This window comes from Myxococcus sp. MH1 (assembly GCF_059738865.1).
Genome location: NZ_AP026947.1, coordinates 1,539,204 through 1,594,948 on the forward strand (window position 1 = coordinate 1,539,204; position 55,745 = coordinate 1,594,948).

Consider the following 55,745-nt stretch of genomic DNA (forward strand, 5'->3'; position numbering starts at 1 on the left):
GCACGGGGGCCTCGGGCGTGCTGGGGCTCGCGGGGGGCTACGTGGGCTACGTGGAGACTCCGGACCTGGTGAACGCGAAGGGCGGAGAGTCGCGCAGGCAGTACTTCGGGCCCGCGTTGCTGGAGCGCCTGGGCGTGGCGGCGGAGCTGGCCGCGAGCACGGCGGGCTTCACGCGCTGACGGTGGTGTCACCCGCGTGCATGCGCGGGATTGCACTCGTCCTGGCGTGCTGGGTGTGTCGGGCCCCGGATTGACAGGCCGCGACGCGGTGGCCTGAAGTCCCGCGGGAGAGGGGGGGATTTCCGATGCAACTGCGATGCGTGGTGGGCGTGCTCGCCGTGGTCCTCGTGGGGCTGCCGGCGTGGGGGCAGCATCTGCCCGAGTCTCCCGGAGACAGGGACTCCGCCTCGTTGTCTCCTCCCTTGGTGTCCGTGCCGGACGCGGCGGTGCCCGAGTCCTCCGCGCAGGCTCGCTCCGCGTCACTCGCGGCGCATCCTTATCGACGTGGCACGCACCTCTCCCTGGGCATCTTGTTGGGCGGCGCGGGGCTGGTGTCGGGCGCCATGGTGGGGCTCGTCGCGGGCAACTGGCTGGCAGGCTGTGCTGGCTTTCCCTGCTGGAACAGCGTGGGGCTCGCGTTCTCGCTGGGGGTGGGCTCGTCGCTTGGCGCGGCCAGCGGTGTCTACCTCTCGGGGCGATGGCTTCAAGGGGAGGGCAGCTTCGGCTACACGCTGCTGGGCGCGGCGATCGGCGCGATGCCGTCATCATTGCTGCTCAGCAGCAACAGCCCCGGTGTGGCGACCATCGGCGTGCTCAACCTGGTCGTAACGCCCATCCTGGGCTCGTTCGTCGGCTATCGCCTCTCACACTCCTCCACGGTGCGCGCGCGGGAGCGCAGGCTCTCGCAGCAGGTGGTCGTGGTGCCCTCGTTCGCCCGGACGAGGGAGGGGAGCCTCGTGGGTGGATTGGCGGGGCGGTTCTGAACGTCGTGCGGTGGACGGCGTGACACGCGTGATGGTGCGCGCGGCGCCGCGTGGCGGACAATGCGCGTCCACCTTCACCGTGGAGCGCAGATGAGCCCGTCGGACCCTCGCATCACCCTGGAAGTGCGCGGACACCTCGCCCTCATCGGCATCCACCGGCCGGAGAAGCGCAACGCGTTCGACGTGGGCATGCTGCGCGGTCTCTCGTCCGCGGTGACGGAGGCGGACCGGCATCCGGACGTGCGGTGCATGGTCATCTTCGCGGTGGGCGACCACTTCTCGGCGGGGCTGGACCTCGCGAGCGTCGCGCCCGCGCTCTCCAGCGGCGAGCCGCTCTACGCGGAGGGGTTCATCGACCCGTGGGGCATCCAGGGGCCGCCGCGCACCAGGCCCCTGGTGCTCGCCGTCCAGGGACTGTGCCTCACGCTGTCCATCGAGCTCGTCCTCGCCGCGGACATCACCGTGGCCTCGGAGGACGCGCGCTTCGGACAGATTGAAATCAAGCGCGGCATCTTCCCGTTCGGCGGCGCCACGGTGCGCTTCCCCCAGCGCGCGGGCTGGGGCAACGCCATGCGGTGGCTGCTCACCGGCGATGAGTTCGACGCGCGCGAGGCCTACCGCATCGGCCTGGTGCAGGAAGTGGTGGAGCGCGGCCGGCACCTGGAGCGGGCGCTCGCCTTGGCGGAGACGGTGGCGAAGCAGGCCCCGCTGGGCGTGCAGGCGACGCTCGCGTCCGCGCGACAGGCGGTGCACGAAGGGCCCGACGCAGCCAGGGCCGCGCTGCTGCCCCGGCTGCTGGAGCTGGTGAAGACGGAGGACGCCGCCGAGGGCGTCCAGTCCTTCCTCGAGCGCCGCGAGGCCCGCTTCAGCGGCAAGTGAAGCGGACATGCGGGGCCCGGGGACGGTCCGTCAGAACTTCTCGAACTTGGACTTCTCCTTGCGCTTCTTGAAGAGCAGCGCCGTGCGGCCCAACAGCTGGGCCAGCTCGGCGCTGGTGCCCTCGGCGAGGCGCGCGGCGGCTTCCTGGCGCGACTCGGGGCCCTCGTTGATCTTCACCTTGATGAGCTCGTGGTCGTGCAGCGCCTGCTCGACGGCGGCGATGACGCCCTCGGTGACGCCGGATTGACCGACGATGACCACCGGCTCCAGGTGGTGTCCGAGCGCGCGCAGATGGCGGCGTTGCTTCCCGGTGAGCGACACGTTGCTGTCTCCTTCGACTCCACCCGCGGGGCCCCTGGCCCCTCCGGATGGGGGGCGCACCCTACTTCTTCTGGGCCGCCATGCGAATCTCCCGCTGAGCGTCGATGTGGTCTGGCTGAAGCTCCACGGTCCGCTTGAAGTGCTTCAGCGCCCCCGCGGTGTCTCCCGTCAGCTTCGCAATCACCCCGAGGAAGTAGTGCGCCGGCGCACACCGCTCGTTGCGCTTGATGGCGTTCTGGATTTCCCGGAACGCCTCCGGCTGCGCCGCCTTCTTGTCCGTCGCCGTGAAGAACCGCGCATAGCCCCGCCAGGCGTAGAACTCCGCCTCCTCGGCGTTGAGCTGGATGGCCTCGTTCAACATCTTCACGGCCTCCGGGAACTTGCGCGCCTTCACCAGGATGCACGACTTCTGGAAGAGCTCCTCCGCCATCAGGATGGCGTTGATGTCCACCTCCGCCCCGGCGCCACCACTCTTCAGCTCCTCGAGATAGGCCGCCCGGCTCTTGTCGTCGGACAGCGTCCGGTACGCATCGCCGATGTAGGCGAACACCTCGGCCTTGAGCTTCTCGAGCTCCGGCGGCGCCCCCTGTGGGAGCGTGTCCGGGTGGTACAGCTTGGCCAGACGGAAGTAGGCGACCTTGACCGCGCTGCCGTCCGCCTGCTCCGCCAACCCCAGCCGCTGGAAGTGGTTCTGCTGCTTCAACGCCATCGCCAGCTGCTTGAGCGCTGGAATCTCGTCGGCGCCCGGCGGAGGGCCGGAGACCGTGGGCGGCGCCGGACGTGCTGCCGCGGCGGGCGCGGGGCTCGCCGGACGGGCTGGCGCCGCGCCGACGACGGGCGGAGGACGGGGGGCCGCGGCGGCTCCAGGAGGATTGCCCGGACGGGCCGCTGCCGGCGCGGCGGCACCCGGCGGATTGCCCGGGCGCGCGGCCTGCGGTGAGCCCGCTCCCGGGGGATTCCCAGGCGCGGCGGTCGGAGCCTGTGCCCCCGGTGGCGGGGCCGGGCGGGGCGCGGCCGTGGGACCCGCGGTGGGCGCAGGACCGGGCTGCGCGGCGGCCGTGGGGCCCGCCACCGTCGCGGGGGCCGGGCGCGCGGCCGCGAAGGACACCGCGTCCAGCTCGCGCAGCAGGAAGGCCAGGCGCAGCAGGTGGTCGGCGTCCTGCGGGAAGTCCGCGAGGAGCTGCGACACCGAGCGCACTCCATCGATGACCGTGAGCGCGCGAACCTCGTGCGGCGTCAGCCGCAGCTCGCTGGCGGCCACCATCCCACCCGACTTCATGATGGGCAGGTTGAGCACCGGCATGAGCCGACGCTTGATGTCCGCGGAGGGCATGCGGCGCACCGTGTCGCTGAGCACCGCCCACCGGTTGCCCAGCGGCATGGCCTTGTTGCCCGCCAGCTCCCGCAGCTCGAAGGCGAACATGCCGGACTCGGCGCGCAGGCCCTTGAACAGGATGCTGGAGGCTCGCTGCGCCAGAATCGAGAACGCGCTGGCGGGCTGGAGCAGACCGAGTCCGAAGAGCGCGGCGAGCAGGTCTCCGCCGAAGCGCTCCTTGGCGGACTCGGCTTGCTGGAGCTGCTCGGGCGTGAGCAGCCGCGCGCCCATCAGCGACGTGCCCAGCGAGTCCTCGGGGTGGTTGGAGTCGACGAACTCCGGGTTGCCCTTGCGGAAGTGAATCAGGGTGACCCGGTCCGTGAGCGCCAGCTTGAGCAGGCCCGTCTGCTCCGCGGAGGCGATGCGGCCGAAGAGGTTCAGCGGCGAGGTCTGCTCGAGCTGCCCCTGCGAGGGCATCGCGTAGGGCGAGGACTCCGTGGAGACGGCGGGCGCGGCTGCCGTGGAGGGGAAGGGGGCTGCTGGAGGGACGGCTCCCGCCTGCGGCGTGGCGACCTGGGGCTGTCCGGTGGCCGCGTTGGGCGGCGCGACGGGCCGTGCGACGGCTCCGGGGGCTCCGGGGGCCGCACCTGGAACTTGAGGCCGTGCGGCCTGCATCGGGTTGCCTTGCGCCCGAGGATCCCCCGGTCGAACCCCTGGACCCGCCATGGGGACCCCTGGACCCGCCATGGGGACCCCTGGACCCGCCATGGGGACCCCTGGGCCTGCCATGGGGACACCTGGTCGAGCCACGGGTGCTCCCGGGCCTGCCATCGGGGCTCCTGGGCCCGCCATCGGGACACCTGGGCCCGCCATGGGGACACCTGGACGCCCGGTTGCACCGGGCCCCGCCATGGGCGCACCTGGGCCCGCCATGGGGACACCTGGACGCCCGGTTGCACCGGGCCCCGCCATGGGCGCACCCGGGCCCGCCATGGGAACTCCTGGGCGTGCGATCGGCGCGGCACCTGGCCCCGCCATCGGCGCGGCACCTGGCCCCGCCATCGGCGCGGCACCTGGCCCTGCCATCGGCGCGGCACCTGGGCCCGCCATCGGTACTCCCGGTCCCGCCATCGGCACGCCCGGACCGGCCATGGGCGCCGCACCCGGCCCCGCCATGGGCACACCGCCCGGCCCTGCCATGGGGACACCGGGGCGCGCTACCGGGGCCTGGGGCCCGGGGCCGAGGTTCGCCGGCGCGCCGTCACCCCACAGCTCGCGCGGGAACACCTCGCGGGCCTCGGGGAAGCGCCAGGGGAAGGCGAAGTTCAGCCCGTCCTCGGAGACCTGGAGCTTGCCCTTGATGGCGCCGCTGTCGATGAGCAGCTCGATGGTCGGCAGGGTGAGGGGCCCCCACAGGGTGCCCCTGTCGTTGCGGACCCAATATTGACGGACGTCACCCTCCGCCATGCGCGGTTCTGCTCCATTCCTGCTGCGAGAAGACGGCAACCCTACCGCTCTCCCAGGAAGGCTCAAAGCAGACGGCGGGGCGGAGGGCTCATACCCTGTGTCAGGGCGTGGCCCCGTCCAGCACCGCCATCCCCAGGACCGACAGGCAGGCCGGGTCCGCCTGCTGCTCGACGGGCGGGTCGAAGCAGTGCACCTCGCTGTCGAACACCTTGCAGATGCCCGAGGGCGTGGACGCACACGCCGACTTCGAGAACGCCGTCGTGCACGCATATCCACACGCCGGGCCGGACTCCGTGTTGCGGCACTCCGGCGCGGGAATCGCGCGCTTCCAGGTGCACAAAGCCGCCGCAGGCGGGTCGAAGCAGGTGATGCGCCCGCTCGAAATCTTGCACACCCCCGCCGGCGTCCGGGTGCACCGCACGCCCTCTGACGCGTTGAGACAGTTGTAGCCACACGTCAGCTCCACCCCGTTGCTGCGGCAGTCCGCGCGGGGCGTCTCCTTGCCGTACACCGCGAAGACCACCGCCGGCGGGTCGAAGCACTCCACCTCGCCTCCGCGCGCCTTGCACACCCCGGCCGGCGACTTCGCGCACTTCACCCGGCCCGGCTGCGTCACGCAGTGGTAGCCACACGCCACCGCCCCGTCGATGGCCTTGCACTCGGGCTCCGGCAGCGCCGCGCCATACGCCTTCACCACGTACGCCGGCGGGTCGAAGCACACCGCCTGCCCGTCGATGAGCTGACAGCGCCCCTGGGGCGTCTGCGCACAGCGGGCGCGGTTCGAGTCGGACTTGCACCCATATCCACACGCCACCTGGCTGTTCATCATCCGGCAGGTGGGCGCGTTGGGGTCCTGCGAGGGTGGAGCCGAGGCCAGCGTGAGCGCCAGCACGGTGAAGAGGGAGGCGAGCATGAAGACCTCGGAGGTGAAACGACCGGGGCATTGACGCCCAAGGTGGCGGGGGACGCAAGAAGCGAGCAGCCGCGACGGCGCCCGTGGTACCCAGGCGCCGCTCGAGGCGAGGGAGACACAGGGTGGACCTACTGGTGGACGTCAGTGCGCAGCACCTGCTGCTGCTGTGTGTCGCGGCGCTGGTGGCGGGCATGGTGGATGCCATCGCGGGCGGCGGCGGGCTCATCACGCTGCCGGCGCTGCTGACGGCGGGGCTGCCCCCGCACGTGGCGCTGGGGACCAACAAGGGGCAGTCCGTGTTCGGCTCGTTCGCGGCGCTGGTGCGCTTCTCGCGCGCGGGGCTGGTGGACTGGAAGCTGGCGCGCGTGACGTTCCCCTTCGGCCTGGGCGGCGCCTTCGCGGGCGCGGCGCTGGTGCTGCTGGTGAAGCCGGAGGTGCTCAAGCCGCTGGTGCTGGTGCTGCTCATCGCCGTGGCGGTGTTCCTCGCCTTCCGCCGCGCGCCGCCCAAGGCCCCCGCGCACGCGGAGCCCTCGCCCCGCTCGCGCGCCCAGGCCATCGGCGCGCTCATCGCGCTGGCCGTCGGCACCTATGACGGGTTCTTCGGCCCGGGCACGGGCACCTTCCTCATCGTCGGCTTCAACACGCTGCTGGGCCACGGCCTGGCGCGAGCGTCCGCGGACGCGAAGGTGGTGAACTTCGCCTCCAACCTGGCGTCCGTCATCCTGTTCTCGCTCAAGGGCGTGGTGCTGTGGAAGGTGGCGCTGCCCATGGCCGCGGCGCAGTTCACCGGCGCGTGGCTGGGCGCGCACCTGGCGGTGAAGGGCGGCGACACCCTGGTGCGCAAGGTGGTGCTCGCCGTGGTGCTGGCGCTGGTGCTGAAGCTGGGACGCGACGTGGTGATGGGCTGAGACGGCCTTCAGCCGATGTGCACCAGCAGCGCGCCGTCGCGGCGGGACACCTGGGCGACGAACTTCTGGAGCTCCTCGAAGTAGGAGAGCACCTCCTCGAGCGGGTCGCTGTCCTCGGGCGGCTCATCCCAGGTGCCGGGGTAGATGTCCTGGGCCTGCATCTTCGCCGGGTCGAAGCGGCGGCGCAGCGTGTTCTCGGAGACGTCCTTCAGCGCGGTGGCGAGCGCCTTCACCTGCGCGGGCGCGAAGACGCGCGCGGTGCCCTCGTCGGAGGGGATGTCGCCCACGTCGTCACCGCCGCGGACGAGGAAGTCCAACGGCGCGCTGCCCTCCCATGCGGTGCCGGTGAGCAGGTACTGGAGGGCATGCCACGCCTCGCCGATGTCCAGCTCCAGGAACGCTCCGCCCTTCGGGTCTCCGAAGTCCTCGTCGTCGTCGAGGAAGTCCTCCAGGCGCTCGGGGGCCTGAAGCAGGGCGCCGCGCTGCGCCTCCGTGACGCTGCGCAAGGTGCAGAGCATCTCCATGCGGGGGACCTCGTGTGACGCGAAAGCCGGGGGAAGTGGAGCGGCGCCGGACCCTACCAGTCCCGGGCGAGCGTGCGGAATTTCGATGCGGGCCCCTCCGCCCCCAGGTCCACCGACGCGGGCCGCGAGTCCTCGGAATGCTAGGCTTCCGACGTCGGGCCGTCGTCCTCGCGGGTGGAAGCCAGGGAGCTCGGGTATGCACCGAGGGGTTCGTTGGGTCATCGCCATCGCGGGCGTCGGGGTGTCGCTGTCGCTCGCGGCGCTCCTGCGGCGGCAACTGGCGCAAGAGCCCCGACCCAAGGTCGCCACCGCTCGGGTTTCCGACGCGGGTTCGCCGGACGCGGGCTCGATGCCCATCGAGGACCCCGAGGACCCCCGCACGCTGGCGCCTTCTCAACTGGGGCGCGTCTATGTGCGGACGCTCGACCCCTGGGGGCTCAAGCCGGTGCCGGGAATCACGGTGGCCATCGTGAGCGAGGGCCAGCCGCGTCGGCTGCATCCGGAGCAGTTGAAGACGGATGCGCAGGGCATGGCCCGCTTCCCCAAGGTGCGCGCGGGCGTGTTCACCGTCTGCGCGAAGGGGCCGCGCCACATCGAGACGTGCCAGATGAACCTGGAGCTCTCACCGGACAGCAGCCACACCGTGGAGCTGTCCATGACGGAGCGCTCCACGGCCGCTGGCAGGTGACGCTCAGCAGGGCAGCCAGGGACCCACGCCGCGCTCGCACGAGTCGTAGCAGACGGAGATGGCCTGGGCGCACACCTCGCTCGAGACCCCGCACTGGGACGGACACCAGGCGTTGGCCTGGTAGCACTCGTCCCAGCAGGAGACCTGGGCGCTCGTCGAGGTCTCGGTCTGGGGCGCCTCCGGGCTCACCGGCTCGCTCGCGGGCGCGCCGCCACCACAGCCGAGGAGGGACAGGCAGACGGCGAGGGACGCGAGGAAGGGGCGCAGCTGCATGGAGGTGCTCCGTGGCGTGGGGGATGACCGCGGACACCACTGTAGCCGAATGGCAGATGCAGACTCGTTCCCAGTTCGGCGTGCCGCCGCGCGCCCCGCACGGCTAGCTGCAGACGCGGCTCTTCACGGGACAGGGCAAGTCGAAGCTGCCCTCCACCCGGATGGTGCGCTCGGTGGCGTCCTTCTTGTTGGCGGAGCTGTGCGTGCGGGCGGTGAACTTGAACGTGCCCGCGACGCCGCGGCCGTCGAACCGGGTCAGCACCAGGACGCCGGGCACGGTGAGCATGTAGTTGACGCCCTTGAGGCGCAGCGCCACGGGCAGCTCGCCGGGCTTCTCGTCCAGCGTGACGAGCGGGTACGCGCCGGGCTTGAAGGGAACGCTCTCCTTGGTGTTCTGCCCGGAGAGGATGCTCAGGCTCGCCGACTGGATGCCGCCCGCGCTGATGCAGTGGATGGACAGGGGGCCGCTCATCGTCCCCTTCGCCGCGAGCTTCGCGGCGGCGGCCTGGACCTTCTTGGGGTCCTGCTTCATCCGGCTGTGGATCTTCTCGTAGACCGCGCGCATCTCCTCGGGAGACATCCAGTGGTCCGAGGTGGCGGACTGCGTGCCGCCCTTGCCGGAGAAGGCCAGCTGCAGGCCTCCCATCACCCGGACCTCACAGGTGCCCTCGCGCCGCGCCGCGAGCGCGGGCAGCGAGCAGAGCATCACGAGGGCGACGGCGGCGGCGTGTCGCATGGGGCGGCTTTCCGGGGCAGGGGGCGGCACGAGGCCGCCCGGTGGTTCCCGGACTGTAGAACGTCAGGGCGTCGGAGAGGCGCTCTTCGGGGTGCCGGTCTCCGGCGGCCGGTCGATTTCCTCGGCCGGGAAGTTGGCGGCCGCCTCCAGGTAGCGCGGCGGCTGGATGCGGCGGCGGTCGCGCTTGTTGAGCCCCTCGGGCTCCACGTAGGTCGGCTCCGCGCCGGCGCGCTGCTCCACGAGGGAGCCGTCGCAGAAGTGCCACCGGAAGGTGCCGTCCATTGCGGCGCGCGCGTAGAACACCGTGGCCTCGCCAATCTTCGGGTCGGCGGTGCACCACGTGCCGCGCGCGGTGGCCTCGCGCTGGGGCGACTCCTCCTTCCACTTGTCCTGGGCCTGGCGCAGCGACACGGCGGCGAGCACCGAGTCCGCGCTGGACAGCCGCTCGCGCGCCTCCTTCACCAGCTCCCCACCCCGGCGCGAAATCTCCGGGAAGGCGCCCTTGTCCTTGAACCCGCACTGCGCGAGGCCCCGGAGGTTGTTCTCGTGGACCGCCAGCACCGGCGGCAGCGTCTGCTGGGCCTCCTTCAGGAGCTCCACCTGCTTCGCATGGTCCAGCGAGGCGGGCGTGTCGAGCTTGTCGGTGCCGTTGACGAAGCGCGCCAGCACGCCGTTGACGGCCGTCAGCTCGTCCGACAACCAGCGCTGCTCCGCGTCACAGGGGCTGGCCTTGGCACCCCCGTAGTCTCGGTAGTCCGCTCGGGAGATGCCCAAGCTGTAGTGCAGGACCGGAGGGGCGGGCCGGGACGCGCACGCCGACAGCGACGCGCCCAGGGCCGCGAGCAGGACTCGGCGACCAGTGACCTTCATGACGCCCCAGTCTGCCATCTGGTTTGCGTGCGAACAAACCACGAGGCGGGCCGGGGCGCCGTTTCACACTAGGAGTGTGAGGGAGTGACTAGAGCGGGCACACGATGGGCCCGCGGCTGCCACAGACGTTGCGGGGGATGAAGTAGTGGCCGAGCTCGTCGCTCCAGTACGCGTACATCTGCAGGCCGTTGTTGCAGCGCACCGAGGGCGTCATGACGATGCAGTGCAGGTCCTCGTTGTACTCCAGGGCGGCCTCCGTCTGGGCCAGCTCGGGGGCGGCCGCCTCGGGCTGCCCGTCCAGGGCCTCGGTGCCACCACAGCCCGCCAACAGCACGCCAGCCAACCACAGCCCCTTCATGTTCCAGCTCCGCATGGTGCCTCCAAGTGAGCGACCGCTCGGGTCGAACTGAGTAGCAAAAGCATCTGGGTTGCGCGGGTCGCATTTAAAGTCGCGGACGGCTCCCGGCGGGGCGGAGAAATCGTGTCCCCTCCCAGGAAGATGGTGCGGGCGCGTCGTTGACCCGTGGGTGGGCGCGCCTCCTCGCGCGTCCCGGACTCGGAGACACGCGATGCGCGGACGCAGGCGGTTCCCTCGGTGCTCGTGGGTGGGAGTGCTTTCGCTGGCCCTGCTGTGGGGCACGGGCTGTGGCGAGGCTCCGCCCGACACTCCGGACGTGGCGCTGCCGGACGAGGTGCTGGAGGGGGCCTTCGTGGCGGTGCCGCGGGAGGTGGGGGCCGCCGAGCGACAGCAGGTGGAGCAGAAGCTGCGAGGCGTGGTGGAGGACTCGGGGCGCGGCTTCTACCTGGCCATCCGTCGGGACCAGCTGGCGACGAAGTGGTTCTTGTCCGCGTACATCCAGCAATACCACCCGGGAGGCGCCGCCTACTTCGCGGCCAACTCGCTGGGCACGCGCGTGGTGAGCTTCAAGGAGCAGAACGGCAAGCTGTTCGTCCTGGATGTGGATGACCGCAAGGTCCTGAGCGACATCTTCGACCCGCAGGTGTTGGTGGAGGCGTATCCCATCGTGGAGGACCACCCGCCGTTCCACCGGCGGCGGGGCTCGGAGCAGTACGTGCTCATCGACCCGGCGGCGGGGCTCAACCGCTTCGGGGTGATGGGGGACCTGAACGCGGTGATGATGCGCGCGCAGTTCCAGGTGGAGCTGAGCCTGGCGCAGAAGCTGCGGCCCATCGCGGACGGCGTCACCTTCGAGCAGGTCTTCACCGGCTACTCGAACCTGCCGGATGACATGGCGCCGCTGTACCTGGAGGAGAACCCCTTCCGCACGTCGGGCACGCTGAGCATCGCGCTGCGCCGCTACCAGGAGAGCCCGAGCTACGTGCCCACGCCCGCGCCCGCGCGGGAGCACTACTTCCTGAGCGAGCCGAAGCTGATTCCGAACACGGGAGGCGCCACCGAGCGCGTGGCCGCGAAGTGGGCCATCCAGCCGGGCATGACGCCCATCCGCTGGCGCATCACACCCAGCCTGCTCACGGTGCAGGCGGACCCGCGCTTCCAGGCGTATGACCTGGTGGGCGCGGTGAAGCGGGGCATCGAGGGATGGAACACGGCCTTCGGCTTCCCGGCGCTCGAGGCGGTGATGGGGGACAGCTCGAGCGACTTCGGCCGCGATGACGAGAACCACCTCATCGTCGACCCGGACCGCGCGGCGTCGTTCGCTTTCGCCGATTGGCGGACCAACCCGAACACCGGCGAGATTCGTGGCGCCAGCATCTACCTGGGCAGCAACTGGCTGGAGGTGGCGCACCAGACCTTCTCAGGGGACGTGGGCGCGCTGGTGGCCACCGAGCGCCCCGCCTCGTCGCTGCGGATGTCCTGGGCCGGCATGGGGGGCGAGGCGCGGTGTGACTTCCACTCCGAGGCGCTGCTCGAGCAGGGCGAGCAGGGGGCGGAGCTCCTCGTCGAGCCCGGCTCGCCGATGACCAAGAAGCAGAAGGTGGAGGCGTACCTCACGTACCTGGTGCTGCACGAGGTGGGGCACACGCTGGGGCTTCGGCACAACTTCGCGGGCTCACAGGTGTACGACGGCGGCGCGACGGGGGCGCGCTCCAGCTCGGTGATGGAGTACCTGGACCCTCGGGATGCCGTGTACGGCGACGCGCCGGGCGCCTACGACGTGCAGGCAGTGCGCTACCTCTATGGCCTGTCCCCGAACCTGCCCACCGAGCCGTACTGCACCGACGTGGACGCGCGCGTCGACCCGTCCTGCAACCGGTATGACCGCACGGACGAGCCCCTGACGAAGTTCTATGTGCCCGCGATGAACGTGGCGATGAACACCCTGCTGAATGTCTCGCACCCCCTCCTGTATGCGTCGCTGGCGGGCCGGTTCAACGCGACGGCCAACCCCGTGCTCCAGTTCGTGCGCGCGGGCAGCCCGGCGGTGCAGGCGCAGGCGTATCAGCTGGCGATGCAGCAGGTGCGCCCGCCGCTGGTCATCCCTCCTGGGGCTCCCGCTCACTACGCGTCGCGCGCGGATGACCTGGCGCGCAGGCTCCTGGCGCGGCTGTACCTGGACCCGGCGACGCAGCGAGGCCCCTTCAGCGCCAACCCGCCCGACTCCCCCGCGCTGACGTCGCTGGTGCTGGCGGACGTGCAGGGCATCCTGCTCAACGCGGATGGGGTGCGAGGGTACGTCGCGCGCCGCGCCATGGTGGACATCCTGAAGCTCCAGCAGACGCTGGCCGCGCACTCCATCCTGGTGTCCGCGCGGGACTCGCTCACCGCCGCGCTGCCCACGCTGAGCGCCGAGGACCGGCTGCAGACGACGGACCTGATTGCCCGCATCACCGCCGCGCTGTCTCCGTACTACCGCTGAAGGCCATGCGGCGCGCGCTCGGGGGCGGACGACCCCCGAGCGCAGGGCGGCTGTCGCCTGGCGGGCGATTGGCGCAGCGAATCAGGTTCTCCTGTTTTTCCGCTTGATCTTGTCTTTACGGATTGTGTTTGATGTCTGGCGAATCCAAGGAGACGACCATGCGACGAACGCTGAATACCCGGCTGGGATTGATGGTGCTCGTGTCGGTGCTGACCTCGCCTGTGGCCTTTGCCTCGGGCGGTTTTGGGATGTCGTGGCAGAAGCTGAGTCACTCGCAGGGGGTGGACCACATCGGCTGCTCCAACTGCAATGCGTACTCGGGGGAGATGGCGTGTACGCAGGCGCTGCCGGTGCTCTGCATCCAGCAGGACGGCTCCGCGGTTCCGCCGGGCGTGGTGCCGGACTTCTACAACGGCTGGGCGCGTGGGAACGTCGCCACGACGCTCCCCATCCGCGGCACGTCCCTGACGAGCCTGGCGACCGCGAATCAGCTGTGCTCGGACTCCTTCGGCGCGGGCTGGCGGATGGCCGAGTTCCATGACGGCTCTGGCGGTTGGAGCTGGTATGCGTATGGCAACGTCCGGTCCGATACCCGCCTGTGGGTCTACATCAACGACACCGCCGGGAACTGCTGGAACCCCTGAGTCGATTGCACCGCCGTGCTCCTGGCCGCATCTCCCGCCTCGAAGGGGGATGCGTGCGAGGGGAAGGTCCGGGTCCAACTCCAGGACGCAGCCGGGAGGGACGGACCTCGCGTCCGACTTCCAGTGGGGGCTGCTGGATGACCAGGGCTCGCCTGTGGACCGCTTCTTCGAGTCGCTCGGCGCCGCTGCCCGCGCCCTTGACGAAGTCGCTCACGCGCGTGGAGGACCTGGGGCTCGAGTCTGACGACCCCTACGCGGCGAGGCGCTTCGCACTGGCGCCCCGGCCCTGAACGACGGGTTGGCGGCGCGCGCGATTCAGGGCACGCGCCGCCACGCCTAGCTACTCGACGACGACGAGCTTCGCGTTGTTCTCCACGGTGGTGCCTTCCTTGGCGAACAGCTCGGTCACCTTGCCCGCCTTGGGGCTCTTGAGCTCGTTCTCCATCTTCATGGCCTCCACCACCACCAGGCCCTGGCCCTCCTTCACCTCGTCGCCCACCTTCACCAGCACCTTCACCACCTTGCCCGGCATGGGCGCGGTGACCAACTGCTTGCCCTCCACGGAGAAGCCCGCCGTGCCCGCGCGCAGCCGCAGCCGACGCTCGTCCGCGACGTCGAAGCGGCTCACCTGGCCGCGCAGCAGCACGCCCACCTCGTCGCCGTTCTCCTCGAACTCGACGCTGTAGGACTGGCCGTCCACCAACATGCTCATGGTGCCGTGCTCGAGCGCGAGCGCGTCCACCTGGTACGTGACGCCGTTGACGGTGAGCTTGTAGCGCTCGCCACCCAGCGCCTCCAGGTCCACCGGCACCGCTTCCTTCTGTCCCTGCTGCTTCGTGAAATAGCGCATGGAAGTCTCGTGAGCCTCAGGGTGGGGTTAGCGGCGACGCGAGCGCAGCGCCTGGCGCCACGCGCTGACCTGGCCCGTGTCGGAGCTGCTCGCGGCCTTGGCGCCGGGGAGCGTCTTGGCGCGCTTGGCATCGCGCTGGTGCGCGTAGACGACGCTCGCCAGCAGCGCCATCTCGCTGAGCTTCGGGTCCTCCACGCCCTGCAGCGTGGTGTGCTCGCGGCCGAGGAAGCCCGTGTCGTAGTCGCCCTCGACGAACTCCGGGTGCGCCAGAATCGCCCGCAGGTAGCGGATGTTGGTGGTGATGCCCTTCACCACGTACTCGGACAGCGCGCGCTGCGCCCGGGCGATGGCCTCGCGCCGCGTGGGGGCCCACACGGACAGCTTGGAGATCATCGGGTCGTAGACGTTGGGCACCGTGTACCCGGGGAACACGCCCGAGTCGTCGCGCACGTTGGGTCCGCCCGGCACGCGCAGGTACGTAATCTTGCCCGGGCTGGGCATGAAGTTGCGCGCGGGGTCCTCCGCGTACACGCGCACCTCGATGGAGTGGCCCTGCGGCGCGGGCGCCTGGAGCAGGGGCAGCTTCTCCCCCTCGGCGACCTTGATCTGCAGCGCGACCAGGTCCAGCCCCGTCACCCACTCCGTCACCGGGTGCTCCACCTGGAGGCGCGTGTTCATCTCCAGGAAGTAGAAGTTGCGGTGCACGTCGACCAGGAACTCCACCGTGCCCGCGCCCACGTAGTTGACGGCCTTGGCCGCCTTCACCGCGACCTCGCCCATCTTCGAGCGCAGCTCCGGCGTAAGGATGGGGCTGGGCGTCTCCTCCACCACCTTCTGGTGACGGCGCTGCGCCGAGCACTCGCGCTCGTTCAGGTGGATGACGTTGCCGTGCGTGTCGGCGAACACCTGGATTTCGACGTGGTGTGGCTTCTCGAGATACTTCTCGATGTAGACGGCGTCGTTGCCGAAGGCGTTGAGCGCCTCGCTCTTGGCGGAGCGCCACGCGGACTCGAAGTCACCGAGCCCCTCCACGCGGCGCATGCCCTTGCCGCCGCCGCCGCCCGCGGCCTTGAGCATGATGGGGAAGCCGATCTTCTGCGCGTACTCGCGTGCCTCGGCCTCCGTGGCGATGGGCTCGGTGGTGCCGGGGACCACGGGCACGCCGGCCTTGATCATGTTCGCGCGGGCGCGGGTCTTCTCGCCCATGGCGTCCATGGCGGAGGCCGGCGGACCGATGAAGGTGATGCCGGCGGCCTCGCAGGCGCGCACGAAGGAGGCGTTCTCGGAGAGGAAGCCATAGCCGGGGTGGATGGCGTCCGCGCCGGCGGCCTTGGCGGCGTCGAGGATGCGCTGCTGGACCAGGTAGCTCTCCCGGGAGGGCGGAGGGCCGACGAAGATGGCCTGGTCCGCGGTGCGGACATGCAGGGCGGCGCGGTCCGCCTCCGAGTACACCGCCACGGTGGCGATGCCGAGCTCCTTGCAGGTGCGCATCACCCGGATGGCGATCTCGCCGCGATTGGCGACGAGCACTTTGCGGATCTTGGGCATGGGCGCCCGTCTACCACGGGCCGCCTCGTTTTGCCTGGGTTGGATGCGGGCCCCGTTGTTGGCACGGAGCGCGTCCTGTCGGGCTCTCGGAGGGAGTGGAGGCTTCCACCTCCACGCTCGAGTCCACCCGGTACGCCTCGAACCTCTTCCGCCCGGAAGACCCCTCCGGGCGTCACATGCGCGCGCCCTACTTCCGCGCGCTGCGGTACTGCTCCATGTACGCCCGCGCCTGCGCGAGCTTCGCCTCGACGAACCGGTCATCCTCATCCGGCTCCGGAGGCTTGGACGGCACCGCGGCGGCGTCCCCACCGAAATCCACGGCCGCGGCCAGCAGGTTGCGCGCGGTGTTGCCACCCCCGAGCATCCGCGCCAGCAAGCCCGTCTCCACGTCCAGCCAGCGAGCGGCCTGGCGCATCACATCCAGCACCTCGCCCTCCACGGCCTTGGAGGGACGGCCCGGGCCGCTGACGCACGTGCGCGCGTAGCTGTGCTCCCGGTCCACGAAGATGCCCAGCGTGCGCTCCCGGAAGTCCTGGGAGATGGCCTGCGCCATCGCGTCGAGCTGCTCCTCCAGGAAGGGCTGCTCGGACTTGCGCGCCTTGCGGCCCGGGGCCGGGGGCAGGGCCACCTCCGCGGCGTGCCAGCCCGCATCGGCCAGCCCGTCCGGGGGCGTTTCCACCCACTTCACCTCCGGCGTGGGGAGGTCCACCGCCTCGCAGACACGCTTGAGCGTCTGACGCAGTGCGGTGAGGTTGCCTTCGACGTCGGCGAGAAACAGAAGGAGTCGGCGGTGGGGCAAAATGGGGGTTCCTTTCCTGGCCCGGTGAAAGCCCTCGGGCCGCACGAGAATTTCCCGCGCGGCCCGAGCCTGCCTGCTCTCCAGCCGAGGGAGAGCAGGCGTCCAGGGGCCCGGAAGGGAGCCTACAGCGGGATGTTCCCGTGCTTGCGCGGCGGGTTCTCCTGACGCTTGTCCTTCAACATCTCCAGCGCCCGGATGACCTTGGCCCGGGTCTCCTCGGGGCGGATGACCTCGTCGATGTAGCCCAGCTCCGCCGCCTTGAACGGGTTGGCGAACTTCTCGCGGTAGTCGTTCACCAGCTTCGTGCGCTCGGCCGCGGCGTCCTGCGCCTTGTTCAGCTCGTTGCGGAAGATGATGTTGACCGCGCCCTCGGGGCCCATCACGGCGATTTCGGCGGTGGGGTAGGCGTAGTTGATGTCCGCGCGGATGTGCTTGGACGCCATCACGTCGTACGCGCCGCCGTAGGCCTTGCGGGTGATGAGGGTGATTTTGGGGACGGTGGCCTCGGCGAAGGCGTACAGCAGCTTGGCGCCGTGGGTGATGATGCCGCCCCACTCCTGGTCGGTGCCGGGCAGGAAGCCGGGCACGTCCACCAGCGTGAGCAGGGGGATGTTGAAGCAGTCGCAGAAGCGCACGAAGCGCGCGGCCTTCACGCTGGCGTCGATGTCCAGCACGCCGGCGAGCACCGCGGGCTGGTTGGCGACGATGCCCACGCTCTTGCCGTTCATGCGCGCGAAGCCCACGACGATGTTGCGCGCGTAGTGCTCCTGCACCTCGAAGAAGTGCTTGTTGTCGACGACGGCCTTGATGATGTCCTTGATGTCGTAGGGCTTGTTGGGGTTGCTCGGGACAATCGTCTTGAGCGACTCCTCGGCCCGGAACGGGTCGTCATCACACGGCTGGACGGGCGGGTCCTCCTGGTTGTTGGAGGGCAGGAACGACAACAGCTCGCGCGTCATGACGATGGCGGCCTGCTCGTTCTCCGCGGCGAAGTGCGCCACGCCGGACTTCTGGTTGTGCGTCAGCGCGCCGCCCAGGGACTCCTTCGACACCTCCTCGTGCGTCACCGTCTTGATGACGTCCGGGCCGGTGATGAACATGTACGAGGTGTCCTTCACCATCATGATGAAGTCCGTAATCGCCGGCGAGTACACCGCGCAGCCCGCGCACGGACCCATGATGAGCGAAATCTGGGGCACCACGCCGGAGGCCAGGGTGTTGCGCAGGAAGATGTCCGCGTAGCCCGCGAGGCTCTCCACGCCCTCCTGGATGCGCGCGCCGCCGGAGTCGTTCAGGCCGATGACGGGCGCGCCCACGCGGGTGGCCATGTCCATGATCTTGCAGATCTTCTGGGCATAGGCGCCGGACAGCGAGCCGCCGAAGACGGTGAAGTCCTGGGCGAAGACGAACACCTGTCGGCCCTCGACGGTGCCGTAGCCGGTGACGACGCCGTCGCCCGGAATCTTCTTGTCGCCCATGCCGAAGTCGGTGGAGCGATGGGTGACGAACTTGTCCAGCTCGCAGAAGGAGCCGGGGTCGAGGAGCAGGTCGATGCGCTCGCGAGCGGTGAGCTTGCCGGCCTCGTGCTGTTTGGCGATGCGGTCCGCACCGCCGCCCAGCTCGGCCTGCTTCTCCATCTGCTGGAGGCGTGCGCGGAGGGGGTCCTTCTCGGTGGTCTCGTCCATGGGCCCGCGCTCTAGCACGATTGGGGCGCTCGCGCGCTGCCCGCCTTCGCTCAGGCGGCGCGTCGGGCGGGGTCGTCCTTTACCGGGCCCATCAGGACGGGGAGCAGCGCGTCCACTGCCAACAAGTCCAGGCCGTAGCGCTGGCGGACCTCCTCCAGGGGGCGCGCCCACAGCTCGCTCCAGGGGGCGCCGAACACGGGGTGGGCGCGGCGTCCCAGCACCCAGCCCCGGGCGAGCGCCTGGACGCGGGCGTCGCGCTCGGAGAAGGCGTAGAGCAGGGTGTTGGCGAGCCCGCCGGTGAGGATGCCGAGCGCGAAGGGGGTGCCCACCTGCGCCAGGCTGAAGGCCTGGACGCCCAGCTCTCCGGCCACGTCGGTGTCGAAGCCGGTGAGCACGTGCCAGAGGTCATGGGACTCGAGCAGGTGCGCGCGCACGTAGTCCTCGGGGGTGTGGGCCTCGCGTTGGGGCAGGGCGTCGGGGTCCAGGCCGTTGCGCTCCAGGTGGTCGATGAACGCGCGGCCCAGGGTGCCTTCGGGCAGGGCTCGCAGCGTGGCGAGCGGGAGGCGGCCCACGCGGGGGCGCTCGGCGAGGGCGCGGGCGCAGGTGGGGGATTGGCTCAGTCGCTCCACGATGCGGCGCATGGCGGTGGGGGGCACGAGCACGTTGGCCAGGTCGATGATGTCCTGCAGGCGGTGGGGGTCCCTGAGCACGCGGGCCGCTCGCCAGACTTCGCGGGCGAGGGTGAGGGGGCTGTTCAGGTTCATGCGGGGCCTCTCGAGGGGAAGGGGCACGGCGGGCAGTCGAGCGCGGGCACGCTAGCTGGCGAGTCACGCGCGTGGCGCCGTGTCGTCGGCGGTGTGCTCGTGGGTGGACACCTGCCGGGATGGGGAGCGGACACTCAGGGGCCGGGCGGGCGAACGCGTCGCCCCTGGCACCGTGCGCGCGTCGCGCGGCTGACGGAGGTTGGTGGGGGCAGGCGAGGGCGCGCCGGAAAAGGAGGAGGCGAGATGCGCGAGACGCGAGGTGCGTTGAAGGTGGGCTCGTTGCGCGGCATTCCCGTCCGCGTGCACTTCTCGCTGCTGCTCGTGTTGCCGTTGCTCGCGTATGTCTTTGGCGGCGCGTTCCGGCGGGCCGCGGAGGTGGCGGCGGTTCCGGCGGGGCAGCTGTGGGGCGCGCCGTGGGCATGGGGGCTGGCCGTGGCGGTGGGGCTGTTCGTGTCGGTGTTCGTGCACGAGCTGGCGCATACGTTGTACGCGTTGGCGCGGGGCGGGCAGGTGCGCTCGATAACGCTGATGATGGTGGGCGGGGTGTCGGAGTTGTCGGAGGCTCCGCCGAGGGCCCGGGACGAGGCGCTGATGGCGCTGGTGGGGCCGCTGACGAGCCTGGCGCTGGCGGGGCTGCTCGCGTTGGCCACGTGGGGTGTGGCGGGCACGGGCTCGTTCAATCTGCAGTTCGCGTGTTTCTACCTGGCGAGCCTGAACCTGTTCCTGGGGGTGTTCAACCTGCTGCCCGCGTTCCCGATGGATGGCGGGAGGATTCTGCGGGCGTTGCTCGCGGGGCGGATGGGGATGGTGCGCGCGACGCAGGTGGCGTCGGTGGTGGGGCGGGGGTTCGCGCTGCTGTTCGGGGTGTGGGGGCTGGCGACGTTCAACCCGTTCCTGATGGTCATCGCGTTCTTCATCTTCATGGGCGCGGATGGGGAGGCGAAGCAGGTGCGGATGAAGGCCACGTTGGAGAAGGTGCGGGTGGCGGAGTTGATGACGCCGCGCTGGATGGGCGTGGACGTGGGGGCGTCACTGGAGGAGGCGCTGTGGGAGTTCCGGGTGGAGCGGCGCACGGCGTTGCCGGTGACGGAGGACGGCAGGCCGCTGGGGCGCGTGGCGGTGGAGGCGGTGCGCGCGGTGCCGGCGGGGGAGCGGACGCGGCGGCAGGTGCGCGAGGTGATGCGCGCGACGCCGGTGGCGCGGCTGGAGGAGGACGGGTGGCAGGCGCTGCGTCGCATGGCGGAGGAGGAGTCTCCGCTGCTGTTGGTGGTGGACGCGGACGGGCGGCTGGCGGGGACGCTGGAGTTGGGCGACGTGGAGCGCGGGTTGACGCTCTTCCAGAACCGGGAGGAGCGGGCGGAGCGGGATGCGCGGGGGTGGCGCGAGGAGCGGCCCGCTTGAGCGGTCTCGAGGGACTGGCTCGCACGGGACGAGACGGCGCGACTCCGGTGAGAGGTTGCCCACCGGAGCCGGGGGGCGAGGCTCAGTCGAGGTTGAAGTAAACGTCGTCGATTTCGCCGTGGTACTGGTCGTTGTTGTTGCCAACGCTCTTGGCGCCCACGTTGACGGCCTGGCCCGTGGGGCTGATGTCGTAGGTGGCCGGGAGCAGCGCGCTGCCGCGCGCGACGTTGTCCACGAGGATGGTCAGCGTGGTGCTGGTGCGCTGGCAGGCGACCTTGTGCCAGGCGCCATCGGCGACGCCCACCGACGATTTGACGATGATGGGATTCACTCCGCCCGTGGTGCGGACCACGCAGCTGGGTCGGCCCTGCACGGCGTCATCGAGCTGGAGCTTCCACTGGGCGGTGCTCGCCAGCCCCTTCTGCACGAGGTTGGAGCCGTGGGCGGTGGAGAGGTCGGCGAGCGTGAGGCGGACGCGGGCGCCGAAGGTGAAGAGCGCCGTGCCGGGGTTCAGGTCGGTCGCGTCGGGGGTGGTGATGTTCGCCAGCGGGCAGCCCGTGCCGTCACAGACGGCGGGGAACCTCACGCCGAGACCCTCGAAGCCCGTCACCGCCGTCACCGTGGCGCCATTGTTCGTCTGCACCGTGCCGGTGTGGCCCTTGCCGCTGTCGTCCGTGACGGTGGTGACGGGCGTGGTGACGGTGTCGAAGCGGTAGCGCAGCTTCTGGCTCACGGCGCCAGCCGCCATGGGGGCCAGCACCAGCGTCGCGAGCGCCGCGCGCTTCGCCGTCCATCGGGGATGTGTCGTGCCAATCATGGGCTCTCCTGGGTGTCTCGGGTGTGGGGACAGCGAGGAGAGGATAGACGGGCCCGGCGTGGCGCGTGCCCTCGTGGGACGCTACGGCGTGGGCGGGTCCATGGGGCCGCCGGGACGCGGGCGACGAAGGCGTTGGAGCGCGCGCGGCAGGTCCGGCAGGGGCGGCACCATCCAGCCGCGCCAGGCCGCCACCAGACGCAGGCTGAAGGCGGCGGCGGTGGCGAGCGCCTCCGCGGTGAGTTGCGGTAGGCCGAAGCCGCGCAGGGCCGTCAGGTACACGCTCCCGGCGAACAGCGCGGCCACCGAGTAGGGCTGTCCCGACAGCAGCAGGACGGGTGTCTCGCGGCACAACACGTCGCGCACCACGCCCCCGCCCACGCCGGTGACGACCCCCAGGAACAGCGAGGGCACCACGTCGAGCCCCGCGGCCTGGGCCCGTTGCAGGCCGACCGCCGTGAAGAGCCCGAGCGAGAGGGTGTCCACCACCCACAGGGGGCGCCCCAGCAGGCTCACCAGGGTGCCGAACAGGGCCCCGAGCAGGGCCGCCACCGCGGCGGTGATGAGCAGCGCGGAGGTCCGCAGCGCGAGCGCGGGCCCCTGGCCGAGCATGACGTCGCGGATGATTCCGCCCCCAAGGCCCGTGGCGATGCCGATGACCACCACCCCCACGAAGTCGAAGGTCCTGCGCTGCGCATGCAGGGCGCCTGAGACGGCCCCGGCCGCCACCGAGGTCAGCTCGAGATAGGGACGGATGTCGTCCAGGTCGTACACGTCCTGGCTTCATGGCACGAGCGCCCGGGCCCGGACGAACCGGAGCTGCCAGGAGCGTGCGGCGGACGACATCCCCGCGTCGGCCGGCTCACAAGAAGAGGTTCAGTTGCAGCGTGGTCACCCCCGAGGTCCCCGGGGAGAAGGGGAGTTGTACGCCCGTGGGCAGAGGGGCGTCGGGGGTGCCCTGGTCCAGCCAGCCGTAGCGCAGCTTCAGCATCAGCTCGGGGGCCTGGATGAACCACGCCACCTGGGCCTCGAGCTCGAGCGTCCGGTCTCCGGTGATGTCCGCATGGGGGTCCAGCCAGTTCATCCGGACGCCGGCCCCCAGCCGGTTCCGGTAGACGTTCACGAGGACCTGCCCCCACGCCCCATAGGTGGAGAAGGGGTCGGCCACGCCCACCGGCTTCAGGGCGCGCCAGTAGAACTCTCCGAACACGATGATGCGTCCGAGCTGCCACCAGAGGTCGAACGACAGCGTGCCGACGCGGGTCGCCACCGTGGTGGGCACCGCGGGGTTGAGGATGCTGTTGGACGGGTTGAAGTTCTCCGCGTCGGTCTGGACGCGGCCGAAGTAGCCCTGGACGGTGAAGGAGATGCGCGGAGGCAGGGGCCCACCTTCCGGCGTGAAGGGCAGCTCGCTGGCGTTCACCGGGCCCAGCGGGCTCACGGTGGCGCGCGCCTCGACGAGATAGTCATCGGGCAGGTTCACCGGCTCCAGCAGCGGCGAGCCCCCGTAGACGCCCAGGTAGTAGTCGACGCGTCGCCGGGGGGTGCCGCCGAAGAGCGTCAGCCCCTGGTCCCGCCCGGACCAGAAGAAGTTCGCCACGGCGGCGTGCTCGGGAAAGAAGAGCTGCTGGGGGCCGAAGTCCTCGTGCCGCGACACGGGCGTGCCCTGCTGCCCGTAGCGCAGGCCCAGGGCCTCCCAGGGCTGCACCTCGACGAAGGCGTCGAGCACGTAGGGTGAGTCTCGCGACAGCTCCAGGGAGAGCCAGTAGCGCATCCACGGCCTGACCACGTTGCCCCGGAGGCTGGGACGCAGGACACCGAAGCTGCTCTGCAAGAGCGTCCCCTCCTGCGTCCAGTTCAGGTCCGCCTTCAGCGCCGCCTGCAGCGCCACGCGCAACAGGTAGGCGCCGTCCTCGGACTTGAGCCGGAAGCCCTCGCCCGGCACGTGTCCCGCAGGGATGAAGGGGGGCTGCGGCTCCTCCGCGGGGACGGCGTCCTCCGGGGCCCGTGGGTCCTCGTCCGACGCGGGCTGGGCCCAGGTCGCGGTGGACAGCAGCGCCAGCAGGGTCGACAGCCCGCCACGGAGGACGAGAGACCGGCTCGCCATGAGGACCCCGAGGACGACGAGGAGCCGTCATCCTAGGGGGCCCGCGGACCCCACCCGGACATGGGGCCGGGTGGGGCGGGGAGCGATTGTCGGCCAGATGACGCGGGGGGCGTCCGGCTACTTCTTCATGGTGTTGAGCGTCTCGACGACCATCTGGGGCGCGCCGCTCGCCAGGAGGGACACCGCGATGGCGGTGAGCAGGATGCCCGCGATTCGCTCCAGCAGCGTGCGCGTCTTGGGCGTCACCCTCCGCTCGATGTGTCCGGAGATGAAGACCGTCAACCCGGTGACCGCGGCATAGGCCAGCGCCGCGATGGAGAGGGCGACGACGTCCAGGAGTCTCTCCGCCTGGGCGCGGAACGAGACGAGAATCGCGAACGTGGTGCCTCCCACGGTGAGCGGGAAGGTCACCGGCATGAAGAGGACCGAGCGCCAGGAGCCGCTCTGCGCGGCCTTCTCGGCCTTGCTCTCGTCCGCGTCGGTGGGCTTGTCGGGCGGCTTGTCCTCGACGCCCCTCATCAATGGGACACCGACGTAGAGCAGCGCGATGCCGCCCGTCACGGTCAGCGCCGCGGTGCTCAGGCCGAGCAGCTCGAGCAACGGCTCGCCCACCCAGAGCGCCACCATGGCGAAGATGGCCACGTAGGTGAACAGCCCCAGGGCGAGCCGCACCTGCTCGGCGGGTTTGAACTGGCTGACGATGGGGAAGTAGGACGACACCGCCGCCAGGGGGCTGTACAGCGCGAACAGCGACAGGAACATGAGCAGCGGGTTCTCGAATGAAGGCATCTGGCGTCCTCTTCGGGCCGGGCCCGACGTGGGAATGGGGCCGACGAGGACTCCTCACGGGTCCCTGAGCAGGGGACACGTCATGCAGTGGCCGCCGCCCCGGCCCTTGCCCACCTCGAAGCCGTCTATCTCCACGACGTCGATGCCCGCCTCGCGGTACTTCTGGTTGCTGTAGACGTTCTTCGAGTACGCCACGACGACGCCCGGAGACAGGGCCACCACGTTGTTGCCGCTGTCCCACTGCTCGCGCTCCTGTTGGGCCGCGTCGCCGCCCGTGGTCACCACGCGCAGGTCCTTCTGCTTCACGCCCAGCGCGTCGGAGACGGCGCCCAGGAAGCTCCTCTCCTCCGTCACGTCGAGCACCCACGGCTTGTGGCCCGGTCGGATGCTGAAGGCCTTCGTGGTGTCGATGACCTTGGGGTAGATGGTGACGGCGTCCCGGTCCATGAAGGTGAACACCACGTCCAGGTGCATGTAGGAGCGCTTCTTCTCCAGCTCCACGGCGATGACGCGGTCCACCGCGCCCTTCTCGAAGAGCCGGCGCGACAAGACCTCCACCATCTGCGCGGTGGTGCGCTCGCTGACGCCAATCAGCACGGTGCGGTTGCCGATGGGCATCACGTCACCACCCTCGATGGCGGAGCGCCCGAACGACTGGATGTCGAACTCGTCGTGCTCCTCGCCGTGGCCGGCGTCCGGGTACCAGAAGTCGAACTTCGCCTCGCGGAACATCGGGTGGAAGCGGTAGATGACGCCGATGTTGACGGTCTCCAACTGGCGGGACGGCCAGAACATCGGGTTCAGCGACACACCGCCATAGAGCCAGCAGGAGCTGTCGCGGGTGAACAGGTGGTTGGGCAGCGGCGGCAGGATGAAGGCCGAGTCGGGCGTGGTGGAGGCCACCAGGGAGTGCACGAAGAGGTCCCGGTCCGCGTACTGCATCAGCTCGGCGCGCGTGACGCCGCCAATCAGGTGGGTGGCCAGCGCCTCGGCGCTCATGTTCTCCAGGGCGCGCTGCACGGACTCGACCGCGGCGGGGCCCACGGTGTAGGGGCTCACCGTGTGGCTGATGGCCCACTGGCGGGCGCCCGGCGTCTTGAGTGCCTTGGTCAGCAGGTCGTGGACGTGGAAGACCTCCACGCCGCGCTTGCGCATCTCCGCGACGAACTGGTCATGCTCCCGCTGCGCCTGCTCGACCCAGAGCACGTCGTCGAACAGCAGCTCGTCGCGGTTGGACGGGGTCAATCGCTTCAGGCTCAAGTCCGGGCGGTGGACCATCACCTTGCGCAGCCTGCCGACCTCTGAATGTACGCCGAATGCGTTCATCGCGCAGCTCCCCCTGGGAAGGGCCGGGGCTCGCTCGTCCGGGGACGAGCGGGCTCACGTGTTGCTCCCAGCCGTGGCCGAAACGTCACCACCTGAACGCTGGCGGGCAATCACGAGAGGCTGGCTGCGCGAGGGGTCGACGCCCCTCCTGGCCGGACCTGGCGCCACCCCGAGGCGAGCGGGGAGCGCGTCCACGGCGCGGCTACTTCGACTCCGGCAAGGTCCAGTCGAAGGAGAACCGGTGCGCGCCGCCGGGCGCGCTGTCGAGCCAGCCCGTGATTCGCTCGCTGCGCGCGAGCAGCGGCCCCAGCTCGGAGCTCACCGCGAACATCGCCGCGAGGTTCTCGTCCGAGAGCACGTCCGCCAGCGACACCTGGGACAGTCCGCGCGCGAGCAGCTTGGGGTCCAGTGAGAAGTCCGCCGCCCGCTCCAGCTTCGCCGTCGTCTCCGGCAGCGCCGCCATCGTCGCCTGCGTCACCGCGTCGTCGTTGCCCACCACCAGGTGCTTGCCCTTCTGCCGCACCTGCACCGTGCCGCCCTTCACCGTCAGCGCCCAGCCATCCTCCAGCGCCTTCGCCCCCGGCAACTTCCCCAGCGGCGCCAGCGCATTCTTCATCGCCGCCGCGTCCTTCACCTCCGCCGCCAGCGCCTGCTTCACCGCGAAGAAGCGCGCCTCCGGCGCACGCAGCGAGCCGCGCACCTGCACGTTGCTCATGCTCACCAACATGTTGCCCGTCAGCTGCTTCGCCACCGCGTCCGTCGTCGCCTGCACCTGCTCCCTCGGACACGACGCGCACAGCGCCTGGATGTTCGCCCTGAGCGAGCCCACCGCCTGCGAAACCCCCGCCGGCGCCACCGCCACGCGCGAGAACAACAGCCCCTCCGGCTTCATCGCCGCATATGGGCTCGCCGCCTTCGCCTGGAACGGCGGCAACGGCAGCTTCGTCGTCGTGCCGTCCACCTTCAGCCCCGTCGCGTTGCCGTCCAATCCCAGCACCGCTCCACCCGTGGCCAGGAACGCCACCCCCGCCACCTTCCCCAGCCGCGCATCCGCCGCGGGCGCCTTGCCCACCAGCTTCACCGACTCCTTCAGGAGCGCCGCCCCGCCCTCATCCGTCGCCCCGTACGCGCAGACGTCCGAGCCCTTGAGCGCATAGCCCATGGCCCCACCCGCCGAGCGCGTCGTGCTCACCGTCGTCACGCCCTTCGACGTCGCCGCCTTCGCCTCCTCGCCCCCGGCCTGCGTCATCGCCTCGGCCGCCTTGGCCTGGAACACCTTCGCGTCCGACACCCGCATGCACGACACGCGGCCATCCGTGCGCAGCGACACCGTCGCCGGCCCCGCCGGGTCCAGCCCCACCGCCGTCAACGTCTCCGGCTTCGTCGGGTCGATGGTCAGGAACGGGTGCAGCTCCGCGCGCCACGCCGCGGGCCTGAGCAGCGCCGCATGCGTCCCCGCGCGCTCCAGGAAGGCCGTGAGCCCCGCCAGCGCGTCCAGCTTGGGCACGTGGACCACCGTCTGGGCCTGGGCTGCGGAACGGGGCGCGGGAGCAGCCGCCAGCGTGGCGGCGAGGACGAGCGAGGAGAGCATGCCCTCCGTGAGAGCAGCGCACCTCCACCCCTGTCAAGGCACTCGCACCACCCGTGCCCTCGGAACCCGCCCGGGCCTCACCCGAACGGCCAGTGGTGGACGATGTCGCCGATAAAACCCGGTGGAACAGCGAGGCGAAGCCAGTCCGCCCGACTGCCCACCGGTCCCCCCCTCTGCATCCCGTGCCGGCACTCCCCCTCATCCAGACCGAGGCGGGCACGCGGGCCCGGGGCCTCGAGCCCCAGGCGTCCGCCCGCACGGCATGTCGTGTCAGCCGGGATGCGTCACGACTTCGCGCGGCTCAGAGTCGGCCCTGGTTGGCCCACTCGATCATCCGCTCCGCCAGGTCCTCGGTGTTGCGCCGCAGGTGCGCGAGCTGAAGCACCTGGTCATCCGCGTCCGCGAGCGTCATGCGCCGCGTCAACAGCTCCGCGAAGCGCACCACCTGCGCGATGCTGATGCAGTCGGCGTCCTCCGACGCCCCGGCGAACCGCGCCACCTCCGCGTCCACCTCCAGCTGCTCATCCAGCAGCGCCTTCACCAGCGCCGAGCGGGACACCGGCGTCTCGAACTCCTCCGGATTGCGCAGCTGACGACGCCACGGCTGGGACTCCCACCGCACACGCGCGGGGTCCCTGAGGACTCGGCTCCGCGAGGGCTGAATGCTCATCAAGGCCTGCATGCCGACCTTCGTCGGCGACGCGAAACTGAGTTCCATCAGTGCCCCCTCTCCACCACGGGGTCTGTCCACGAGCGTGACCGACTTCATTCGTTCCAGCCGTTGCCTTCCCGTCCTACCCACGCGACCACCCCTTCATTACGCGCGAGCGGCCAAATCTTGATTGGAGCCACGGCGCCAAAGGGTTGCGTGCATGCGCCAGGAGTGCGTTGACACACGGCGGTGGGCCCGGGACAGTCGCGCGCGCCATGCCGACCTATCCGTCCTCACCCCGAGAGGCCTTCCACCTGCTGCGCGCGTTGTCGGAGGACCTGGCCCACCCCGAGCGGCGCGCCCAGGCGCGGGTGGAGCTGCGCGAGCTGGCGGACCTGTCGCGCGACCAGCCCGAGTCGGCCCCGCTGCGGCTGGTGACCGTCACCGTGGCGGTGGGCGCCTCGCAGGAGCGGCTGGAGCTGTTCCTCCTGCCCTCCATCTTCGCGCCCGAGTCCTGGGCCTACACCTTCCTGGAGGGGCTGCTCAGCGTCCCGTTGGACGAGTACGCCGGCAAGCGGCTGGTGGAGGTGGGCGCGGGCTCGGGCTGGATCTGCATCGCGCTGGCGAAGTTCACGCGGCTGGCGCACGTGCACGGCGCGGACCTCAACCCGCACTCGCCCGTCGTCGCGCGCTGCAACGCGTGGCTCAACGGCGACGAGACGCTGGTGTCGCGGCTGTCCTTCGCGGAGAGCGACCTGTTGCGCGGCGTCCCGGCGCAGCCCGCGTGGGACTTCGTGGTGGGCTGCATCCCCCAGGTGCTGCGCACGGAGGAGCTGCCCGGGGAGCTGTCCCAGGCCGACGAGCAGGCGCTGTATGACTTGTCGAACTACTGCACGTTGCAGAACGTGTACGAGGACCACTTCGGCCTGGGGCTCATCGCGCGGCTGCTCGACGAGGCGCCCGAGCGGCTGGCGCTGACGGGCAGGCTGCTGCTCAACCTGGCGGGCCGTCCGGGCCGTCCCATCATCGAGCGCATGTTCACCCGGCGCGGCTTCTCCACGCGGGTGCGCGTGGCGCGGCGGGTGCGGCAGGCGGCGGACACGGACATCCGTCCGCTGGTCGCGCTGGAGCAGCGCACCGGGCGCGAGTTCGAGTTCTTCATGGAGGCGCACAGCCCCGAGCCCCTGCGCGCCGCCACCGCGCTGGGCTGGCTGCAGTCGGGCCATGCCGTATGGCACGAGGTGGCCGTGTGGGAGGCGCACCTGTCGCGTCCGCGCGAGACGCTGGCCCTGCGCCAGTCGCTTCGAGGACTGGGCATCCCCGCGCTCCAGGAGGAGCTGGATCTGGGCGCCGCCTCGCCCGAGCAGCTCGGCTTCGTCGCGGCGCTCTCGGAGCGGCTCGCGAAGGGGCCGCTGCTGCCGTACGCGCACGAGGCGGGGGACGCGTCGTTCCGGCGCCAGCTGGTGCGCTACCTGGAGCGCTACTTCGGCCTGAGGCTGTCGGCGGAGGAGCTGTTCGTCGCCCCCGAGCGCGAGCAGGCGGTGTACTCGCTCCTGCTCGCCACGTGTGACGCGGGCGACGAGGTGCTGGTGTCGCGCAACCTCCACCCGCTCTACGCGCGGGCGCTGGAGAAGGCGGGCGTGCGCGCCACGGTGACGCACACGACGCTGGAGGAGATTCGCCGGCTGCTGTCCGCCTTCGACGTGAAGATGGTGCTGCTCACGGTGGAGAAGGGCGAGCGCACCAACCTGTCCGTGCTGCGCGACATCATCGCGGAGGCGTCGCGGCGGGGCATCTGGGTGGTGCTCGACGAGAGCGCCTTCTTCAACATCACCGGCCAGGTGGAGCCGCTCACCCTCTTCGAGTTCCTGGCGCGCGAGCCGTACGCCCCCAACCTGGTCGTGCTCTACGGCCTGGTGAAGAACGCGGTGTGGCCGGACCTGGAGCTGACGCTGCTGCTGCCCGTGCCGGAGCCGCTGCGCGCGGACCTGGAGGTGGCCGCGGAGGTGACGTACTCGCGCATCAGCACGCTGGCCCAGTGGTTCTATGAGCGCACCTTCGCGGACCTCTTGTCCTTCCGCATCTCCTTCGCGGAGCCGGAGCCGCCCGGGCCCCGCCGGCACCCGGTGGCGCCGCTGCCGCGCTCCTCGCGCATCCAGACGCTCTCGGCCTTCCCCGCCTTCGCGCCCAAGGTGTTCCGCGAGGACGACGCGGAGCTGGTGCGCCTGGACTACGGCGAGAACGAGGGGCCGCTGCCCGAGCCGCTCGTGGAGGGGCTCATCGCCGCCGCGGCCGCGCCTCGCGAGTCCGGCGCGCAGACGGGCCTCTCGGAGGCCGTGGCCGCCTTCCTGCTGGAGACGCGCGCCGTGCGCTACACGCCCGAGGAGCTGGTGCTCGCGCCGGGGGTCTGGCCGCTCATCCACCACCTGGGCGTCGCCCTCAAGAAGCGCCTGGGCCGCGCGCCCCGCGTCTTCCTGACGACGCCCTGCTACGGCGTGCTGCCGCCGACGTTCCTCTCCGCCGGCTGCCAGGTGGACCAGGGCACGCTGTCGGAGCTGCTCTCGCGACGGGGACAGGGCGGCTTCGTCCCGGACGCCGTCGTCATCTCGCAGCCCTCCAACCCCACGGGCGTCTACGTGGCGCGCGAGGAGCTGGTGGCGCTCGCCAACTACGTGGTGGAGCAGCGCTGCCTCCTGGTGTCCGACGAAATCTTCGGGCTGGTGAACCTCACCAGCCCCACGGCGGAGACGGTGCACAGCCCGGTGACGCTGGAGGGCGCGGTGCCGGGCGTGGGCGCGCGCACGGTGGTGCTCGGCGGCCTGTCCAAGGAGTTCGCCGCGGGCGGGCTGCGCGTCGGCTGGCTCGCCACGAGGGACCGCGCGCTGGCCTCGGCGATGCGCGAGGCGGGCCCGGGCGTGCTGCACCTGGTCACCGCACGCGCGGCGGCCTACCTGTACGCGGCCTACGCGCGCAGCCCGGACGGCCAGCTGCTCTACCCGGCGCGACACCGCTCCCTGCGCGCCTTCCTCACGAAGATGCGCCGCGAGCTGGCGGAGAAGCGCGACCTGCTCGCGGCGGTGCTGCCGAGCGAGGCGCGCGCGGAGGTGGGTGACGCGGGCGGGCTGTTCCTCGCGCCCCGCGTGACGTCCTGGTTGGGGCGCACGGTGGACGGCGAGCGGCTCACGCCCGAGAACCTGCCGCGCGTCGTCTACGAGCACACGCACGTGGTGCTCAATGGCGGCCCCTGGTGCTCGGACCCGGAGCGGGTGCGCGCCGTCTTCTCCATCCCCCGTGACAAGCTGGAGAAGGCCTGCGAGCGATTGAAGGCCTTCGGCGCGAAGCTCCCGTCCTCCTCCTGACACCCCGCCGCCAACGAGGCGGGACTGTCCTCGACTCGACGCCGGGGCCGTTCATGTGGGGACACAGACCCTGTCCCCACGGCGGATGGGGTGCTCCAGGTAATTCCAGCATGATTGGTAATCCCCGGTAGGCCGACGGCCCGCCCCGGGGTTCTTCCGTCTCCTGTCGTGGGGGGTGTCATGCCCAATCTGCTCGACCTGCCTCGGCAGGCGTTGATGGACCTGCGTTCTCGGCTGAGCCACCTGCCGTTGGTGTCGCAGCTGCCGTTGCGCAACGTGGTGCCGGACAGTCTGGCGTTGTCGAGCCCGGCGCCGCAGGACTCGGCGCTGTCGGACCCGGCGCGGGTGCTGGCGTGGCAGAAGGCGTGTGCGCGGTACGTGAAGCCGGGGCAGGTGGTGATGGACGTGTGCGCGGGGGCGGGCTTGCGCACCTTCGCGGCGGCGACGCGTCATCCGCGGCGGCTGTATGCGGTGGACCCCTCGCGGCTGCTGGACACCACGCAGTGGGTGGCGCGGCGCAACGGGCTCGAGCACATCGACTTCGTGCGCGCGCAGCCGTGGGGCTTCCAGCCGCCGGAGAAGGTGGACGTGCTGTTGCACGAGCTGCTCGGGGAGGCGCTCTTCGACGCGGGGCTGGTGCCGAGGATGCTGGACCTGCGCTCGCGGCTGCTCAGGCCCGGCGGGCGCATCCTCCCCAACCGCTTCGAGGTCTTCGTGGAGCCGGTGCAGCTGCGCGACGAGGCGTGCCTGCCCTTCATCTGGAGCCAGCGAATCCCGGGCGTGGACTACAGCTGCCTGCAGACGCTGCGCGAGGCGATGAACCCGTCCTACTTCACGCGCGTGGTGCGCTCGTACGAGGTGGACCACCTGCTGTGCGAGCCGGAGCCCGCGTTCGCCTTTGATTTGGAGACGATGGCGGCGGACGGCCTGCCCCAGCGCGTGCGCTACGAGCGGCCGGTGATGGAGGCGGGGCGCGTGGATGGCTTCTGCCTGTTCTACAAGGTGGCCTTCGACGCGGAGCTGTCCTTCACGGTGTCGCCGCTGCGAGGACAGAATCCGGCGGGCATGACGTTCTTGCGCGTGGACCCGCGCGACTTCGCTCGCAACGAGCTGTTGTCCTTCGAGCTGGAGCTGGCCGACCCGGGGGATGTGGGCACCTGGCGCTGGCACTTCCGCTGAGGGAGCGGGCGGCAGTGCTCGCGGGTGGACACCCGGGGGGACTGGAGGGCTTCGCCTCCGTCGGACCGTGCCTAGGTTTCACCCCGGCATGGGTTCCATTCGTGGGTGGGTGGTGGTGGGGGGCCTGCTGAGCGCCTTCACGGCGCTGGGGCAGGAAGGGGGCGAGCGTCCACGCACGGTGGCGGGCGTCTGCGGCAGCGCCAACTGGGTGTGCGTGGCCGAGTGCATCGAGCCCGAGTGCGTGGACCGCTGTCTGCGCGAGGGCTGCGAGCAGTCGCTGGACCGGCTCAAGGCCTGCACCCTGAAGGCGGGCTGCGCCGAGGACGACACGCAGTGTTCGGCGAAGGCGTGCGGCAACACGTGTCAGAAGGCCTTCGAGCCCGCGCCGCCCAGTCCGGAGAAGGAGCAGAAGTCTCCGTGTGACGGGCAGGCGGCCTCGGCCAGGCCCGTGCCCCAGAAGCTGGTGGGCGCCTGGCGGCTGGCGGCCGCGAGCCTGCCGTTGCAGCAGGACGGAGGCTTCACGCGCATCGAACCCCAGCCGCGCGCGGACTATGCGCGCACGCTGCGAATCACGCCCGAGGGGTGCTTCGTGCTGCGCACCGCGTTGAAGGACGCGACGTTGGGGCAGGGCAACCAGCTCGTCGTGCGCGCCTGGGGGACGATGGAGGTGCTGGATGACCACCACGTGAAGCTGCTCGCGAAGGATGGCCAGGCGGTGGGCCCGGTGTGTGGTGACAAGCGCGTCATCCCCCTGGCCCGCTCCAAGGTGAAGTTCAAGGGCGGCTCGTTCCGGTGGGACTTCGAGGAGGAGACGCTCACGTTGACGGTCGACGATGCGACGAAGCAGACCTTCCAGTTCGAGCGCGAGGAGGAGTAGCGGCCCCCTCGTCAAGACAGCGCGCCACGGGAGGCCGTCCTGCGCCATCATGGTGTGTCCCGTCGGGTGGGACGCACGGAGGCACGCGTGGCCGGGATGAACCAGGAGCGGATGGCGAGTGTGGACGCGCTGTGGTTCCACATGGAGGAGCCCGCCAACCTGATGATGATCACAGCCGTGCTCGGCTTCGAGGGCCGGCTGGACTTCGAGCGGCTGCGCGAGCTGGTGCGCACGCGCCTGGTGGAGTGCTACCCGCGCTTCCGCCAGAAGGTGGTGATGGGACGGCTGGGGCAGCCGCAGTGGGAGGAGGCCCAGGACTTCTCGCTGGACGCGCACCTGCGGCGACTCCAGGTGCCGGCCCCCGGAGACCGCGCCGCGCTGGAGTCCCTGGTGAGCGAGTGGATGAGCACGCCGCTGGAGCGCTCGCGTCCGCTGTGGCAGTTCCACGTGCTGGAGGGTGGAGACGGGGGCGATGTGCTGCTCGCGCGGCTGCATCACTGTCTGTCGGATGGCATCGCGCTGGCGCGGGTGCTGCTGACGCTCACGGATGGGGACGGTGCGCGGGAGGAGGCACCGGAGTCCTCGCGGACAGCGCCTCGTGAGGGAGGGCTCGCGAAGTGGATGCGCGGGGCGCGGGCGGTGGCGGGCACGGCTCGGACGGTGCTGCGCAAGGGCGCGGAGATTGCCGCGGAGCCCATCCTCGCCGGAGACCTGGTGCGGCAGGGGGCGCTGGGGGCCGCGGCGCTCGGCAAGCTGATGGTGGTGACGCCGGACCCGCGCACGCCGCTCAGGGGGCCCCTGGGGACTCGCAAGCGCGCGGCGTGGTCCTCGCCCATCCCCCTGGAGCGGGTGAAGGCCGTGGGCAAGGCCCTGGGCGGCACGGTGAACGACGTGCTGCTCGCGGCGCTGACGGGCGCGCTGCGGCGCTACCTGGAGGCGCGCAACGTCCCTCCCGAGGACCTGCACGCCGTGGTGCCGGTGAACCTGCGGCCGCTGGATGAGCCGGTGCCTCGGGCGTTGGGCAACCGGTTCGGCGTGGTGCTGCTGCGGCTGCCGGTGCACCTGGCCGAGCCTCGACGGCGGCTCCACGAGCTGTCGCGGCGCATGGACCTGGTGAAGAAGTCCCCCGAGGCGGTGGTGACCTTCGGCGCACTGGAGCTGCTGGGCTACACGCCCGCGCCGCTGGAGCGGGTGGTGGTGGATGTCTTCGCCACGAAGGCCTCGCTGGTGGCCACCAACGTGCCGGGGCCCCGGCAGCCGGTGTCGCTCGCGGGCGTGAAGCTGCGCGCGCTCACGTTCTGGGTGCCCCAGGCGGGACACCTGGGGCTGGGGGTGAGCCTGTTCAGCTACGCGGGGCAGGTGACGGTGGGCGTGGCCGCGGATGAGCTGCGCGTGCCGGACCCGCACGCGCTCATCGACCACTTCCACGCGGAGCTGGAGGCGCTGAGCGACGGGGTGACGCAGGTCGTGTAGCTACAGCAGGGCGTGCTCCTCCAGCTTGTTGTAGAGCGTCCGGCGGCTGATGCCGAGCAGCCGGGCCGCCAGCGTGCGGTTGTCGCCCGCGCGCGCGAGTGCGTCCACCAGGGCCTGCTTCTCGGTGCCCTTGCGTTGGGACTCGAGCGTGCGGCCGCTGTCGGCGGCGGGGCTCGCGAGCGCGGTGACGCCCTGAGGCGGCGTGAGCACGGGTGTGGTGAGCCCCGGCTGCCGGGCCAGCTCGCGCGAGACGTCGTCGCCCGTGAGCGTCTGTCCGTCCGAGAGGACCACCAGTCGCTCCAGGAAGTTCTGGAGCTGGCGCACGTTGCCCGGCCAGGGCTGGGCGCGCAGCACCGCGAGCCCGTCCGGGGTGAGCGTGAAGGGCGGCTTGCCGTTGGTGCGCGCGTGGATGTCCAGGAAGTGACGCGCGAGCGGCTCGATGTCCTCGGGGCGCTCGCGCAGTGACGGCAGCCACAGGGGCACCACGTTGAGGCGGTAGAAGAGGTCCTCGCGGAATCTCCCCGCCTTCACCAGCTCCTCGAGCGGCTGGTGCGTGGCGGCGACGAAGCGGACGTCCACCTTCACCGTCTGCGTTCCGCCCAGCCGCTCCAGCTCCCGCTCCTGAATCACTCGCAGGAGCTTCACCTGCACGGCGAGGGAGATGTCGCCAATCTCGTCCAGGAACAGCGTGCCGCCGTGCGCCAGCTCCACGCGGCCGGGCTTGCGGGTGGCCGCGCCGGTGAAGGCGCCCTTCTCGTAGCCGAACAGCTCGCTCTCCAGCAGCGTGTCCGGCAGCGCGGCGCAGTGCAGCTTCACGAAGGGCCCTGCGTGCCGGGGGCTGCCGTCGTGCACGGCCTTGGCGGCCAGCTCCTTGCCCGTGCCGGACTCGCCGCGCAGCAGCACCGTGGCCATGCCCGTGGCCGCCTTCGCGAGCAGGGCCTGGGCCTCCAGCATCCGCTGGCTGCTCCCGACGAAGGCGCTCGGGGTGCGGAGCGGTTCGTTCGTCGCTTCACCTTGCGCGCGCAGGAGCGCCTTGCGGATGGTGAAGAGGATCTCCTCGCGGTCGAAGGGCTTGAGCACGAAGTCCGCGGCGCCCGCCTTCATCGCCTCCACCGCCAGCGGCACGGTGCCGTGCGCGGTGATGAGGATGACGGGGACGTCCGGCCAGAGCCGGCCCATCTCGGCCAACAGCTGCATGCCGTCCATGCCGGGCATGCGCACGTCGCTCACCACCACGTCCACCGGCCAGCGCTCGAGCAGCGAGAGCGCCTCCGTCCCGTTGCGCGCCGTGTGCGTGGCCAGGCCCGCCTGACCCAGGAGCGCACCCAGCACCTTCGCCACCGCCGGGTCGTCATCGACCAGCAGCACGGTTCCCTTCAACGACTCACTCACGCGGCTTCTCCTTCGGCCCCACCGTCCACGCGCCGGGCATCCACCGGCAGGCGCAGACGCACCACCGTACCGCGCCCCTCCCGGCTTGTCAGACCCACGGTGCCTCCGTGCGCCTCCACCACGCGTCGGACGAAGGCCAGCCCCATCCCGCTGCCCGAGGCCTTGGTGGTGAAGAAGTCGTCGAAGGCGCGCTCGCGGGTGCGCACGTCCATGCCCTCACCCGTGTCCTCCACCTCCACCGCGACGGCCGCGCCGTCCCTCAGCGTGCGCACGGTGAGTGTGCCGCCCTTCGGCATGGCCTCCGTGGCGTTGCGCACCAGGTTCTCCACGGCGTTGGTGAGCAGGTCCTCGTCCGCGGCGCAGGCGGGCAGGTCCGGGGCGAGTTCACGGACGATGGTGATGGGGCTCGTGCTCGCGAAGGACTGGAGGGAGAGGACGCTCTCCACGAGCCGGCCCAGGTCCACGGGGCGGGGGAGGGGCTCCACGCGCGCGAGGCGCTGGTAGGTGTCCACGACGCGCCCCAGGCGCTCCACCTGTTCGAGCATCAGGTCGAGGAACTCGCCGTGCGTGTCCCACGACTGGCCTCGGGCGTGCTCTTCCTTGAGGTACTGGGCGGCGCCCTTGAGCGCGGCGATGGGGTTCTTCAGGTCGTGCGCCATCTGCGCGGAGAAGCGGCCCAGGGTGGCCAGGCGCTCCATGCGCTCGCCCCGGGTGACGAAGGCGGTGACGCCCCGGCGCGTGGCGGCGACGAGCGAGAAGGTGATGGCGGTGGTGCACAGGACGAGCGCGCCCACCTGCGCGGCGAAGAGGCGGAAGACGGTGAGGTAGGCGAGGACGCCCACGCCCGCGAGCACCACCGCGTGCAGCGCCATGCGCGGGGCGCCCTCGCTCTCGTCGCGTCCGAAGAGTCCGAAGCGCAGCGAGGCGGTGGCCATCAAGGGCATGCACAGGAGCGTGCCCAGGTTGCCCAGGCGTGGCACCTGTCTGAGGCCGAGCTCCACCGCGAGCTCGGTGAGGAGCAGGGCGACGAGGAAGGTGAGCCCCAGGGCCATCAAGCTCGCGCGGGCGCGCTCGTCCGGGCGACGCGCGTCGCGCAGGTGCAGCGCCAGCAGCGTGAAGGTCCCGATGACCGGGGGGACCACGAGGACGGTGACGAAGATGCCGAAGCGCAGGGTGAGGATTGTCGCGGCGAGCGAGGGCACGCCCAGCGCCACGTGCATCAGCAGGGCGAGGGCTCCGAAGACGGCATAGGTGCCGTACATGGCCCAGGCCGAGCGGCGGCGGCGGCCCACGAAGGCGAGGGTGAAGTGCAGGGTGCACGGCACCGTCATCAGCGCGGCGGCGAAGCCCACCAGTCGCCAGCCCGTCTCGCCCGCGCCGGCATACGCGTAGCCGGTGAAGTTCCACGCGGACAGCGCGATGGAGAGCAGGGAGAGCGGCAGCGCGAGCGGGCTGCGTCCCACCCGGGCCAATGCCAGCCCCGCGAGCGCGAGCTGCCCGGCGCACGCGATGAGGCTGATCCACATCCCACCGGTCATGGGGTCCTGTCCCGTGCTGGCGTCACCGGCGCAGCATAGCGGGATGGCGCGGCGTCCGGAGTCGAGGCGGTGTTCGCCTCGACTCACCGACGCTCAGAGCATGCCCAGCCGGCGCGCATTGGCCGGGTCCACGGCGGCGCTCTCCCACCGACGCGCGGCCACTTCGCGCTCGTTCTCCGGCGCGTCCGCGTAGTAGCCGAGCGTGTCGTTGAGCGCGCGGCTCAGCTCCTCGATGGCGGCGAGCCGCACGTCGAGCTCGCGGTGTCGCAGCGCCGCGATGAGCCAGTCCGCGCGGCGACGGCTGCGGTTCTCCGCCCACCACGCCGCCCACTGCTTCGGGCTGAGGCCCAGCGGCATGCGCGTCACCTCGCGCAGTGCTTCCGCCGCGGCCTGCGCGCACATCTCGTCCTCGCTGCGCGTGAGCTGGATGAGGCCCTCGACGGCCTCGCGGTCATGCAGCGTTCCCAACGCCCGGGCCGCCAGCGCGCGACGCATCGTGTCCCGGCTGTTGAGCTCCTGGCGCAGCTCACGCATCGCCGAGTCCAACCTCGGCAGCTGCTTCAGCGCGGCCGCCGCCACCCGCGCGGCGCTGGAGATGTCCGGCTCCAGGTCGAACAGGCCGCGCAGCACCCCGTCCACCAGCTCCACGTAGGGCAGGTTGCCCGCCGTGAGCAGCGCGAAGTAGCGCGTGTCCGCGTCATGCGAATCCAGGAGCGGCGCCAGCGCCTGCGCGGCCGGGCGTCCCAGTCGCGACAGCGCCGCCGGAATCGGGCCGAGCTCGTCCGCCTCGGGCAGCTCCACCACCGGCAGCCGGCTCCACGCGGTGGGGCCGGGGAAGTGCTGGGCGAGCACGCGGGCACTCGCCTCGGGCGAGCGCGCCAGCTCCACCATCGCGTTCGAGCGCTGCGCGGCGTCCGGGCCCGTGAGCCGACGCAGCAGCGGCGCGAAGTCCGGCGGCGGGCGCTCCTCCTGCGACTGCGCGCGAGGCGGCAGCGCGGCGGCGCGTCCCACCGTGCCCGCGGCGCCTCGACCGAAGAACGGGCTCCACCCCAGCCCCGCCACCACCGCGGGCGCGGGAGCGGGCGTGGCGGCCACCGGCACGTCCACGTCGATGGTGATGTCCTCCTCGACGGAGCGAGGCTCGGACACGCGCTGCTTGCGGAAGAGGATGAGCTCCTGGAAGGCCGAGGCCAGGTCCTGGCAGAACAGGATGTAGTCCGACAGCCGGCGCTGGCTCATCGGCTTCTGTCCGCAGTCTCCGTAGAGGATGGCCACCAGCCGGCCCTTCACCTCCACCGGGTACAGGAACACCGTGCGCGGCGTCTGCCGACCGAACAGCTCCAGGTAGTGCCGGGTGAGCGCGTCCGGAGGCAGCGGCCCCGCGTAGCTTCCCCGCGTCACCGCCACCGTGCGGAAGACGCTGCTCGCGTCGAGCGGCACGGACACCTGGGTGAGCCCTTCGCTCGCCATGCCCTCGCCGCGCGCTTCCCATCCAATCGCCGCGCCTCGCAACACCGCGAAGGCGGCCACGTAGTCGAACGTCCGCCGGCCGAAGCGCAGCGCCACGTCCATCAACTTGTCGCGGTCCTTGGTGGACTCGCGCAGCGCGGCGCGCGCCGCCGCCAGCGTCCAGTCAGGGACCTCCTGATTGGCGGACGCGGTGGGCGGCGGCCGGACCTCGGGCTCGGGCGGCCTGGCCTTGGGCTGCGCGGCCGGCTTGTTCGGATTGGGGAAGACGATGAACGCGGGCTCGCTCGAGCGCGGAGGCTGCGCGGGTGGCACCTCGGGCCGAGGACCTCCGGCCAACAGCGGCGAGCCGAAGCGCATCGTGGAGAGCGGCACGGAGTCCGCCCCCGACGTGGGCGCGGCGGGACCCGGTGGCCACAGCTGCGGCGCGCCACTGGACTGCGCGGGCGGCCACAACGGAGGCGCGGCGCCAGGCGTCGTCGCGGAAGAAGGCGCTCCGCTGGCCGGAGCCGTGGAGGCACGCGTCCCCGTCACGGGCTGGGAGGAAGGCTGCGTGGCAGGCGCCGTGGAGGGACGTGCGCCAGAAGAAGCACCACCCTGCGTCGTCGCCGGAGGCTGCGCGGCGGGGCCTGTCACGAGTCGGCCCGTGGACGTGGCCGACGGAACGCCGCTCACCGTCGTCACCGGAGGCTGCGCGCCGGGACCTGTCGCGGGGCGGCCCGCTGAAGCCGTCGAGGAGGCGCCGCTCGCCGCGAGCTGCGCCGGTGGCTGTCCCGCGAACCCTGTCGTTGAGCCGCCGCCCGCCGCGGGCTGCGTGCCGGGCGAAGCACCACTCGCCGCGGGAGGCTGTCCCGCGAAGCCTGTCGGTGAAGCGCCGCTCGCGGAGGACTGCGTTCCGGGCACTCCGGCCGAGGCTCCGCTCGTCGGGGAAAACGGCGGAGGCTGTCCCCCGGAGGTACCCGTCGTGGACCGGGCAGGAGACTGCGCGCCCGTCGGCGAAGTCCCTCCGGCGCGCGCCCCAGTCGGAGCACCGCTCGCGGACGGCACACCGCCCCGTTGAACCGTCGTGGGCGTCGCTTCCACGGGAGGCCGAGGGGGCGTCGCCGTGAGCACCGGCGGCTGGGCCGGGCGAGACGTATCGGGCCTGGACGGCGGCGTCGCGGGACGCTCGGCCGCGGGCATGTTCAGCCGCAGCGGGGCTCGCACGAAGGCGGGAGGCGGCACCGGGTCGGGAGGCGGCGGCGGAGGCGGACGCAGGGGCGCGGGCGCCTCGCGGGGCGCGGCGCGAATCTCCGCGGCCACCGGCTCACCGGCGACGGAGCGGGCCAGCCGCTCCACCATGTCCACCGTGAGCGACTCGTCCGACGGCGGAGGAGGCGGCGGCGTGACGGGGAGCTGCTTGTCCGGGTCCAACGCGGACACCAGCTGCGTGAAGCGCGGCGCCAGCGGCTGGCGGTAGATGGTGGAGATCCACTCGCGAATCCGCACCTCGGTGGCCACCCACAACTCGAGCGGCTTGCCGAGCAGGAACCCGACCTCGTCCAGCTCCTTCTTCGGCACCGGATACGCGCAGGCGACGTGCAGCGTCTGCCCATCCAGCGACAGCGGCACCACGCACAGCCGCTCCGCGATCTTCGGCGGGATGAAGGACGCGACCTCGAGGTTCGGCTCGAAGTCGACCAGGTTCACGGGCCGGAAGCCCGCGACGTCACCGAGCAGCGAGAGGACATCCGCCTCGTTCGCGAGCCCCTGCTCCAAGAGCAGCGTGTCCAGATGTCCGCCCTGGGCCTGCTGGAGTCGCAACAACTCTCCCGCCTTCTCCTGGGAAAGGAGCGTGCGGGAGACGAGGAGCTGGGCAAGGCGGGCGGGCATGTAGGCGCGGCATCTTACGGCCGCGGCCGCAAGGCACAATGAAGCGGTGGTTCAGCTCGGTTGAACGACGAAGGTGGACGTCAGCTTGTCATGGAGCGTCTGTCCACGGCGATCAAAGAGCGCCATCCAGAATCCGCCCAGGAACAGGACGAAGGAGAGGCTGGCGAGCATCGCGCGGACGATGGCCCTTCCCGGCGCCGGCGCCAGGCCGTGGGTGTCCACCAGCCTGAGGCCCAGCAGCAGTCGGCCCAACGTGCGTCCGTTCCAGAGGAAGGCCGCCACCGCGCAGTACACGAGCGCCAACACCAGCACCAGGAAAAACCCGGGCAGCAGCACCGTGTGCAGCGCCCGCAGCCACGCGACGAACCCGTCCAGGCCGGACAGGCCCGCCTCGGGCGCCTTCATCCCCGTCACCGACGAGGCCAGGGTGATGTACAGCGCCGCCACGCCACCGATGGCCGCCGCGTCGATGCTGAAGGACAGCAGCCGGCGCCACAGCGACGCGGGGCGCGCGTGGACCTCGGCGACCCCCGGCTGCACCGCGGCGGTGCGCACGGACTTCGGCTTCTCCGCCCGAGGCGCGGCGCTGGCCATCACGGGCAGACCCGTGGACACCGGAGCGGGCGCGGACTCCACCGCCGGAAGGCTGGACGCGGAAGGCGCCGGCGTCTCCAGGGCCGCCATCACGGGCAGGCCCGAGGACACCGGGGCCACGGGCTCCGGAGCGGACCAGGGCAGGCCCGACGGCATGGGCGAGCCGGGCTCCGTGTCCGCCAGGCTCGCGGCGGGCGCCGGAGTCTCCACGCGGGGGAGGCCAGGGGCGGGCGCCACCAGGGGCTGCACACGCGGCGGCACCGGCGGGGTGCCGTAGGCGGGCGTCATGGCGGACATGGGCGTCTGGGCCGTGGAGGGCACGGGCGGCACGTCCATGGGGAAGCCGCCCCCCTGGGCCCAGGATGGCTGGGCGGCCGGCGGAGGCGTCGCGGCGCGAGGCGCGGGCCGGTGCGAGGGCGTCATGCCCGGCGGGGTGGGGCGGGCGACCCCGGGCGGATTCTGGGGCGCGGCGGCGCGGGGCGCGGCGGGCGGTGGAAGCGGGCCCGCGAGCGGCGCCACGGACGGCGGGGCCGGGGGAGCGGGGCTGCGCTCGGCGAAGGCGGGGCCGTCGTCACGCACGCCGGAGCGGCGGTCGATCTGCAGGTCCCGGTCGAGGAAGCTCGGCAGACCCGGCAGGGTGGTCTGGGCGGCGGCCTTGGCGCAGGCGGGGCACTCTCCGACGGGCGGCAACAGGGCTCCGCACTTCATGCACTTGGACAACGGACTCTCCTCCGGGATGAGACGCGTCGCCATGAAAAGACGTCCGCACCGAAGGAGCAAGAAAAGTGGCGAGCCCCCGAGGTCCCTCGGTCGAGGAACCGTCAGGGGCTCGTCAACGACAGGCGTCCACCTGTCCCCTGGGGGACAGCCGGTGTGGAGCGCCTCACGCTAGGCGTGGACACGGCGCCGTCCCACCGCTCCGACGATGAGCAGCACGACGATGGCACCCAGCACCGACATGATGAGACCCGAGGGTCGCAAGTCGAAGAGCCGTCCGTCCCGCGTGAAGAGGGATCCGATCAATCCGCCCAGCAGCGAGCCGACCATGCCCAGCAGCGTCGTCGCCAACAGGCCCATGCTCTGCTTGCCGGGGAGGATGGCGCGAGCGATGAGGCCCGCGATGAGGCCGATGATGATGAATGCGATGATCCCCATGAACCCTTCTCCTGTCTGTGGGGACCCGGAAGGTCCCAGATGGTCCAAACGTAGGAATGGCCCAGAGAAGGTGGGAACCCGTGTGGAACGGGCGCTCGACTGGCCCCTCGCTAACCAAGCTCTCCGTCGAGGTGCATCATCACCGCCAGGGCGGCGAGCGCGGCCGTCTCCGTACGGAGGATGCGCGCACCCAACGTGACGGGGCGGGCGCCCTGGGCCTTCAGCGCCTGCACCTCCTCACGGGCGAGCCCGCCCTCGGGCCCCACCACGAGGGCGATGGGCGTGCCGGCGCCCGCGGCCCGGAACGCCTCGCCCAGCGGCACCGCGGACTCCTCCTCGTCCAACACCAGCACCACCGTGCCCCGCGCGAGCGCGCCGACGGCGTCACCCAATGAGCGCGGCACCTCGACGCCGGGAACGTCGTCACGACGACACTGGCGCGCGGCCTCCTCCACGATTTTCGTCCACCGCTGGGTGCGCTCCTGCGCGCGCTTGGGCTCGAGCTTCACCACGCTGCGCAGCGTGTCCACGGGGAGGAAGGCGGCCGCGCCCAGCTCCGTCCCCTTCTGCAGCACCCACTCCAGCTTGTCGCCCTTGGGCAGGCCCTGCACCACGCTCACCGCGCGGCGGGGCGGCGCCTGTCGCGACGCTCCCAGGCTCACGCGCACCTCCTGCGCGTCCACGCCGGTGACCTTCGCCTCGAACGCGCGGCCCTTGCCGTCGAAGACCTCCAGCGTGTCGTTCTCGCCCAGGCGCAGGACGTGGACGACGTAGTGGCGGCGCTCGCCGGTGAGCACGAGCGTGTCGGGGGCGGGCTCGGCGATGGGGACGAAGAGGCGGACCACGTGGGCTTCTCCAGCGGCGACGGGGTGGGGGCGTGTCGGGGCGGGGACTTCAACAGCAAGCGCCGGCCCGACGCCAGGGCTCGCTGGCCTTCGCGACTTGAGGCACCATGAGCATGTCGGTGCCCCGTGGCAGGTTCCCCTGGACCTTTTCGCGCACGGGGCGTGGTGGACGCGCGGACGTGACGATGACGGGCCAGGCGGAGGTCCTGGCTCCGCCCCGGGAAGGGAAGGAAGGGGAGCTCGCCATCATGGGCCGGGACGACGAGGGCTTCTCGCCGGGACAGGACTCCGCCGTGGCCCGCTTCGCGCTGAGCCGCGCCAACGAGGAGCTGGTGCTGGCGGAGAGCTCGCTGCGAGGCGAGCGGCGCGTGGCGTGGGTGCGGCTGGCGCTGATGGCGCTCCTGTCGGTGAGCCAGGGTGGCATCGCGCACGTCACCGGCGAGTCCCTGCCGCCGCATGACCTCCAGCGCGTGCTGGCCATCGTCCTGTATGCGCTGTTCTCCGTGCTCGCGTTGGTGGTGCTGCTGCGCCAGCGGCCGCACTTGAGGCACGCACGGTGGTTGCCCGTGCCCACCACGGTGGCGGACACCAGCTTCTTCGCCTTCATGGGGTGGCATGCCTGGGCGCGCACGGGCCAGTTCGACGCGGGCATGCTGGGCGCGAGCATGGGCATGGTGCTGGTGTTCTCCGTGGCGCGCTTCTCGTGGCTGCACGTGCTGTTGTCCACGGCGCTGTCGTCCATGGGGTATGCCTTCGTCGCGGGCGTGTCCGGGCACGGCACGTGGTCCAGCACCAGCTTCGTCGTCTTCTGCTACGTGACGCTGGGGCTGCTCATCGCGATGACGAACGCGGAGGTGGGCAGCATGTTCCTGCGGCTGCGGCGCCGCGACGGCCTGTCGCGCTTCCTGCCCAAGCCGGTGGTGGAGCGGGTGATGGCGTCGGGGGACACGTCGCTGCGGCCGGTGCAGCGCGAGGTGACCATCCTCTTCAGCGACATCCGCGACTTCACCATGCTGAGCGAGACGCTGCAGCCGCGCGAGGTGCTGGAGCTGCTCGACGAGTACTTCGGGCGGATGACGCACATCGTGATGGCGCACGGGGGCATCGTGAACAAGTTCCTCGGGGACGGGATGCTCGCGTGCTGGGGCGTACCGGACTCGAGCGACGACCACGCGGAGCAGGCGATGCGCGCGGCCCTGGCCATGCGCGAGAAGCTGGCCGAGCTCAACGTGCTGCGCCTGCGCCGGGGACTGCCGCCGTTGCGCATCGGCATCGGGCTTCACACGGGCGTGGTGGCCGCGGGCATGCTCGGGGGCGCCGAGCAGCACGAGTACACCGTCATCGGCGACGCGGTGAACCTGGCCTCGCGGGTCGAGGGGCTCACCAAGGTGCACGGCGTGGACATCCTGGTGAGCGAGAGCACGTGGACGCGCGGCGGCGGCGACTTCGTCGGCCTGCGCCTGGGCGAGGCCCACGTGAGGGGGCGCCGGGAAGCGGTGGTGGTCCACGCGCTCCAGGGCCACGCGCTCGACGCGGACGTCGAGTCGCCCGCTCCCGTGCGCATCGCCAGCGGCACCTGAGGGAGGAAGGCCCCCAGGCGCGCGGGCCTCACACCGTCAGCGGCGCGGGGCGGGACCCACCGGACATGACACGCGCGTGCAGGTCGCGCTTGAGGCCCATGCCGAACAGCAGCAGGGTGATGAGGTACACCGGCTCGATGAAGAACAGCTGCGGCCCGCCCAGGGACAGGCCATGGGTCTTCTTCTCGAGGACGACGTGCGCGCCCACCACGAGCGCGAAGCGCACCACCATCACGGACACGGCGACGATGGCCACGGTGGGGCCGGGCAGGTGGCCCACGGCCAGCGCGGCGCTCAGCGTGGGGAAGAGCGGCAGGCTCATCAGCAGGCCCGCCGTCCACTCCAGGCTGATGGCGTACAGCGCCACCAGGGCCACCAGTACGTGGGCGGCGGACAGCGAGAAGCCTCCCACCGAGAAGCGCACGAGGCCCAGCGGGACGAGCAGGGCGAAGATGAACATGTAAGCGCCCAAGAAGTGCACGGCGCGGCTGAGGCCGTTCTCGTGCAGGGGCATCCAGGTGCGCAGCTTGTCGGCGAAGCTCATGGGAGTCCGGAGGATACGTCAGGCGCGCGCCGGCGTGGCGCCCTGGGGCTGGGGCTTGATGACGTAGTCGCCGAAGAGCACGGCGACGAAGAACAGCGGGCCCACCAGCGCGTGCACCAGGTTGGTGAGGAAGGACGGGGACTTCTTCTCCCACACGGCGTGGCCCGCCAGTTGGATGAGCCAGCCGAACGCTGCGATGGCCAGCACGCTCCAGGTGGGCATCAGCCGGCCCAGGGGGAAGCAGGCGGCCATGAAGGCCACCACGACGAGCCCCAGCTTCACGTCCGCGCGCAGGTACCAGACCGCGGCGAGCGCCCAGGCCACCATGCCCAGCGTCAGCACGCCGCCCGGCAGCGCGGGCACCGTCGCCAGCCTCACCCAGTCCAGCATCGCGATGATGTGCAGGACGATGACCGGAATGGCGACCTTGTGGGTCAGCCGGTTGGTGGGGTGCTGGTGCGACGAGTAGTACTCGTCGAAGAGCACGGCGATGGGGGCCTTGAGCATGGCGTCCTCCGGACGGTGGAGCAGGGGACCTCCCAAACTAGGAGAGTCCCCCGGCGCGTGTCCCTGGCGGCTCACGCCAATCTCCTGGCACGGGACGCCACGGGTCGGCTGGCCCGCACGCCCGGTGTCTCAGCCCCGCTCCGCGCCCTCGCGCCAGACGCGCGGCGTCATCCCCGTCCACCGCTTGAAGGCGCGGTCGAAGGTGCTCAGCTCGGAGTAGCCCAGGAGGAAGGCGACCTGGCTGACGCCCAGGTTCGCGTCGCGCAGGTACTGGTAGGCCAGCTCACGGCGCACCGTGTCGACCTCGTCCTGGAAGGACGTGCCGTGCTCGGTGAGGCGGCGCTGCAGGGTGCGCAGGCTCAGGTGGAGTCCCTTGGCCACGTCGGCGGCCTGGGGTGCGCCCTCGCGCAGGGACGCGCGGATGGTGTCGCGCACGGCCTGGACGAAGCCGGGCGCATCCAGTGCGGGCGAGGGCACGGCGGCGCTCGCGGCGCGCTCCAGCACGGAGAGCAGGGCGGGGTCCGCGCCGAGCACGCGCAGGTCCAACGTGGCCGCGTCCAGCGTGAGCGCGTTGCGGCCGCGGTTGAACGTGGGCGCGACGCCGAAGTGGTCCACCAGCGGCGCGATGTCCGGAGGGGCGGGGTGCGCGAAGGCGATGGCGCGAGGCGACCACGGGCGCTCGGTGAGCTGCCGGCCGACGTGGGTGAAGAGCGCGAGCCCGTACTCACTGGCGTGGCGTCCGTATGCGAGCGGGGCGCCCTCGATGCCGTAGGCGAAGGTGCCGCCGCCGTCCGCGTCGTCGGTGAAGGACGCGCTCCAGGCGGGCTCCAGCAGGGCCATGTAGCGAGCGAGCGCGCGGAAGGTGTCGCGCAGCGTGGGCGAGGCCCGGGCGATGTACTCGACGAGGCCGTAGTTGCCGCGAGGCACGCGCTGGGCGACGTGCAGGCCAAGGAAGGCGTCCTGGGAGAGCAGCTCGGCGGCGTCGAGGAAGGCGTGCAGGGTGGTCAGCGGGAGGCTGACCTCGGGGAGCGAGCCCGCGTCGAGCGGCAGGCCGAAGCGCTCCGCCAGGGGCGTGGGGTCCAGGCCCGTGGCGCGCAGGTACGCGAGCAGCGGACCCACGAGCTGCGAGCGGACCTCCGTGGGAGGTCTCGGGAGGGACTGGGAGGCAGGAGGCTCCACGCGCCGGGGACGCTAGCCTGTCCGGCGCGTCGGGCCCAAGAGGCGTTCAGCCTGGGCTCACAGGGGGCCGAGGAAGTCCTTCTTGCCGATGGGCACGCCCAGGTGGCGGAGGATTCCGTAGGCGGTGGTGATGTGGAAGTAGAAGTTGGGCAGGCCGAAGGTGGTCAGGTACTCGTCGCCCTTGAAGTCGCGCTTGAGGGTGCCGGTGGTGAGCGTGACGGTGCGGTTCTCGCTGCCCGCGAAGCTCTTGGCGGGGACGGACTTGAGATACGTGATGGTCTTGGCGATGCGCTGGCGCAGCTCGTCGAAGGTGCTCTCGGTGTCGGGCATGCGCGGGGCGGGTTCTCCGCTGAGCCGCTCGGCGGTGGCCTTCGAGGTGTCGCTGGCGCGCTGGACCTGCTGCACCAGGTTGAACATGTCCGACGCGAGGCGCGCCTCGAGCACCTGCTTCGGGTCGAGGCCGTTCTCCTGGGCGTACTTCTCGCCCTGCGTGACGAGGGTGGAGAGCACCTCGAGGGCGCGGATGAAGACGGGGATGGTGGCCTCGTACATCGACAGGGACATGGAGTGCTCCACAAGAAGGGGTGCGCGGGGCGAGTGTTAATCCGCCGGTGTCCGCCGTGCTGGAGGAATTCGGCTGACGCGAGGTGTCGAGGTCCGCGTGGGGTGAAGTAGCCTCGGGGGGAATGGACAACCTCGCGCACTCACTCGTCGGGGCCTGGATGGCGGAGGCGGGGCTCAAGCGCTACACGCCCTTGGCCACCGCGACGCTCGTCATCGGCGCCAACCTCCCGGATGTGGACGCGGTGGTGACGTTCGCGGGCTCGGATGCCTCGCTGTACTGGCGACGCGGGTGGACGCACGGCGTGTTGATGCTGGCCATCTGGCCGTTCGTGCTCACGGGGTTGATGCTGGCGTGGGACCGCTTCGTGCGCAGGCGTCGCCATCCGGAACTGGAGCCTGCGCGCGCGGGGCCGCTGTTGTTGTTGTCGACGCTGTCGGTGTTGAGTCATCCCGCGTTGGACTGGCTCAACACGTATGGCGTGCGGTTGTTGATGCCGTTCGACGGGGCGTGGTTCTACGGGGACACGCTGTTCATCGTCGACCCGTGGGTGTGGTTGCTCGCGGGGGCGGCGGTCATCATGGCGGATGCGCGCACGCGCAAGTCCGCGGCAGGGTGGATGGTATTGGGCATCGCGAGCACGGCGCTCGTGACGGTGCCCGACTTCGTGCCGTGGCCCGCGAAGGTGCTGTGGGTGGTGGGCGTGGCGGCGATTGTGTGGCTGCGATTGAAGGGGACGCAGGTGGTGTCCACGCAGCGCGTGGCGACGGTGTGTGGGGTGGGGTTGGTGTTGTACCTGGGGGCCATCCTGTTGGGCTCACAGGTGGCGGCGCCTCGCGCGAAGGTGTGGCTGGAGGGGCAGGGGCAGTCGGTGGAGCGCGTCATCGCGGGGCCGGTGCCGGCGAACCCCTTCGTGCGAGACCTCATCGCGGTGGGGAAGGACCGCTACCACTTCGTGACGGCGGACTTCCTGAAGGGCGGAGAGGCGCACCTGCGCATCAACGGTCCGACGCTGCCGCGCGAGCCGAATCCCGGCCCGGTCATCCAGGCCGCGCTCGCGGCGCCGCACTTGCGCGGACTGTCGAACTGGCTGCGACTGCCCACGTATCAGGTTCGCGAGACGGCGCAGGGCTGGCGCGTCACCATCGATGACGTGCGCTACTCGCGGATGCAGAGCGGCGGGCTCGGCTCCGCGGTGGTCGAGCTGGACAAGGACCTCAAGCTCGTTCGCGCTCCGCCGAGCAACGAGGCGCATTGACGCGAGGCCCGAGGGCTCGAGAGGACGCTGTCCTCGTGCGAGCCCCCGGAGCGTCGGGCCTCATCAGCGCTTCAAGTCGATGCGCACCCACTCGCCCTGGGTGGCGCCGGGGAGCACGGTGAAGCCGAGGTTGCGGTAGGCGGCCTCGACGTCGGCGCGCTGGTGGGAGAGCACACCCGCGAGGACCAGCCGGTCCTTGGCCTTGGGCGCGATGAGCGGGGCCAGCTCGATGAGCGTGTTGGCGAGGATGTTGGCCAGCACGAGGTCGAAGGTGCCCTCGACGGCGGTCAGCTCCTTGCCCGACACGTCGATGTCCGGGGTGCCGTTGTCGGTGAGGTTCTCCTGGGCGAGCTCCACGGAGGTGGGGTCGTTGTCGGTGGCGACCACGCGGCCCGCGCCGAGCTTCTTCGCGGCGATGGCGAGCACGCCGGTGCCGGTGCCGACATCCAGGACGCTCGCGCCCGGGTGGTCGGTCATGTACGCGTCCACGGCGGCGAGGCACAGGGACGTCGTGGGGTGGTCACCGGTGCCGAAGGCCATCTTGGGCTCGATGACCAGGCGAACCGCGTCCGCGGGGGCGTTGGCCACGTCCCAGGGCGGGCCCACCCAGAGGCGGCCGACGTGGACGGACTTGATGAGGGACTTCCACTCGTTGCTCCAGTCCTGCTGGGGCTGCTCGTCCAGGCCGAGGCGAGCGTCGGGGAAGGACTCGGCGACGCTGTCGCGAGCGGACTCGGCGGTGGGGCGGTCCTCGAAGTAGCCGATGACGATGGACTCGCCCGCGTTGGGGGGCTTCACGCCGGGCATGGTGGGGGTTTCGCGGTCTCGTACCTCGAGGCCGAGCGCACCGGACTCGTGGAGGAGGTCCTGTACGGCCTCGGACGCTTCCTCGGGCAACTCCACGGTGAGTGACAGATAGGTCTGGGACATGCGGGCCCTTTTACCGCGCCGTGCGTAGCGTGGGAGCGCCGTGAGATACCTGTTCATCTTGTGGCCCCTGGCCTGGCTGTGTGCCTGCTCCGGCCCGGAAGCACCCGACGCGGCGGTCTGTCGGGATGTGGTGACCCGCCTCTGCCAGACGTCGGCCTGCCCCGGAGTCGCCGAGCAGCTCGACCTGGACACCTCCTGTGAGAAGACCCTGCTGGAGCGGACGGGGTGTGGCTCGGAGGACTTCGCCTTCGTGACGCCCGCGCGGGAGCGGGTGCTGGACTGCCGGGAGCCGCTCATCCGGGTGGGGACGACGACGGAGAAGTCGCCGAGCTGCGAGGACACGACGCGCTTCCTGGTGGAGTGCCCGGACGTGGCGGCGTACTTCCGGGGGGAGCAGCCATGAAGCGGTGGGTGGCGTCGGTGTTGATGTTGGCGGTGGGGTGCACGCCGCTGGACGTGGAGCGGCGCACCGAGCGGGGGCCTGTGCTGCGCACGTATGTCCAGGAGTCGCAGCTCGGGGAGCGGATGCCCTTCGCGAGCGCGGCGGTGGACTGGCCCCGGCTCTCGCTGCGGTTCTCCACGGCGGACGTCTGCCGGACGGAGCAGCACGTTGAGTACACGGAGAACCTCATCAGCACGCACTCGTCACCAGGGGCGGCGGGGGCGGTGAGCTCAGGTGGAGTGCTCACGGGCATCGGTGGCTTCCTGGTGCTCGGGCGGACGTTGTTCTCGAACACGCCGGACCGGGATGGCATCGACCGTGATGGGCACTATGGGCCTTCGAGTCGCAAGGTGGCGACGACGTGGGGCGTGGTGTTGTTGTCGGTGGGCGTGCCGGCGCTGGTCGCGGGGCTCATCCAGCTCCACAGGGGAGGGGAGACGCAGGAGACGCGCAAGGCGGATGAGATGGTGGCGCTGCGCGAGGTGCCCTGTCATCCCGAGCCGGCGGATGGGGTGGTGGAGCTGACTGGAGGCAAGGGTGAGCCACCCGCGCCGCGTTCCACGGAGAATGGCGTGTTGGTGCTGGATGCGGAGGAGGTGCGGACGTCGAGCTTCAAGGGGCTGAAGCTGGATGGGTCGCTGGTGTTGTTGGAGGAGGACGACCGCGCGCGGATGGAATTGTTCCGCACGTGTGCTGTGTTGCTGTCGGCGCCGGTGGACTTGGAGGCGCTCGCGGTCGAGGCGAAGCAGCAGCCGGAGAAGCTGCGCAGGACGCGCGAGCTCGTCCGGGCGTGCAACACGCTGCCTGGGGCGCCCACGGGAGCGCTGCTCGACGCCCTCGACTCGGCGCTGTCGATGGGCATCCGTGAAGTGCCGGAGGAGGAACCCCCGCCGCCGTCACCCGTGCTCCCTGGCACGGAACTCTGACTGCTCGCGGAGGAGTCCCTTCTCCTCACCCTCCCACTCCCTCTGATATCCCCGGAACCCAGTCTTCGGGGAACGAGTCCGGAGTGGGAGGGCGTGCATGAGAGCGCTCGGGATTGTTGAGCTGTTGCTTGCGCTGGCCGCGACGGGCTGCGGGACAACGCGCCTCGTCCGTTTGGAGATAGGGAACGGGCCTCTGCTCACACGCTTTTCCATCGAGCAGGGCAACACTGCGTAGGTGGAATTGGACTCGCATGAGTCCGAGGCTGGGGGAGGTAGTATTGGCTCGTGGTGAACGGCCTCTCATAAGCTCCTTGTGAGATGCTCGCTGGCTTCTCGGCGCATGAGGCTTGATAGAGCGTTTAAGCAAGTCATCGACTGTGCTATCCATAGAGGTCAGGTGGATGTGCGCTCGCCACGCCGGACAGGATTCGGTGCGTGGTAAGTAGGATTGAGGGTTGTCAGTACTTGGCGGGTCAAGTATGCCCCGGCGTCGCATTGGTGATGCGGTGCATTATTTGATGGGGCTCTGGTGTGTGGCTCTGCGTGTGGGACATGCTGTGTCCTTTCGGACGATTGCTCTTTTCGTAGCCGCGTTGAAAGGTGCCCTATGGCTCAACGGGATTCGGAATTGCTTCCAAAGACGTACACTGTGCAGTTTGTTCTCGGCGGGTTAGTTTTAATCTTTGTTGGTCTGTTTGTGGATGGTCTTTATCCTGATGCGGCAACGGAGCGCCGCTCCCTGTGGCTTACGATTGTGGTGCAGTTGTTTGTCAATGTGGGCATTGGAGTGGCGACAGGTGGAGTCTTCTCTGTGTTGCTGACCATGCGGCCCTGGAAAGAGTATTTCCAGGATGCTGTGGCGAGTATTGTTGTTACGCATGATTATCTCAAGAAGCTGAATGCTCAGCAGCTCGATATGCTGGAGACTGCAATTGCGGCTCAGGTGTTTGGCGCTGGCATGGTGGAACCCGAGGATAGTCTTTATCGGCATGTATGTCAGAAGCGAAACTCTCTGCTGAGATCGCCGTTTCGGCGAAACGTTTTTTCGGTTGTTGCAGTCACCGTGAAGTCTGATGTCAAGGCGGAGTTGCATGAGCATCTTAAGTACGAATTGTATGCGTGCGATGGAAGGCTGCCTGAACGAATTGAGTATACTCTTTACGATGTTGATGGACAGGATGTGCCCTGGATTGTGATCTGTGTCGACGTCTTGCCGGGTGCTGGTGCTGCTGAGGGCATACATCGAGAAGGTGGCTTGGTAAACCAGGGGACAATGCCTCCGCTCCAGGTTGTTGTTGAGCCTGGGAAAAAGATTTATGCACTGGATATTTCAGATGTGTCCAAAAGGAATCTTCGAAAGATATCTGTCTCTATTGAGACTAGGATTTCGTTTAGTCTTGGGGAGCTTCAGGCGTGGTCTATGCCGCATCCTACGTACGGTCTTAGGTATACACTTCAGTACGACTCGAGTCGGCTCGTGGGGGATATGTATCCTCTGGGTGTGGCCAGTGAGAGTTGCTCATTGTCGGATAAGCCTGGTCTCTGTGATCTGGTATATCATGGGTGGGTGTTTCCTTCGTCTGGCATTGCGTGGCTGGTGCGTCTCAAGGCTGGTGCCAGTGAAAACGCGCTCGCTGCGGCTGGTGCCAGTGAAAACGCGCCCGCTGCGGCTGGTGCCAGTGAAAACGCGCCCGCTGCGGCTGGTGCCAGTGAAAACGCGCCCGCTGCGGCTGGTGCCAGTGAAAACGCGCCCGCTGCGACTGGTGGCGCATAGCTGCGCAGTCGTGGGTCGAGCCGTGTGCCACACCTCGAACACGATGCTACATGTCAACGGACAAGAGGGCGGGCACCTCTTGCCGTAGGTTCTTTAAATGGTCAGGTGCGAGGGCTGTCGGACCGTGTTGGAGTGTTGTGAGGTCCTAGTTGCAGAACTCAGGCGGCTTGCGAGGGGGGCCACTCCTGGCTCGGGCTTGTACAGGTTGCTGATGCGAAGCGAGTGAGACCAAGGCTGCGCGATGGTGAAGCGTTACTTCCAATTGACCGACGATGTCTCGGTGCCGGGCCGATGGGACCTGGGTTATCCCCGCGAGTCTGGAGGGCTTGAGCTGGAGGACCCCTGGATGTTCAGAGAGGGGCATCCGGTGGCGGTGCGCGGACGACTCTCCGTTCCCATCGAAGTGCCGGGCAAGGCGCTCGATTTCTCCCTGGCGGGTTTCAGCACCCCAGTGGTCCACGTCACCGTGGCCAACCTCTTCCAGGAACTCGCTCCTGACGATGTGCAACTCGTCCCCGTGGATATCGAGGGGCGTCCGGATGCGTACTTCATCCTAGTGGCGACGAAGCTCATCCGTTGCATCGATGATGGGGCGACGGAAGAGGTGCTCTACTGGACTGAGGAGGAACGTCGACCCGAGAAGCTGGGGCAGTACCGCGATGTCTATGGCATGCGCATCGACCCCGCGAAGGTGGGGGAGGCGAAGGTGTTCCGCACCTGGGGCTGGTCCATCGCCCTCATTGTCTCCGAGGACCTCCAGCGTGCTCTGACGCAGATGAAAGCCACCGGTGTGAAGCTCAAACCTGTCTAGAGGCGGTCTCAGAATCGTGCAGGAATGAGGGCGCAGGGAGGGCCGCTGATCGACATGGAGCGGATGGCCATGCTGGAAGCTGACCGGTGGACCTGCCGAATGAACAGTGGAGCCTAATTGAGCCGCTGCTTCCCGCGCGGAAGCCGAAGCGGGAGGGCCGGCCTGGGCGAACGCCCACGCCCTCTCGAGCGCTGTGGGACGGCATCCTGTGGATTCTGCGGACCGGCGCGCAGTGGAGCGAACTGCCACAGGGGAAGTATCCGACCTACAAGACAGTCCACCGCTGGTTCCAGGGCTGGGTGAAGGACGGCACCTTCCGCGCCGTCCTTCGCGCTCTGGTTCTGGACCTCAAGGAGCGCGGAGGATTCGACTTGGAGGAGGGCTTCGTCGACGCGTTCTTCGCCTCGGCGAAAAGGGGCGCCCTGCGGCGGGAAGACGAAGCGGGGCAAGGGGACGAAGGTCATGGCAACTGCAGACGGCGCTGGTCTTCCTCTCGCCATTAGCGTGGCAAGCGCCTCTCCCCACGAAACCCGGCTCCTCGAAGTCACGCTCGACGAGAGCCTCATCGACGAGCTTCCCGAGCGGCTCATCGGCGACAAGGCCTATGACGCCGACAAGCTCGATGAGCGACTGTGGCACGAGCGCGGAGTGAAGCTGATTGCCCCGCACCGCCGCGGACGCAAGACGAAGACGCAGCATAGGCGTGAGCTTCGCCGGTACCGACGACGATGGAAGGTGGAGCGACTCCTCGCCTGGCTCCAGAACTTCCGTCGTCTCGTGACGCGCTACGAGGTGAAGGTGGAGAACTTCCTCGGCTTCCTCGACCTCGGGTGCATCCTCATGCTCTTGAGGCAATTCTGAGATCACCTCTAGGCTCGTCAGCGCGCTGACACGTTTCCTGCGGCGCACCTGCTTGCGCCATCGGGCGGTCCTAGCGCATTTTCTCCTTGAGACGCACCGTTACTGGGCGGACCTTTTTCAACGCTACGACGTGTCTAAACTGTCCCGCACGGACAACGACTTGGAGCACCTGTTTGGGAGCTGCCGCTACCACGAGCGACGCGCCTCGGGGCGCCGACGCGGCAGCGAAGGACTGGTGGTCCGTGGCCAAGTGCGCGTCGTCGCTGCGGTCGCTACGCGCTTGGCCCCGGCCACCAGCGCAGACCTCGCGCCGAAGGACGTCGCAGCATGGAATCGCCTGCGCAGCATTCTTCAGGCCCGTGGCCACTCGCGCGTCCTCGGGCGACGCTTTCGCACGGACTCTGGTGGCTACCCCGTGGTGCTGGAAGTGGGGCTCAGGAGTTAATTGTCGGCGTAGTTTATTGTGGCCGGACTGGCTCTAGTCAGAGACGACTGGTAGAGCCGATCCGTGATCTGTGGTTTGCTGCTGCGCAGACCCGTTTTTTCAGGGGGACTGGATGCCGAGGACTGTGAGGGACGCGTTCGCTGAGCTGCTCACCCGCCTCGAGCCGAACACGGGCGAGGTGAACGCACTCCGGTCCCACAAGCGCAGCATCGAGCAGGCACTGGGCGACGCGTTCTCGGGCTTCCAGCGGCTCGAGGTGATGGGCAGCCACACCCGCGACTCGGCCATCCGCTACTTCTCCGACGTCGACTACCTGGCCGTGCTCGGCCGACAGGATGTCACCTACGGCGGAAGTGTCGTGCGCTCGGCCACGACTCTCTGCCGGGTGCGTGATGTCCTCCAGGCGCGCTTCCCGCAGACGGAGGTGCGGGTGGACGGGCCTGCGGTCGTGGTGAAATTCCAGGGCGGCGAGGGGGCCGTCGACGTCGT

At 70.4% G+C, this 55,745-nt stretch carries 52 protein-coding genes (2 of these 52 cut by a window edge); 21 read left to right on the forward strand and 31 right to left on the reverse strand.

The annotated features are described in order from the left end of the window. The 3 genes from AC6JA9_RS06330 to AC6JA9_RS06340 form a co-directional block, all read left to right on the forward strand. Positions 1-179, forward strand: partial view of a neutral/alkaline non-lysosomal ceramidase N-terminal domain-containing protein gene (locus tag AC6JA9_RS06330; RefSeq protein WP_267697925.1) — the 3' end only. It extends 1,132 nt beyond the left edge of the window; 179 of the gene's 1,311 nt are visible here — the last part of the coding sequence; its start codon lies off the left edge, out of view; the stop codon is at positions 177-179. Between the two features lie 125 nt (positions 180-304). After that, on the forward strand, positions 305-982 hold the full coding sequence (locus AC6JA9_RS06335) for a hypothetical protein (RefSeq protein WP_408888027.1): 678 nt from the start codon (positions 305-307) through the stop codon (positions 980-982). A gap of 90 nt (positions 983-1,072) precedes the next feature. Beyond that, positions 1,073-1,861 carry a crotonase/enoyl-CoA hydratase family protein gene (locus AC6JA9_RS06340; protein ID WP_223746175.1) on the forward strand — a complete coding sequence of 263 codons (789 nt, stop codon included), beginning with the start codon at positions 1,073-1,075 and terminating at the stop codon, positions 1,859-1,861. Between the two features lie 30 nt (positions 1,862-1,891). Here AC6JA9_RS06340 and yhbY read toward each other — a convergent pair whose 3' ends face one another. The 3 genes from yhbY to AC6JA9_RS06355 form a co-directional block, all read right to left on the reverse strand. Next, positions 1,892-2,182, reverse strand: coding sequence for a ribosome assembly RNA-binding protein YhbY (gene yhbY, locus AC6JA9_RS06345; protein WP_141328741.1), 291 nt, complete (start codon positions 2,180-2,182; stop codon positions 1,892-1,894). A gap of 61 nt (positions 2,183-2,243) precedes the next feature. Beyond that, a complete protein-coding gene (locus tag AC6JA9_RS06350; protein ID WP_223783433.1) occupies positions 2,244-3,974 on the reverse strand; it encodes a J domain-containing protein in 1,731 nt (576 codons plus the stop codon). 1,090 nt (positions 3,975-5,064) lie between these two features. Then, positions 5,065-5,877 carry a hypothetical protein gene (locus AC6JA9_RS06355; RefSeq protein WP_223746177.1) on the reverse strand — a complete coding sequence of 271 codons (813 nt, stop codon included), beginning with the start codon at positions 5,875-5,877 and terminating at the stop codon, positions 5,065-5,067. 191 nt (positions 5,878-6,068) lie between these two features. Between AC6JA9_RS06355 and AC6JA9_RS06360 the strand changes: the two genes are divergently transcribed. Continuing rightward, positions 6,069-6,785, forward strand: coding sequence for a TSUP family transporter (locus tag AC6JA9_RS06360; protein WP_255652742.1), 717 nt, complete (start codon positions 6,069-6,071; stop codon positions 6,783-6,785). Between the two features lie 8 nt (positions 6,786-6,793). Here the strand turns inward: AC6JA9_RS06360 and AC6JA9_RS06365 are convergent, their stop codons facing one another. Continuing rightward, the gene (locus AC6JA9_RS06365) at positions 6,794-7,309 is read right to left on the reverse strand and encodes a YfbM family protein (RefSeq protein ID WP_141331012.1); all 516 of its coding nucleotides are present in this window, start codon (positions 7,307-7,309) and stop codon (positions 6,794-6,796) included. Positions 7,310-7,505: 196 nt separating this feature from the next. On the opposite strand from AC6JA9_RS06365, the gene AC6JA9_RS06370 reads away from it, so the two are divergent. Continuing rightward, positions 7,506-7,997: a hypothetical protein gene (locus AC6JA9_RS06370; RefSeq protein ID WP_223746178.1), complete on the forward strand. Its 492-nt coding sequence runs from the start codon at positions 7,506-7,508 to the stop codon at positions 7,995-7,997. Positions 7,998-8,000: 3 nt separating this feature from the next. Here AC6JA9_RS06370 and AC6JA9_RS06375 read toward each other — a convergent pair whose 3' ends face one another. From AC6JA9_RS06375 to AC6JA9_RS06390, 4 genes are all read right to left on the reverse strand, one after another. After that, positions 8,001-8,270 (reverse strand): hypothetical protein, encoded by a 270-nt coding sequence (locus tag AC6JA9_RS06375; protein WP_223746179.1) that lies wholly within the window; start codon positions 8,268-8,270, stop codon positions 8,001-8,003. A gap of 103 nt (positions 8,271-8,373) precedes the next feature. Next, positions 8,374-9,006 (reverse strand): hypothetical protein, encoded by a 633-nt coding sequence (locus AC6JA9_RS06380; RefSeq protein ID WP_223746180.1) that lies wholly within the window; start codon positions 9,004-9,006, stop codon positions 8,374-8,376. A 63-nt stretch (positions 9,007-9,069) separates the two neighbouring features. Then, positions 9,070-9,876 (reverse strand): hypothetical protein, encoded by an 807-nt coding sequence (locus AC6JA9_RS06385; RefSeq protein WP_223746181.1) that lies wholly within the window; start codon positions 9,874-9,876, stop codon positions 9,070-9,072. 88 nt (positions 9,877-9,964) lie between these two features. Continuing rightward, on the reverse strand, positions 9,965-10,249 hold the full coding sequence (locus AC6JA9_RS06390) for a hypothetical protein (RefSeq protein ID WP_223746182.1): 285 nt from the start codon (positions 10,247-10,249) through the stop codon (positions 9,965-9,967). A gap of 232 nt (positions 10,250-10,481) precedes the next feature. On the opposite strand from AC6JA9_RS06390, the gene AC6JA9_RS06395 reads away from it, so the two are divergent. From AC6JA9_RS06395 to AC6JA9_RS06405, 3 genes are all read left to right on the forward strand, one after another. Then, entirely contained in the window at positions 10,482-12,716 is a 2,235-nt protein-coding gene (locus AC6JA9_RS06395) for a zinc-dependent metalloprotease (protein ID WP_497959263.1), read from the forward strand. 158 nt (positions 12,717-12,874) lie between these two features. Then, positions 12,875-13,360: a flagellar hook-length control protein gene (locus tag AC6JA9_RS06400; RefSeq protein ID WP_141331020.1), complete on the forward strand. Its 486-nt coding sequence runs from the start codon at positions 12,875-12,877 to the stop codon at positions 13,358-13,360. Between the two features lie 137 nt (positions 13,361-13,497). Further along, complete coding sequence (locus AC6JA9_RS06405) at positions 13,498-13,650, forward strand: hypothetical protein (protein WP_497959264.1); 153 nt, start codon at positions 13,498-13,500, stop codon at positions 13,648-13,650. Positions 13,651-13,700: 50 nt separating this feature from the next. Here the strand turns inward: AC6JA9_RS06405 and AC6JA9_RS06410 are convergent, their stop codons facing one another. The 5 genes from AC6JA9_RS06410 to AC6JA9_RS06430 form a co-directional block, all read right to left on the reverse strand. Continuing rightward, entirely contained in the window at positions 13,701-14,210 is a 510-nt protein-coding gene (locus tag AC6JA9_RS06410; RefSeq protein WP_141331022.1) for a biotin/lipoyl-containing protein, read from the reverse strand. A 27-nt stretch (positions 14,211-14,237) separates the two neighbouring features. Continuing rightward, positions 14,238-15,758: an acetyl-CoA carboxylase biotin carboxylase subunit gene (accC, locus tag AC6JA9_RS06415; RefSeq protein ID WP_223746185.1), complete on the reverse strand. Its 1,521-nt coding sequence runs from the start codon at positions 15,756-15,758 to the stop codon at positions 14,238-14,240. A 187-nt stretch (positions 15,759-15,945) separates the two neighbouring features. Then, on the reverse strand, positions 15,946-16,557 hold the full coding sequence (locus tag AC6JA9_RS06420; RefSeq protein ID WP_046711263.1) for a hypothetical protein: 612 nt from the start codon (positions 16,555-16,557) through the stop codon (positions 15,946-15,948). A gap of 122 nt (positions 16,558-16,679) precedes the next feature. Beyond that, positions 16,680-18,242, reverse strand: a complete 1,563-nt coding sequence (locus tag AC6JA9_RS06425; protein ID WP_497959265.1) for an acyl-CoA carboxylase subunit beta — start codon at positions 18,240-18,242, stop codon at positions 16,680-16,682. A gap of 50 nt (positions 18,243-18,292) precedes the next feature. Further along, positions 18,293-19,006 (reverse strand): Coq4 family protein, encoded by a 714-nt coding sequence (locus tag AC6JA9_RS06430; RefSeq protein ID WP_497959266.1) that lies wholly within the window; start codon positions 19,004-19,006, stop codon positions 18,293-18,295. A 243-nt stretch (positions 19,007-19,249) separates the two neighbouring features. Here AC6JA9_RS06430 and AC6JA9_RS06435 point away from each other — a divergent pair, with 243 nt between their 5' ends. Further along, positions 19,250-20,407 carry a site-2 protease family protein gene (locus tag AC6JA9_RS06435; RefSeq protein ID WP_223783429.1) on the forward strand — a complete coding sequence of 386 codons (1,158 nt, stop codon included), beginning with the start codon at positions 19,250-19,252 and terminating at the stop codon, positions 20,405-20,407. Positions 20,408-20,489: 82 nt separating this feature from the next. On the opposite strand, the gene AC6JA9_RS06440 is transcribed toward AC6JA9_RS06435, so the two are convergent. From AC6JA9_RS06440 to AC6JA9_RS06470, 7 genes are all read right to left on the reverse strand, one after another. Next, the gene (locus AC6JA9_RS06440; protein ID WP_223746188.1) at positions 20,490-21,224 is read right to left on the reverse strand and encodes a laminin G domain-containing protein; all 735 of its coding nucleotides are present in this window, start codon (positions 21,222-21,224) and stop codon (positions 20,490-20,492) included. Between the two features lie 81 nt (positions 21,225-21,305). Beyond that, positions 21,306-21,995, reverse strand: coding sequence for a trimeric intracellular cation channel family protein (locus AC6JA9_RS06445; RefSeq protein ID WP_223746189.1), 690 nt, complete (start codon positions 21,993-21,995; stop codon positions 21,306-21,308). Positions 21,996-22,083: 88 nt separating this feature from the next. Next, on the reverse strand, positions 22,084-23,328 hold the full coding sequence (locus tag AC6JA9_RS06450; RefSeq protein ID WP_497959267.1) for a putative porin: 1,245 nt from the start codon (positions 23,326-23,328) through the stop codon (positions 22,084-22,086). A 117-nt stretch (positions 23,329-23,445) separates the two neighbouring features. Beyond that, complete coding sequence (locus AC6JA9_RS06455) at positions 23,446-24,117, reverse strand: MarC family protein (protein ID WP_223783427.1); 672 nt, start codon at positions 24,115-24,117, stop codon at positions 23,446-23,448. 54 nt (positions 24,118-24,171) lie between these two features. After that, on the reverse strand, positions 24,172-25,443 hold the full coding sequence (locus AC6JA9_RS06460) for an arginine deiminase (RefSeq protein ID WP_408888020.1): 1,272 nt from the start codon (positions 25,441-25,443) through the stop codon (positions 24,172-24,174). Positions 25,444-25,645: 202 nt separating this feature from the next. Next, the gene (locus AC6JA9_RS06465; RefSeq protein ID WP_497959268.1) at positions 25,646-27,034 is read right to left on the reverse strand and encodes a hypothetical protein; all 1,389 of its coding nucleotides are present in this window, start codon (positions 27,032-27,034) and stop codon (positions 25,646-25,648) included. A 301-nt stretch (positions 27,035-27,335) separates the two neighbouring features. After that, positions 27,336-27,752, reverse strand: coding sequence for a hypothetical protein (locus tag AC6JA9_RS06470; protein ID WP_223783425.1), 417 nt, complete (start codon positions 27,750-27,752; stop codon positions 27,336-27,338). A gap of 209 nt (positions 27,753-27,961) precedes the next feature. Here AC6JA9_RS06470 and AC6JA9_RS06475 point away from each other — a divergent pair, with 209 nt between their 5' ends. The 4 genes from AC6JA9_RS06475 to AC6JA9_RS06490 all read left to right on the forward strand — a co-directional run bounded on the left by AC6JA9_RS06475 (position 27,962) and on the right by AC6JA9_RS06490 (position 34,574). Next, positions 27,962-31,045: an aminotransferase class I/II-fold pyridoxal phosphate-dependent enzyme gene (locus AC6JA9_RS06475; protein ID WP_223783424.1), complete on the forward strand. Its 3,084-nt coding sequence runs from the start codon at positions 27,962-27,964 to the stop codon at positions 31,043-31,045. Between the two features lie 180 nt (positions 31,046-31,225). After that, positions 31,226-32,224 carry an SAM-dependent methyltransferase gene (locus AC6JA9_RS06480; protein ID WP_223746196.1) on the forward strand — a complete coding sequence of 333 codons (999 nt, stop codon included), beginning with the start codon at positions 31,226-31,228 and terminating at the stop codon, positions 32,222-32,224. Between the two features lie 88 nt (positions 32,225-32,312). Next, complete coding sequence (locus tag AC6JA9_RS06485; RefSeq protein ID WP_267697857.1) at positions 32,313-33,101, forward strand: hypothetical protein; 789 nt, start codon at positions 32,313-32,315, stop codon at positions 33,099-33,101. A gap of 96 nt (positions 33,102-33,197) precedes the next feature. After that, positions 33,198-34,574 carry a WS/DGAT/MGAT family O-acyltransferase gene (locus tag AC6JA9_RS06490; RefSeq protein WP_497960638.1) on the forward strand — a complete coding sequence of 459 codons (1,377 nt, stop codon included), beginning with the start codon at positions 33,198-33,200 and terminating at the stop codon, positions 34,572-34,574. On the opposite strand, the gene AC6JA9_RS06495 is transcribed toward AC6JA9_RS06490, so the two are convergent. The 6 genes from AC6JA9_RS06495 to AC6JA9_RS06520 all read right to left on the reverse strand — a co-directional run bounded on the left by AC6JA9_RS06495 (position 34,575) and on the right by AC6JA9_RS06520 (position 43,437). Continuing rightward, the gene (locus AC6JA9_RS06495) at positions 34,575-35,966 is read right to left on the reverse strand and encodes a sigma-54-dependent transcriptional regulator (protein ID WP_267697856.1); all 1,392 of its coding nucleotides are present in this window, start codon (positions 35,964-35,966) and stop codon (positions 34,575-34,577) included. It lies immediately after the preceding gene. Then, positions 35,963-37,504 (reverse strand): sensor histidine kinase, encoded by a 1,542-nt coding sequence (locus AC6JA9_RS06500; protein ID WP_497959269.1) that lies wholly within the window; start codon positions 37,502-37,504, stop codon positions 35,963-35,965. The genes AC6JA9_RS06495 and AC6JA9_RS06500 overlap by 4 nt, the downstream gene beginning before the upstream one ends. A gap of 93 nt (positions 37,505-37,597) precedes the next feature. Then, positions 37,598-40,843, reverse strand: coding sequence for a HEAT repeat domain-containing protein (locus AC6JA9_RS06505; protein ID WP_497959270.1), 3,246 nt, complete (start codon positions 40,841-40,843; stop codon positions 37,598-37,600). A gap of 51 nt (positions 40,844-40,894) precedes the next feature. After that, complete coding sequence (locus AC6JA9_RS06510; RefSeq protein ID WP_223746201.1) at positions 40,895-42,190, reverse strand: RDD family protein; 1,296 nt, start codon at positions 42,188-42,190, stop codon at positions 40,895-40,897. Positions 42,191-42,325: 135 nt separating this feature from the next. Next, the gene (locus AC6JA9_RS06515) at positions 42,326-42,592 is read right to left on the reverse strand and encodes a GlsB/YeaQ/YmgE family stress response membrane protein (RefSeq protein WP_223746202.1); all 267 of its coding nucleotides are present in this window, start codon (positions 42,590-42,592) and stop codon (positions 42,326-42,328) included. A 110-nt stretch (positions 42,593-42,702) separates the two neighbouring features. Continuing rightward, positions 42,703-43,437: a 16S rRNA (uracil(1498)-N(3))-methyltransferase gene (locus AC6JA9_RS06520; RefSeq protein ID WP_223746203.1), complete on the reverse strand. Its 735-nt coding sequence runs from the start codon at positions 43,435-43,437 to the stop codon at positions 42,703-42,705. A gap of 107 nt (positions 43,438-43,544) precedes the next feature. Between AC6JA9_RS06520 and AC6JA9_RS06525 the strand changes: the two genes are divergently transcribed. Continuing rightward, complete coding sequence (locus AC6JA9_RS06525; RefSeq protein WP_483577088.1) at positions 43,545-45,017, forward strand: adenylate/guanylate cyclase domain-containing protein; 1,473 nt, start codon at positions 43,545-43,547, stop codon at positions 45,015-45,017. 28 nt (positions 45,018-45,045) lie between these two features. Here the strand turns inward: AC6JA9_RS06525 and AC6JA9_RS06530 are convergent, their stop codons facing one another. The 4 genes from AC6JA9_RS06530 to AC6JA9_RS06545 all read right to left on the reverse strand — a co-directional run bounded on the left by AC6JA9_RS06530 (position 45,046) and on the right by AC6JA9_RS06545 (position 47,811). Beyond that, on the reverse strand, positions 45,046-45,561 hold the full coding sequence (locus AC6JA9_RS06530; protein ID WP_223783419.1) for a DUF962 domain-containing protein: 516 nt from the start codon (positions 45,559-45,561) through the stop codon (positions 45,046-45,048). An 18-nt stretch (positions 45,562-45,579) separates the two neighbouring features. Continuing rightward, positions 45,580-46,068: an Mpo1 family 2-hydroxy fatty acid dioxygenase gene (locus AC6JA9_RS06535; RefSeq protein WP_255665767.1), complete on the reverse strand. Its 489-nt coding sequence runs from the start codon at positions 46,066-46,068 to the stop codon at positions 45,580-45,582. A gap of 129 nt (positions 46,069-46,197) precedes the next feature. Continuing rightward, entirely contained in the window at positions 46,198-47,187 is a 990-nt protein-coding gene (locus AC6JA9_RS06540; RefSeq protein WP_497959272.1) for an AraC family transcriptional regulator, read from the reverse strand. Between the two features lie 117 nt (positions 47,188-47,304). Next, positions 47,305-47,811: a DUF1993 domain-containing protein gene (locus AC6JA9_RS06545; RefSeq protein WP_408888013.1), complete on the reverse strand. Its 507-nt coding sequence runs from the start codon at positions 47,809-47,811 to the stop codon at positions 47,305-47,307. Positions 47,812-47,933: 122 nt separating this feature from the next. Between AC6JA9_RS06545 and AC6JA9_RS06550 the strand changes: the two genes are divergently transcribed. Then, the gene (locus AC6JA9_RS06550) at positions 47,934-49,067 is read left to right on the forward strand and encodes a metal-dependent hydrolase (RefSeq protein ID WP_497959273.1); all 1,134 of its coding nucleotides are present in this window, start codon (positions 47,934-47,936) and stop codon (positions 49,065-49,067) included. 63 nt (positions 49,068-49,130) lie between these two features. Here the strand turns inward: AC6JA9_RS06550 and AC6JA9_RS06555 are convergent, their stop codons facing one another. After that, the gene (locus tag AC6JA9_RS06555; protein WP_141331451.1) at positions 49,131-49,997 is read right to left on the reverse strand and encodes a 50S ribosomal protein L11 methyltransferase; all 867 of its coding nucleotides are present in this window, start codon (positions 49,995-49,997) and stop codon (positions 49,131-49,133) included. 40 nt (positions 49,998-50,037) lie between these two features. Here AC6JA9_RS06555 and AC6JA9_RS06560 point away from each other — a divergent pair, with 40 nt between their 5' ends. The 6 genes from AC6JA9_RS06560 to AC6JA9_RS06585 all read left to right on the forward strand — a co-directional run. Next, positions 50,038-50,400, forward strand: a complete 363-nt coding sequence (locus AC6JA9_RS06560; protein ID WP_497959275.1) for a hypothetical protein — start codon at positions 50,038-50,040, stop codon at positions 50,398-50,400. Then, the gene (locus AC6JA9_RS06565; protein WP_497959277.1) at positions 50,397-51,365 is read left to right on the forward strand and encodes a hypothetical protein; all 969 of its coding nucleotides are present in this window, start codon (positions 50,397-50,399) and stop codon (positions 51,363-51,365) included. Before AC6JA9_RS06560 ends, AC6JA9_RS06565 begins: the two co-directional genes overlap by 4 nt. Positions 51,366-51,972: 607 nt before the next feature. Next, entirely contained in the window at positions 51,973-53,139 is a 1,167-nt protein-coding gene (locus AC6JA9_RS06570) for a hypothetical protein (RefSeq protein ID WP_497959278.1), read from the forward strand. A 241-nt stretch (positions 53,140-53,380) separates the two neighbouring features. After that, a complete protein-coding gene (locus AC6JA9_RS06575) occupies positions 53,381-53,950 on the forward strand; it encodes an imm11 family protein (RefSeq protein WP_497959279.1) in 570 nt (189 codons plus the stop codon). A gap of 86 nt (positions 53,951-54,036) precedes the next feature. Continuing rightward, a protein-coding gene (locus AC6JA9_RS06580; protein ID WP_497959281.1) for an IS5 family transposase occupies positions 54,037-54,811 on the forward strand; the annotation gives its coding sequence in 2 pieces (ribosomal slippage) (positions 54,037-54,353 and positions 54,352-54,811; 777 coding nt in all). A 569-nt stretch (positions 54,812-55,380) separates the two neighbouring features. Continuing rightward, positions 55,381-55,745 carry the beginning of an SMODS domain-containing nucleotidyltransferase gene (locus tag AC6JA9_RS06585; protein WP_497959282.1) on the forward strand. The gene runs 520 nt beyond the window's last position, so only the first 365 of its 885 coding nucleotides appear in the window; the start codon lies at positions 55,381-55,383; its stop codon lies beyond the right edge, outside the window.

Coding starts and splice junctions, on each gene's coding strand:
- AC6JA9_RS06430 (WP_497959266.1), bottom strand. CDS start 19,006: ATGAACCTGAACAGCCCCCTCACCCTCGCCCGCGAAGTCTGGCGAGCG.
- AC6JA9_RS06465 (WP_497959268.1), bottom strand. CDS start 27,034: ATGCTCTCCTCGCTCGTCCTCGCCGCCACGCTGGCGGCTGCTCCCGCG.
- AC6JA9_RS06350 (WP_223783433.1), bottom strand. CDS start 3,974: ATGCCCTCGCAGGGGCAGCTCGAGCAGACCTCGCCGCTGAACCTCTTC.
- AC6JA9_RS06365 (WP_141331012.1), bottom strand. CDS start 7,309: ATGGAGATGCTCTGCACCTTGCGCAGCGTCACGGAGGCGCAGCGCGGC.
- AC6JA9_RS06555 (WP_141331451.1), bottom strand. CDS start 49,997: ATGTCCCAGACCTATCTGTCACTCACCGTGGAGTTGCCCGAGGAAGCG.
- AC6JA9_RS06515 (WP_223746202.1), bottom strand. CDS start 42,592: ATGGGGATCATCGCATTCATCATCATCGGCCTCATCGCGGGCCTCATC.
- accC (WP_223746185.1), bottom strand. CDS start 15,758: ATGCCCAAGATCCGCAAAGTGCTCGTCGCCAATCGCGGCGAGATCGCC.
- AC6JA9_RS06370 (WP_223746178.1), top strand. CDS start 7,506: ATGCACCGAGGGGTTCGTTGGGTCATCGCCATCGCGGGCGTCGGGGTG.
- AC6JA9_RS06530 (WP_223783419.1), bottom strand. CDS start 45,561: ATGAGCTTCGCCGACAAGCTGCGCACCTGGATGCCCCTGCACGAGAAC.
- AC6JA9_RS06455 (WP_223783427.1), bottom strand. CDS start 24,117: ATGCCTTCATTCGAGAACCCGCTGCTCATGTTCCTGTCGCTGTTCGCG.
- AC6JA9_RS06405 (WP_497959264.1), top strand. CDS start 13,498: ATGACCAGGGCTCGCCTGTGGACCGCTTCTTCGAGTCGCTCGGCGCCG.
- AC6JA9_RS06480 (WP_223746196.1), top strand. CDS start 31,226: ATGCCCAATCTGCTCGACCTGCCTCGGCAGGCGTTGATGGACCTGCGT.
- AC6JA9_RS06400 (WP_141331020.1), top strand. CDS start 12,875: ATGCGACGAACGCTGAATACCCGGCTGGGATTGATGGTGCTCGTGTCG.
- AC6JA9_RS06375 (WP_223746179.1), bottom strand. CDS start 8,270: ATGCAGCTGCGCCCCTTCCTCGCGTCCCTCGCCGTCTGCCTGTCCCTC.
- AC6JA9_RS06565 (WP_497959277.1), top strand. CDS start 50,397: ATGAAGCGGTGGGTGGCGTCGGTGTTGATGTTGGCGGTGGGGTGCACG.
- AC6JA9_RS06525 (WP_483577088.1), top strand. CDS start 43,545: ATGAGCATGTCGGTGCCCCGTGGCAGGTTCCCCTGGACCTTTTCGCGC.
- AC6JA9_RS06505 (WP_497959270.1), bottom strand. CDS start 40,843: ATGCCCGCCCGCCTTGCCCAGCTCCTCGTCTCCCGCACGCTCCTTTCC.
- AC6JA9_RS06460 (WP_408888020.1), bottom strand. CDS start 25,443: ATGAACGCATTCGGCGTACATTCAGAGGTCGGCAGGCTGCGCAAGGTG.
- AC6JA9_RS06380 (WP_223746180.1), bottom strand. CDS start 9,006: ATGCGACACGCCGCCGCCGTCGCCCTCGTGATGCTCTGCTCGCTGCCC.
- AC6JA9_RS06545 (WP_408888013.1), bottom strand. CDS start 47,811: ATGTCCCTGTCGATGTACGAGGCCACCATCCCCGTCTTCATCCGCGCC.
- AC6JA9_RS06470 (WP_223783425.1), bottom strand. CDS start 27,752: ATGGAACTCAGTTTCGCGTCGCCGACGAAGGTCGGCATGCAGGCCTTG.
- AC6JA9_RS06570 (WP_497959278.1), top strand. CDS start 51,973: ATGGCTCAACGGGATTCGGAATTGCTTCCAAAGACGTACACTGTGCAG.
- AC6JA9_RS06475 (WP_223783424.1), top strand. CDS start 27,962: ATGCCGACCTATCCGTCCTCACCCCGAGAGGCCTTCCACCTGCTGCGC.
- AC6JA9_RS06510 (WP_223746201.1), bottom strand. CDS start 42,190: ATGGCGACGCGTCTCATCCCGGAGGAGAGTCCGTTGTCCAAGTGCATG.
- AC6JA9_RS06335 (WP_408888027.1), top strand. CDS start 305: ATGCAACTGCGATGCGTGGTGGGCGTGCTCGCCGTGGTCCTCGTGGGG.
- AC6JA9_RS06490 (WP_497960638.1), top strand. CDS start 33,198: ATGAACCAGGAGCGGATGGCGAGTGTGGACGCGCTGTGGTTCCACATG.
- AC6JA9_RS06485 (WP_267697857.1), top strand. CDS start 32,313: ATGGGTTCCATTCGTGGGTGGGTGGTGGTGGGGGGCCTGCTGAGCGCC.
- AC6JA9_RS06435 (WP_223783429.1), top strand. CDS start 19,250: ATGCGCGAGACGCGAGGTGCGTTGAAGGTGGGCTCGTTGCGCGGCATT.
- AC6JA9_RS06410 (WP_141331022.1), bottom strand. CDS start 14,210: ATGCGCTATTTCACGAAGCAGCAGGGACAGAAGGAAGCGGTGCCGGTG.
- AC6JA9_RS06425 (WP_497959265.1), bottom strand. CDS start 18,242: ATGGACGAGACCACCGAGAAGGACCCCCTCCGCGCACGCCTCCAGCAG.
- AC6JA9_RS06340 (WP_223746175.1), top strand. CDS start 1,073: ATGAGCCCGTCGGACCCTCGCATCACCCTGGAAGTGCGCGGACACCTC.
- AC6JA9_RS06450 (WP_497959267.1), bottom strand. CDS start 23,328: ATGGCGAGCCGGTCTCTCGTCCTCCGTGGCGGGCTGTCGACCCTGCTG.
- AC6JA9_RS06550 (WP_497959273.1), top strand. CDS start 47,934: ATGGACAACCTCGCGCACTCACTCGTCGGGGCCTGGATGGCGGAGGCG.
- AC6JA9_RS06360 (WP_255652742.1), top strand. CDS start 6,069: ATGGTGGATGCCATCGCGGGCGGCGGCGGGCTCATCACGCTGCCGGCG.
- AC6JA9_RS06390 (WP_223746182.1), bottom strand. CDS start 10,249: ATGCGGAGCTGGAACATGAAGGGGCTGTGGTTGGCTGGCGTGCTGTTG.
- AC6JA9_RS06385 (WP_223746181.1), bottom strand. CDS start 9,876: ATGAAGGTCACTGGTCGCCGAGTCCTGCTCGCGGCCCTGGGCGCGTCG.
- AC6JA9_RS06440 (WP_223746188.1), bottom strand. CDS start 21,224: ATGATTGGCACGACACATCCCCGATGGACGGCGAAGCGCGCGGCGCTC.
- AC6JA9_RS06355 (WP_223746177.1), bottom strand. CDS start 5,877: ATGCTCGCCTCCCTCTTCACCGTGCTGGCGCTCACGCTGGCCTCGGCT.
- AC6JA9_RS06575 (WP_497959279.1), top strand. CDS start 53,381: ATGGTGAAGCGTTACTTCCAATTGACCGACGATGTCTCGGTGCCGGGC.
- AC6JA9_RS06535 (WP_255665767.1), bottom strand. CDS start 46,068: ATGCTCAAGGCCCCCATCGCCGTGCTCTTCGACGAGTACTACTCGTCG.
- AC6JA9_RS06500 (WP_497959269.1), bottom strand. CDS start 37,504: ATGACCGGTGGGATGTGGATCAGCCTCATCGCGTGCGCCGGGCAGCTC.